Origin of the sequence: Streptomyces sp. T39 (genome assembly GCF_008042045.1) — a bacterium.
Taxonomy (GTDB): domain Bacteria; phylum Actinomycetota; class Actinomycetes; order Streptomycetales; family Streptomycetaceae; genus Streptomyces.
The window spans coordinates 1,557,564-1,607,205 of sequence record NZ_RDBP01000012.1; the positions used below are offsets into that span (position 1 = coordinate 1,557,564).

At 72.1% G+C, this 49,642-nt stretch carries 45 protein-coding genes, 1 tRNA gene and 3 pseudogenes; 39 read left to right on the top strand and 10 right to left on the bottom strand.

Annotated features, from left to right (window positions below; all coding sequences use genetic code 11):
- From EAO77_RS39830 to EAO77_RS08010, 10 genes are all read left to right on the top strand, one after another.
- The coding region (locus EAO77_RS39830) for a hypothetical protein (RefSeq protein ID WP_261993838.1) at positions 1-1,510 on the top strand (1,510 nt) is incomplete at its 5' end.
- Between the two features lie 2 nt (positions 1,511-1,512).
- A complete protein-coding gene (locus tag EAO77_RS07970; RefSeq protein ID WP_147987339.1) occupies positions 1,513-3,609 on the top strand; it encodes an OFA family MFS transporter in 2,097 nt (698 codons plus the stop codon).
- A 215-nt stretch (positions 3,610-3,824) separates the two neighbouring features.
- The gene (locus EAO77_RS07975; protein WP_147987340.1) at positions 3,825-4,295 is read left to right on the top strand and encodes a hypothetical protein; all 471 of its coding nucleotides are present in this window, start codon (positions 3,825-3,827) and stop codon (positions 4,293-4,295) included.
- A gap of 10 nt (positions 4,296-4,305) precedes the next feature.
- The gene (locus EAO77_RS07980) at positions 4,306-4,485 is read left to right on the top strand and encodes a hypothetical protein (protein ID WP_147987341.1); all 180 of its coding nucleotides are present in this window, start codon (positions 4,306-4,308) and stop codon (positions 4,483-4,485) included.
- Positions 4,486-4,501: 16 nt separating this feature from the next.
- The gene (locus tag EAO77_RS07985) at positions 4,502-4,690 is read left to right on the top strand and encodes a hypothetical protein (protein WP_147987342.1); all 189 of its coding nucleotides are present in this window, start codon (positions 4,502-4,504) and stop codon (positions 4,688-4,690) included.
- Positions 4,691-4,782: 92 nt separating this feature from the next.
- The gene (locus tag EAO77_RS07990; RefSeq protein ID WP_147987343.1) at positions 4,783-5,682 is read left to right on the top strand and encodes a bifunctional DNA primase/polymerase; all 900 of its coding nucleotides are present in this window, start codon (positions 4,783-4,785) and stop codon (positions 5,680-5,682) included.
- Complete coding sequence (locus tag EAO77_RS38505) at positions 5,679-6,023, top strand: hypothetical protein (protein WP_187283150.1); 345 nt, start codon at positions 5,679-5,681, stop codon at positions 6,021-6,023. Before EAO77_RS07990 ends, EAO77_RS38505 begins: the two co-directional genes overlap by 4 nt.
- A complete protein-coding gene (locus tag EAO77_RS08000) occupies positions 6,020-7,279 on the top strand; it encodes a DUF3631 domain-containing protein (RefSeq protein ID WP_147987344.1) in 1,260 nt (419 codons plus the stop codon). The genes EAO77_RS38505 and EAO77_RS08000 overlap by 4 nt, the downstream gene beginning before the upstream one ends.
- A 191-nt stretch (positions 7,280-7,470) precedes the next feature.
- On the top strand, positions 7,471-7,683 hold the full coding sequence (locus EAO77_RS08005; RefSeq protein WP_147989022.1) for an excisionase family DNA-binding protein: 213 nt from the start codon (positions 7,471-7,473) through the stop codon (positions 7,681-7,683).
- Positions 7,683-8,861, top strand: coding sequence for a tyrosine-type recombinase/integrase (locus EAO77_RS08010; protein ID WP_147987345.1), 1,179 nt, complete (start codon positions 7,683-7,685; stop codon positions 8,859-8,861). The genes EAO77_RS08005 and EAO77_RS08010 overlap by 1 nt, the downstream gene beginning before the upstream one ends.
- Before the next feature lie 54 nt (positions 8,862-8,915).
- Here EAO77_RS08010 and EAO77_RS08015 read toward each other — a convergent pair.
- Positions 8,916-8,986: transfer RNA gene (locus tag EAO77_RS08015), tRNA-Gly, on the bottom strand.
- A gap of 220 nt (positions 8,987-9,206) precedes the next feature.
- Between EAO77_RS08015 and EAO77_RS39835 the strand changes: the two genes are divergently transcribed.
- The 4 genes and pseudogenes from EAO77_RS39835 to EAO77_RS08035 all read left to right on the top strand — a co-directional run bounded on the left by EAO77_RS39835 (position 9,207) and on the right by EAO77_RS08035 (position 12,109).
- Positions 9,207-9,392 carry a hypothetical protein gene (locus EAO77_RS39835; RefSeq protein ID WP_147987346.1) on the top strand — a complete coding sequence of 62 codons (186 nt, stop codon included), beginning with the start codon at positions 9,207-9,209 and terminating at the stop codon, positions 9,390-9,392.
- A 70-nt stretch (positions 9,393-9,462) separates the two neighbouring features.
- Positions 9,463-10,038 (top strand): dCTP deaminase, encoded by a 576-nt coding sequence (dcd, locus tag EAO77_RS08025; protein WP_147987347.1) that lies wholly within the window; start codon positions 9,463-9,465, stop codon positions 10,036-10,038.
- A 10-nt stretch (positions 10,039-10,048) separates the two neighbouring features.
- Entirely contained in the window at positions 10,049-10,546 is a 498-nt protein-coding gene (locus tag EAO77_RS08030; protein ID WP_147987348.1) for a phosphoribosyltransferase, read from the top strand.
- Positions 10,547-10,621: 75 nt separating this feature from the next.
- Positions 10,622-12,109, top strand: a pseudogene (locus EAO77_RS08035) (VWA domain-containing protein).
- 100 nt (positions 12,110-12,209) lie between these two features.
- Here EAO77_RS08035 and EAO77_RS08040 read toward each other — a convergent pair.
- From EAO77_RS08040 to EAO77_RS08050, 3 genes are all read right to left on the bottom strand, one after another.
- Positions 12,210-13,103 (bottom strand): Yip1 family protein, encoded by an 894-nt coding sequence (locus EAO77_RS08040; RefSeq protein ID WP_147987349.1) that lies wholly within the window; start codon positions 13,101-13,103, stop codon positions 12,210-12,212.
- A 284-nt stretch (positions 13,104-13,387) separates the two neighbouring features.
- A complete protein-coding gene (locus EAO77_RS08045; protein ID WP_147987350.1) occupies positions 13,388-15,655 on the bottom strand; it encodes a (Fe-S)-binding protein in 2,268 nt (755 codons plus the stop codon).
- Positions 15,656-15,781: 126 nt separating this feature from the next.
- The gene (locus tag EAO77_RS08050) at positions 15,782-16,327 is read right to left on the bottom strand and encodes a sugar transferase (RefSeq protein ID WP_147987351.1); all 546 of its coding nucleotides are present in this window, start codon (positions 16,325-16,327) and stop codon (positions 15,782-15,784) included.
- A gap of 227 nt (positions 16,328-16,554) precedes the next feature.
- Here EAO77_RS08050 and dnaK point away from each other — a divergent pair, with 227 nt between their 5' ends.
- The 4 genes from dnaK to EAO77_RS08070 are packed head-to-tail and all read left to right on the top strand — an operon-like array spanning position 16,555 to position 20,727.
- Positions 16,555-18,405, top strand: coding sequence for a molecular chaperone DnaK (dnaK, locus tag EAO77_RS08055; protein WP_147987352.1), 1,851 nt, complete (start codon positions 16,555-16,557; stop codon positions 18,403-18,405).
- Complete coding sequence (gene grpE / locus EAO77_RS08060; protein ID WP_147987353.1) at positions 18,402-19,058, top strand: nucleotide exchange factor GrpE; 657 nt, start codon at positions 18,402-18,404, stop codon at positions 19,056-19,058. Before dnaK ends, grpE begins: the two co-directional genes overlap by 4 nt.
- A 30-nt stretch (positions 19,059-19,088) precedes the next feature.
- A complete protein-coding gene (gene dnaJ / locus EAO77_RS08065; protein WP_147987354.1) occupies positions 19,089-20,273 on the top strand; it encodes a molecular chaperone DnaJ in 1,185 nt (394 codons plus the stop codon).
- 1 nt (position 20,274) lies between these two features.
- Positions 20,275-20,727: a heat shock protein transcriptional repressor HspR gene (locus EAO77_RS08070; RefSeq protein WP_147987355.1), complete on the top strand. Its 453-nt coding sequence runs from the start codon at positions 20,275-20,277 to the stop codon at positions 20,725-20,727.
- 99 nt (positions 20,728-20,826) lie between these two features.
- Here the strand turns inward: EAO77_RS08070 and EAO77_RS08075 are convergent, their stop codons facing one another.
- The gene (locus EAO77_RS08075) at positions 20,827-21,810 is read right to left on the bottom strand and encodes a helix-turn-helix transcriptional regulator (protein WP_187283152.1); all 984 of its coding nucleotides are present in this window, start codon (positions 21,808-21,810) and stop codon (positions 20,827-20,829) included.
- A 298-nt stretch (positions 21,811-22,108) separates the two neighbouring features.
- On the opposite strand from EAO77_RS08075, the gene EAO77_RS08080 reads away from it, so the two are divergent.
- The gene (locus tag EAO77_RS08080; RefSeq protein WP_147987356.1) at positions 22,109-22,426 is read left to right on the top strand and encodes a (2Fe-2S)-binding protein; all 318 of its coding nucleotides are present in this window, start codon (positions 22,109-22,111) and stop codon (positions 22,424-22,426) included.
- Positions 22,427-22,580: 154 nt separating this feature from the next.
- On the opposite strand, the gene EAO77_RS08085 is transcribed toward EAO77_RS08080, so the two are convergent.
- A complete protein-coding gene (locus tag EAO77_RS08085; protein ID WP_147987357.1) occupies positions 22,581-22,985 on the bottom strand; it encodes a pyridoxamine 5'-phosphate oxidase family protein in 405 nt (134 codons plus the stop codon).
- A gap of 143 nt (positions 22,986-23,128) precedes the next feature.
- On the opposite strand from EAO77_RS08085, the gene clpB reads away from it, so the two are divergent.
- On the top strand, positions 23,129-25,714 hold the full coding sequence (gene clpB, locus EAO77_RS08090; RefSeq protein WP_147987358.1) for an ATP-dependent chaperone ClpB: 2,586 nt from the start codon (positions 23,129-23,131) through the stop codon (positions 25,712-25,714).
- 151 nt (positions 25,715-25,865) lie between these two features.
- The gene (locus EAO77_RS08095) at positions 25,866-26,396 is read left to right on the top strand and encodes a YbjN domain-containing protein (RefSeq protein WP_147987359.1); all 531 of its coding nucleotides are present in this window, start codon (positions 25,866-25,868) and stop codon (positions 26,394-26,396) included.
- Between the two features lie 118 nt (positions 26,397-26,514).
- On the opposite strand, the gene EAO77_RS08100 is transcribed toward EAO77_RS08095, so the two are convergent.
- Positions 26,515-27,702 (bottom strand): pyridoxal phosphate-dependent aminotransferase, encoded by a 1,188-nt coding sequence (locus tag EAO77_RS08100; RefSeq protein WP_147987360.1) that lies wholly within the window; start codon positions 27,700-27,702, stop codon positions 26,515-26,517.
- Between the two features lie 793 nt (positions 27,703-28,495).
- On the opposite strand from EAO77_RS08100, the gene EAO77_RS08110 reads away from it, so the two are divergent.
- The 17 genes and pseudogenes from EAO77_RS08110 (at position 28,496) to EAO77_RS08195 (ending at position 45,839) form a co-directional block, all read left to right on the top strand.
- The gene (locus EAO77_RS08110; RefSeq protein ID WP_147987362.1) at positions 28,496-29,023 is read left to right on the top strand and encodes a DUF2617 family protein; all 528 of its coding nucleotides are present in this window, start codon (positions 28,496-28,498) and stop codon (positions 29,021-29,023) included.
- A gap of 49 nt (positions 29,024-29,072) precedes the next feature.
- A complete protein-coding gene (locus tag EAO77_RS08115; RefSeq protein WP_147987363.1) occupies positions 29,073-30,614 on the top strand; it encodes a polyamine aminopropyltransferase in 1,542 nt (513 codons plus the stop codon).
- Positions 30,615-30,691: 77 nt separating this feature from the next.
- Complete coding sequence (locus tag EAO77_RS08120; protein WP_147987364.1) at positions 30,692-31,702, top strand: SRPBCC domain-containing protein; 1,011 nt, start codon at positions 30,692-30,694, stop codon at positions 31,700-31,702.
- 118 nt (positions 31,703-31,820) lie between these two features.
- Entirely contained in the window at positions 31,821-32,639 is an 819-nt protein-coding gene (locus tag EAO77_RS08125) for an aldose 1-epimerase (RefSeq protein WP_147987365.1), read from the top strand.
- Between the two features lie 10 nt (positions 32,640-32,649).
- Positions 32,650-33,189: an orotate phosphoribosyltransferase gene (pyrE, locus tag EAO77_RS08130; protein WP_147987366.1), complete on the top strand. Its 540-nt coding sequence runs from the start codon at positions 32,650-32,652 to the stop codon at positions 33,187-33,189.
- Between the two features lie 188 nt (positions 33,190-33,377).
- Positions 33,378-34,400 (top strand): class II fructose-bisphosphate aldolase, encoded by a 1,023-nt coding sequence (gene fbaA / locus EAO77_RS08135; RefSeq protein WP_147987367.1) that lies wholly within the window; start codon positions 33,378-33,380, stop codon positions 34,398-34,400.
- 84 nt (positions 34,401-34,484) lie between these two features.
- Complete coding sequence (locus tag EAO77_RS08140) at positions 34,485-35,681, top strand: MalY/PatB family protein (protein WP_147987368.1); 1,197 nt, start codon at positions 34,485-34,487, stop codon at positions 35,679-35,681.
- Between the two features lie 245 nt (positions 35,682-35,926).
- Entirely contained in the window at positions 35,927-37,435 is a 1,509-nt protein-coding gene (locus tag EAO77_RS08145; RefSeq protein ID WP_147987369.1) for an MFS transporter, read from the top strand.
- A 10-nt stretch (positions 37,436-37,445) separates the two neighbouring features.
- A complete protein-coding gene (locus tag EAO77_RS08150; RefSeq protein ID WP_147987370.1) occupies positions 37,446-37,859 on the top strand; it encodes a DUF3151 domain-containing protein in 414 nt (137 codons plus the stop codon).
- Positions 37,860-38,043: 184 nt separating this feature from the next.
- Positions 38,044-39,006: a DUF3152 domain-containing protein gene (locus EAO77_RS08155; protein ID WP_261993839.1), complete on the top strand. Its 963-nt coding sequence runs from the start codon at positions 38,044-38,046 to the stop codon at positions 39,004-39,006.
- A gap of 87 nt (positions 39,007-39,093) precedes the next feature.
- On the top strand, positions 39,094-39,915 hold the full coding sequence (gene kynA / locus EAO77_RS08160) for a tryptophan 2,3-dioxygenase (RefSeq protein WP_147987372.1): 822 nt from the start codon (positions 39,094-39,096) through the stop codon (positions 39,913-39,915).
- Positions 39,908-41,101 carry a kynureninase gene (kynU, locus tag EAO77_RS08165; protein ID WP_147987373.1) on the top strand — a complete coding sequence of 398 codons (1,194 nt, stop codon included), beginning with the start codon at positions 39,908-39,910 and terminating at the stop codon, positions 41,099-41,101. Before kynA ends, kynU begins: the two co-directional genes overlap by 8 nt.
- Positions 41,010-41,375 (top strand): annotated as a pseudogene (locus EAO77_RS41010) (GntR family transcriptional regulator); the annotation flags it as partial. The gene kynU and the pseudogene EAO77_RS41010, both read left to right, overlap by 92 nt.
- 119 nt (positions 41,376-41,494) lie before the next feature.
- Positions 41,495-42,364, top strand: a complete 870-nt coding sequence (locus EAO77_RS08175) for an alpha/beta hydrolase (protein ID WP_147987374.1) — start codon at positions 41,495-41,497, stop codon at positions 42,362-42,364.
- A gap of 184 nt (positions 42,365-42,548) precedes the next feature.
- A complete protein-coding gene (locus tag EAO77_RS08180; protein ID WP_147987375.1) occupies positions 42,549-43,853 on the top strand; it encodes a sensor histidine kinase in 1,305 nt (434 codons plus the stop codon).
- Positions 43,850-44,509, top strand: a complete 660-nt coding sequence (locus EAO77_RS08185; protein ID WP_147987376.1) for a response regulator — start codon at positions 43,850-43,852, stop codon at positions 44,507-44,509. The genes EAO77_RS08180 and EAO77_RS08185 overlap by 4 nt, the downstream gene beginning before the upstream one ends.
- 115 nt (positions 44,510-44,624) lie before the next feature.
- Positions 44,625-45,839: a cytochrome P450 gene (locus EAO77_RS08195; RefSeq protein WP_147987377.1), complete on the top strand. Its 1,215-nt coding sequence runs from the start codon at positions 44,625-44,627 to the stop codon at positions 45,837-45,839.
- Positions 45,840-45,846: 7 nt separating this feature from the next.
- Here EAO77_RS08195 and EAO77_RS08200 read toward each other — a convergent pair whose 3' ends face one another.
- Positions 45,847-46,221: a hypothetical protein gene (locus EAO77_RS08200; protein ID WP_261993840.1), complete on the bottom strand. Its 375-nt coding sequence runs from the start codon at positions 46,219-46,221 to the stop codon at positions 45,847-45,849.
- A 149-nt stretch (positions 46,222-46,370) separates the two neighbouring features.
- The gene (locus tag EAO77_RS08205; protein ID WP_147987378.1) at positions 46,371-47,168 is read right to left on the bottom strand and encodes a diacylglycerol kinase; all 798 of its coding nucleotides are present in this window, start codon (positions 47,166-47,168) and stop codon (positions 46,371-46,373) included.
- Between the two features lie 153 nt (positions 47,169-47,321).
- Between EAO77_RS08205 and EAO77_RS08210 the strand changes: the two genes are divergently transcribed.
- Positions 47,322-48,605, top strand: coding sequence for an adenylosuccinate synthase (locus EAO77_RS08210; RefSeq protein ID WP_147987379.1), 1,284 nt, complete (start codon positions 47,322-47,324; stop codon positions 48,603-48,605).
- Between the two features lie 113 nt (positions 48,606-48,718).
- Here the strand turns inward: EAO77_RS08210 and EAO77_RS38510 are convergent.
- A pseudogene (locus EAO77_RS38510) lies at positions 48,719-49,642 on the bottom strand (serine/threonine protein kinase); the annotation flags it as partial.

Consider the following 49,642-nt stretch of genomic DNA (forward strand, 5'->3'; position numbering starts at 1 on the left):
CGATCCCGATGCGCTGCTGCGCGGGTTCGAGCTCGCCGCCCAGTCCGAACGCGCGGTCAACCGGCTGCTGGACCACTCCAGGACGGCGGAACGGCGCTACGCCGAGGCCGAGAAGAAGGCCCGGGCGGCCCGGCAGGACCTCGCCGTCGCCGCGACCGGCGCGGCCGTCCTCGGCACCGCCGCAGCCGCCGCCCGCTACCGCAGCAACCGCAAGCCCAAGACCCGGGCGGGAGCGGGGAAGAAGGCTTCCCGGACTGCCGCGACGGCCCGGCACGGCGGCGTCGGGACCACGGCCCGCCCGGGTGCCGGGCGGGTGCCGAAGCAGGGCGCTAACGGGAACGCCGGCACCAGTAAGACCGCAGGTCGCGGGCACCGCACCAGCGGCACTGCGGGCCGGGCCGCCGCCGGATCCGCGCTGTCCAACGGCCGCACGAGCGGCCGCGGTCGGACCGGCTCCACCGCCACCCCGAGCAGGGGCAGCGGGCCGGGACGCGGTCGGGTGGGGCAGGTCAGGGCGCTGCGGGATGCCGTGCGGCAGTCGTCTCCGTCGCGGGCCGCGCGCCGCAGCGACGCCACAGGTGCGCGGCGGCAGGTCGCGGACGCCCGCCGGCAGGCGAGGGCCGGGCAGCGGGCCGCCTCGCTCGGCAGCCGCGGTGCGCTCGGGCGGGCGGTCGGCAAGGCCGCGGGCCGGATCGGCAAGGCCCGCGGCGCCGCCATCGAGCGGGCCCGCAGGGCCCGGGACCAGCGCACCGCTGGGCGGGTCGCCGGGCAGCGCGACCAGGTGCGCAAAGCCCCGGTGAGGAAGGCAGCACGCGCCGCGCTGCGCCGCTCCGCCCGGCGGTTCCAGCGGCGCCGTCTGCTCGCCGCGCTGCTGGCCGGGCTGCTCGGCATCGTCGGCCTGGTCACCTCCCCGATCGGCCGCAAGCTCGGTCTGCCGAGCCTGATCCACCCCGGCCGCCGCCTCTACGCCCGCCTCACGCAGTCCGCGAAGGAGCAGCGCGAGGTGCGGGACGAGGCCATCCGCCAGGCCCTGCACGACGACGAGGAAGCCGTCGACGCCGAGGCGGCGGAGGAGAACGCGGAGCAGATCGGGGAGACGGCCGAGCGGCCCGAGGGCCTGGTGCCTGCCCCGTCCACCAGCAGTAACAGCAGTGAGGGAGAGATCGTGTCGGGTTTCCGGTTCGAGGAGTACGCGGCGGAGATGGAAGCAGCCGCCAACAGCTACGAGCCCGAGGACGCCATGGAGATCCTCGCCATGGTCGAAGGGCTCCCGGCCGCGCTCACGTCGGTGGCCAACGTGATGAAGATCCTCGCCGAGCGGGCCGACTCCGAGTTCCCGCTGGAGAAGCAGGTCGCGGACGGCTTCAACGACATCTACGGCGCCCTGATGTCCGCGGTCGCGGTCGCGGAGGACATGGGCCCGCTGTTCCGCCAGGCACACGAGCAGGACATCGCCCGCCACGAGGACCCCCGCAACGGGACCGAAGCCGAGAAGGGATGGAACGTCTGACCATGCCCACCAACCCCGCCACCAGCACGGGGCCGGTGTGGGACTGGAGCGCCGGTCACGGACCCGTGACCGGCGCTCTGTCCGCCACCACCGGCGCCCTCGCCATCGCCACCACCGGCGCCGCCACCGGCATGCCCCCCGCCTGGGCCCTCGCCGTCGGCGCGGCCGGCGCGATCGGCCACACAGCCACATCCCTGCGTGACCGGCTGTCCGCCCGCACCATCGGCATGCGCGCCGCGTCCTGGCTGCTCGGCGCCGGGTGGACCACCTGGGCCATCGCCACGGGCCCGCTCACCTGGGCCGCCCTCGGATCCCTCGCCACCCTCGGGGTGGGCATCGGGGCCGCCGCCCTCGCCACCCTCATCCACGAGGAGGCCCGCGAGCTGGAGGCCATCGCCGTCGCGGAACGGCAGGTCGCCCGCGAGCTGTCCGCCGAACGCCGGGCGATCGCCGCCGAATGGGTGGACCGGATCCAGCGCGTCTGCCACGTCACGGTCCGCGTCCTCGCGGTCGAGCAGTGGCCCACCGGCAGCGGGTTCACCATCGACGCCGAACTCCCGCCCGGCGGCACCACCTACGACCGCATCGCCCAGCACGCCACCCAGCTCGCCGCGGACGCGCGCCTGCCGCACGGCTGCACCGCCGTCGCCTCGCAGGGCATCGACCAGGGCCGCGTCCTCATCGACGTCACCACCGTCAACGTCCTCGCACAGGAGCGCACCTACCCCGACCAGTACGGGCCGCTTTCGATCCACGCCGGGATCCCGTGGGGCTACCGGACCAACGCGCAGGAAATCTGCGTCTACCTGCGCGAGCAGTGCGCCCTCGTGGTCGGCCCGACAGGATCGGGCAAGACGAACATGGTTCACGTCATCCTCGCCGGATTCGCCCGCACCACCGACGTCCTCACCTGGGTGATCGACCTCAACGCCGGATCCGCCGGCCTGCCCTGGGTCCGCCCCGCACTCGACGACAACGGGCAGATCGTGGACGGCATGACCCCGGGGGTGGACTGGCTCGCCTCCACCTACGACGAAGCCCTGCTGATGCTCGATGCGGCGCTCGCGATCGGTGGGCACCGCAAGGTCGCCTACCAGGACCTCATGGCCCAGGCGAACACCGACCTGCTGCCGATCAGCGCACGTATCCCGCAGATCGAAATCGTCATCGACGAGGGCGCGGAGATCCTGACCAGCACCGACCGTCAGATGAAGGAACTCGCCAAGAAGATCCTGGAGATCATCCGCATGCTCCGCGCCATGGGCATCCGCACCGTGCTCACCGCCCTCGGCGCGACCGGCTCGGTGCTCGGGAACCTGATGATCCGCCGCGAAGCCAAAGCGCGGGTCTGCCTCACGGGCGGAGAAGTCGAAGGCATGGACCTCTCCAAGGTCTTCCCCGGCGCCCGCGGCCTGCGCGTCGACCAGGCCCCCTACAAGGGCGCAGGGTTCATGGGCACCCCCGAATCCGCGGCGGCCCTGTTCAAGGCATGGCGGATCCTGCCCAACCAGATCCGCGACATCGTCACCGCCACCTCCGCACTCCACCCCACCCTGGACGCCACCTCCACGAGCGTCGCCGGGGACGCCTACGCGAACCGCTGGGCACCCGAGCGCACCGCCTGGATGCGCGACCCCCACCGCCCCACACCCGCAGCCGTGACGGAGCAGGGCCGCCCCGGCGGGCTGAACCTCTCCGCGCTGCGCGAGCAGCCGCCCGCCGCCGAATCGGAAGCAGACGCCCTCGCGCGGCAGTTCCGCGAACAGATCGACGCCCAGTTCGCCACCGCCCCCGAACGAGGCCAATCGGAACCGGAGCGGGAGGACCGGCCCGCCGGGCTGAACCTGTCCGCCCTGCGCGGCAGCGACGAGGACAACGCCGCCAAGGACGCCGCACTCGCCCTGCTGCTCGCCGCCGGGCCCGAGGGCACCGGAGCATCCGCGATCGCCCGCGCGCTCACCGACCCGCACGGCACCTCACGGCAGACGGTCGTCGGCTGGCTCAAGACCTGGAGCGACGACGGGACCGCCGTCCGGATCGGGACCGGCACCAAAGCACGCTACGTCCACCACCACCACGCGCCGCCCGAGAGCCAGTAGAAGCCTCCTGTTGTCGCTTGTCACCCCGCCCCCAGGAAGGGCCCTGGACGGCTTGCTGAGGGCCCGAAACAGCTTGTGACCTGCAAGACGACAAGCGACAAGACAAGACAAGCGACAAGCCGCACGACAAGCACGCGACAAGTCAGACGACAAGCGAACGGCACTGGGCAGCACCCTCCGCGGGTGCTGCCCGCCGTCGTTGAAGGGACCGCGTTGTGCACTCCCCGACCCCGTACGAGATCACCACCCTGCTCCCACAGCAGCACCCCGCGCACGGCGCGATGCTCGCCCACGAGATCCCGCCCGGCGTCCAACTGGTCACCCTGCCCGGCGGAATCCGCACCCTCGCCTACACCCACCAGCCGCCCGCCGAGACCCTGCCGCAGCCGGTGCCCGCGGCGCCGATCCCGACCTGGGCCAAGACCACCGCCCTGTTGACCCCCACCATCGGGGGCGGCATCGCCGCCGCCGGCATCGGACTCTCCTACGCCGCCCCGGGACTGATCGCCATGAGCCACGCCCTGTGGTCCGCCGTCGCCCTCATCGCCGCCGGAACCATCGCCCTCCCCCTCCTGCTCCGCACCACCCGCGGACGCACCCGCCGGACGGCACCGACGCAGATCACGCAGAACGTCACCGCCACCGGCCTCTTCGGCCGCGCCAGCGGCACCATCAACCATCACTGAGGAGACCCTCGTGCCCGATCCGCTCCGTGACCGGATCAGTGACGCGCTCGCGCTCTTGAACGGCGCCCGCACCCTGCGCTGCCCGTTCCCCACCTGCACGGTCCGCATCCGCTACCGCGCCGTCACCCCCGCCGAGGCCGAACGCCTCACCGCGCTCGCCGCCGACCACACCCGCCACGGCACCAACTGAACGCGAAAGGACCGGCATGGCCGTCACCGTCTCCTTGGTCGTCCTCTTCGGCGCCCTGCTGCTCGTCATGCTCCGCTCCCGCAGCCTCAGCGCCGGGACCGCCTTCGTCGCCGTGATGTTCGGCTTCTTCCTCGCCTCCACCGGCGCCGCCGAACCCATCCGCAACATGACCGCCGCCCTCGCGAGCGTCATCCCCAGCCTCTGACCAGCGCCACGAACGCCGAGAGCGGCCCCCGTCTCGCCAAAGTCCGGGGCCGCTCTCACTCCAACCCAACCGATGAACTGGAGGAATCCAGCATGACGCATGACCGCAAGGGGGCGCTGCTCGCCGCAGCGCTCGACACCGCCGCCCACGGCTGGCCGGTGCTGCCGTTACGGCCTGGGGCGAAGCGCCCGGCCCTGCACGGCGAGACGGCCTGCACCCGCACCGGTGTGTGCGCGGCCGGGCATGTGAAGTGGGAGCAGCGCGCCACTACCGACCCCGACCGGATCCGGGCTGCGTGGTCGGCGGGGGCGTTCAACGTCGGCATTGCGACCGGCCCGGCCGGGCTGGTCGTCGTTGACCTGGACCGGCCCAAGACCAGTACGGACGCCCCTTGGGGGGCGACGACCTTTGGGGCGCTCTGCGAGCGCGCCGGGCAGACCGTGCCCACCACCCGCCGGGTGCGGACCGCGAGCGGGGGCACGCATCTGTACTTCACCGCCCCGGCCGGGACGGTGCTCGCGAATACGGCGGGCACCCTCGCCCCGCTGGTCGACACCCGGGCATGGGGCGGGTACGTCGTCGCCCCCGGCAGCACCACCTCCGCCGGGACCTACAAGCTGGAGGACGACCGGCTCCCCGTCCCGCTCCCGGCATGGCTTTATGCCCACCTGGTGCCGTCCCAGCCCTCGTACCGGCCGCACATCGCACCCGCGATCGTCGGGGCGTCCCGCGCCGCAACCGCCGCCCTCACGGCTGAAACCGCCGCCGTCGCCACCATGACGGAGGGCGGGCGCAACGCGCGGCTGCTCGCCGGGGCGCGGGCGCTCGGGCGGTTCGTCGCGTGGGGCGACCTCCCCCGGCATGTGGTGGAGGAGGCGTTTCAGGGGGCGGGCGAGGCGGCCGGACTCCCGCCGGCAGAGTGCCGCGCCACCATCCGCAGCGCACTCAACTGGTCCATCCGCACCGCCCGCCCGCGGACGGGAACGGCATGAGCGACCAGGCCCGTCCCCCCGCGCTGAAAAGCCTCCCCGCCCACGAACAACCGGTGTTGGTCACCGGCATCCGGCCCGGACTGCACGTCCGCACGGACGCGCACCGGCCGGTCGCTGACTGGCTGTGCCGCTGCGGCCACCATGAGCGCGCCGTCGGCAGGTGGGCCGTCATCGAGCTGACGGGCCGCGTGAACGTGCAGCACTGCCCGCGTGCCGCCGACGCACCGCCCGCCCCCGCGACCGAGGGCGCGGAAGTCGCCGCCCGTCAGGGCGTCCGCAAAGTCACTGACCTGCCCCTGCCCACCACCGCCGCCCCGGCGGACAGGAGGACCGCCGCATGAGCGCCACCGTCAACCCGAACGTGCCCGTCATCGACGGGGCCGCGCTGCTCGCCGAAGTCGAAGCCTTCCACCGGCGCTTCAACGTCTTCCCGACCGAAGCCGCCTACGTCGCCGTCGCCCTCTGGGACGCACACGCGCACCTGCTGGACGCCTTCGACTCCACCCCGCGCATCGCGTTCCTCTCCCCGGAACCGGGATCCGGCAAGTCCCGGGCGCTGGAGATCGTGGAGACCCTCGTGCCGCAGCCGATGGTGGCCGTGAACGCCTCCCCGGCGGCCCTGTTCCGGGCCGTGTCCGGTGCGGACGGACGGCCCACGATCCTCTTCGACGAGATCGACACCGTCTTCGGTCCCAAGGCGGGCGAGAACGAGGAACTGCGCGGCTTCCTCAACGCCGGACACCGCCGCTCCGGAGTCACCTACCGGTGCGTCGGTGACGGGTCCAACCAGACCGTGCAGCCCTTCCCCTCGTACTGCGCCGTCGCGATGGCCGGGCTCGGCTCCCTGCCGGACACGATCCTGACCCGCTCCGTCATCATCCGCATGCGCCGCAGGGCCCCCAACGAGACCGTGCAGCCCTACCGGCAGCGCCTCCACGAGAAGGAAGGCCACGCCCTGCGCGACCGGCTCGCCCGCTGGGCCGATCAGGTACGCGAGAAGATCACCGGCGCATGGCCGGACATGCCCGAAGGCGTCACCGACCGCCCCGCCGACGTCTGGGAGCCCCTGCTCGCCGTCGCAGACGCAGCAGGCGGCACCTGGCCGGCACGAGCCCGCGCCGCCTGCGTCGAACTGGTCACCGCCGCCACCGAGGACGACGAATCGTCCCTCGGTATCCGGCTCCTCACCGACCTGCGCGACAACGTGTTCTGCGGCATCGACCGCATGCCCACCGCCGCCATCCTCGAATGCCTACTCGCCATGGACGACGCCCCCTGGGTCGACATGGGCGGTAAGCCCCTCACCTCCCGAGGACTCGCCCGCATGCTCGGCGGCTACGTCACCGGGGCCAACAAGCCGATCAAACCCCGCCCCATCCGCACCCCCGGCGGGACCATCCCCCGCGGCTACTACGCCGACGACCTCGCCGACGCCTGGTCCCGCTACTGCCCTCCCACCCCCGGAAAGTCCGCTACAAGCGCTACAGCCGCTACACCGCAGGTCAACAGGGGTGAATCCGTAGCGGATGAGCTGTTCGCCATCCGCTACATGCCCGGGACAGCCGCTACACCCGCCACCGCCCAGCCCTCCGCGTAGCGAGATCTCCGCTACACCCCGCACATCCGCTACACGAAACAGGCCCCTGACCTGGCGTGTAGCGGATGTAGCGGATGTAGCGGATCTGACAGGAAGGGGCCTCGGGCCCCGGCACATCGCCAAGGAGTCATGTCTTGAGCAACGTTGCTCGTACCGGGCGCAGGCTTTCCGCCGTGCCCGCTCCGGCACCGCTGGAGGAGAGGTACCTGTCTGTTCGCCAGTTCGCCGAACTTCTCGGCACCACCGAGCGCTTCCCGCGCCGTCTCGTTGCCGAACGGCGCATCCGCTACGTGAAGTTCGGGACGCATGTGCGCTTCCCCGAAAGCGTCGTGCGGGAGTACATCGAGGCCAACACCGTCGAGCCGCTCCAGCCCCGTCGCCGCAGGTCGAGGAGGGCCGCCTGATGACCGCGAAGCGCAAGAAGATGACCATGCGCAGGTTCGGCGCGGTCCGTCAGTACCGGTCGGGCCGCTGGACCGCGTCCTACCTGGACCCCACCGGCGAACGGCGGCGCGCACCGGGAACCTTCGAGACCAAGGCGGACGCCGAGGTCTGGCTCTCGCAGGTCGAGGCGGACATCACGCGTGGCGCGTGGCGCGACCCGGACGCCGGCGCGGTGAACTTCGAGGAGTACGCCACGAAGTGGGTGGTCGAACGCGGCGTGGCGCCGCTGACTGTGGAGCTGTACACCCGGCTGCTGCGGCTCCACATCCTGCCCGGCCTGGGCAGGCTGGACCTGGACGAGATCACCCCGCCGCGCGTGCGCGAGTGGAGGGCAGAGCGGCTGAGCAGCACCGGCGCCGCCACTACCGTCGCCAAGTCGTACCGGCTGCTCAAGGCCATCCTGGAGACGGCCGCGGACGACGAACTGATCCGGCGGAATCCGTGCCGGATCCGGGGCGCCGGCAAAGAGGTCTCCCAGTCGGGCCAGGTCGCCACCGTCGAGCAGGTGGACGCGCTTGCCGAGGCGGTCGGCATCCGGTGGCGCCTCATGGTCTATCTCGGCGCCTACGGGCCGATGCGGCCCGAGGAGCAGGCGGAGCTGCGCCGGAAGGACGTCAATGTGGAGAACGTCACCATCGTCGTGCGGAAGGCAGCGCCGGAGCTGGCGACCGGTGTGCGGGTCGAGGGGCCGACGAAGTCGGAAGCAGGGAAGCGGCTTGTGGTGCTGCCGGCGTTTCTCGCCACCGACCTTCGCAGGCACCTGGACTGGTACGCGGAGAAGGGCCCCGAGGGACTGCTCTTCGTGGGGGAGAAGGGGGCGCCGTTCAGGCGGTCCACCTTCGGCCGGAGGTGGCGCAAGGCACGGGAGCGGGTCGGCATGCCGAGCAACTTCCGCTTCTACGACCTCCGCCACACGGGCCACACCCTGTCCACTCGATCGGGGGCCACGCTCAAGGACACGATGGTGCGGGCGGGGCAGTCGACGGAGAAGGCGGCCCTGATCTATCAGCACTCCGACCACGACCGGCAGAAGGAGGTGGCCGGCGGGCTGGACCGGATGGTGCGCGCGGCCCGCGAGAGGGCGCGTGACAAGCCGGATCAGGCGGCAGGTGGTGCAGAGGTGGTGCGGGACACCTAGAGAGGTCTAGACAACGACGAAGCCCCAGGTCGCTGACCTGGGGCTTCGTTCACGAGCGGATGACGGGAATCGAACCCGCGCTATAAGCTTGGGAAGCTCATGTTCTACCATTAAACTACATCCGCGCAGCGGACCTTGATCGGCACCGCATCGCCGCTCACTCTACCTCATCCCCCACCCCGCGGTGCGTCGCCCCGCGGGGTGTGTGGCGTGTCCGGGCGGTGGACCCCGGTACGGAGGGCGGGAGTTGGGGCGTAATCTCGGGGCGCGGAGTGCCGCGTGCCCGTCCGTCCGGGTCATCCCCTAATGTGGGCCTTCGTCCGCATTCGTTGGGGAAGGGGCCCGATGGACTTGATGGAGCGCACCGTCGTCCGCTGTGCCGAAGGGCATGTGTTCAGTACCACGTCGTTTCCTCTGCAGCAGCTCGGCGCCGACCGGCTCGGACCCGGGCGGCTCGTCCGGTGTCCGCGGTGCGCGCGGCTGAGGCATGCCGTGCCCGTGGTGGTGCAGGGGCGGCGGGACGAGCGGTAGCGGCGTGGCGCGGGCGCGCGGGCAGGTGTCCGATTGGGGACGGCCCGCGCGCTCTGCGTATCCTCGGGGCGTGCTTCTCTCAGACAAGGACATCCGGGCCGAGATCGACGCCGGGCGCGTGCGCATCGATCCGTACGACGCATCCATGGTGCAGCCCTCGAGCATCGATGTGCGGCTGGACCGCTATTTCCGGGTGTTCGAGAATCACCGCTACCCCCACATCGACCCCGCCGTGGAGCAGGCCGATCTGACCCGGCTCGTGGAGCCGGAGGGGGACGAGGCGTTCATCCTGCACCCGGGCGAGTTCGTGCTGGCGTCGACCTTCGAGGTCATCTCGCTGCCGGACGACCTGGCGTCGCGGCTGGAGGGCAAGAGCTCCCTCGGGCGTCTCGGCCTGGTGACGCACTCGACGGCCGGTTTCATCGACCCCGGTTTCTCCGGGCACGTGACGCTGGAGCTGTCGAACCTGGCGACCCTGCCGATCAAGCTCTGGCCGGGGATGAAGATCGGGCAGCTGTGCATGTTCCGGCTCACCTCCCCCGCCGAGGAGCCCTACGGCAGCGAGCGGTACGGCTCGCGTTACCAGGGGCAGCGGGGACCGACGGCCTCCCGCTCCTTCATCAATTTCCATCGGACGCAGGTGTGAGGCCCGTCGCATGAGCGAGGTACGCGAGAATCTGACCTACGAGAAGTTCGGCGGAGCGATCCGCGAACTCGCGCAGACGATCGCCGACGACGGGTACGAGCCCGATGTCGTGCTTTCGATCGCGCGGGGCGGGGTGTTCGTCGCCGGCGGGCTGGCGTACGCGCTGGACTGCAAGAACATCCACCTGGTGAACGTCGAGTTCTACACCGGGGTCGGGACCACCCTGGAGATGCCGGTCATGCTGGCTCCGGTCCCCAACGCGATCGACTTCTCCAACAAGAAGGTGCTGATCGCGGACGACGTCGCGGACACCGGCAAGACGCTCAAGCTGGTGCACGACTTCTGTCTCGACCACGTGGCGGAGGTCCGGTCCGCGGTGATCTACGAGAAGTCGCACTCGCTCGTGAAGTGCGAGTACGTCTGGAAGCGCACCGACGAGTGGATCAACTTCCCCTGGAGCGTGGAGAAGCCCGTCGTGCGCCGCGACGGCCAGGTGCTCGACGCGTAGCCGTCCCCCGGTCCGCGGCGGTGCGGTACGGCAGGTGCCGCTGACGCGCGCGCCGTCACCGGGCAGACTGGCCGGGTGACAGCGACCTCCCTGAGCAAGGGCGCCAACCTTCCGGTGGCCGCCTCCGCGGTGCGTGCCGAGCTGAGCTGGCGCCAGGCGCCGGACGTCCCGGACGCCGACGCCTCGGCGCTGCTGCTGACCGCGGCCGGACGGGTGCGTGACGACGCCGACTTCGTCTTCTACAACCAGCCCGCGCACGCCTCGGGCGCCGTGCGCCACCTCGGCAAGCAGCACGGCTCCGGCACGGCCACCGACGCGGTCTTCGTCGATCTGGACCGGGTGGAGCCGGGTGTCGAGCGCATCGTGCTGTGCGCGTCCGCCGACGGCGGCGCCTTCGGCCGCTTCCCCGGCCTCGCCCTGCGTCTGCTGGACGCGGGGTCCGGTGCCGAACTCGCGCGCTTCGACATGACGGCGACGACGGAGACGGCGTTCGTCAGCGGCGAGCTCTACCGGCGCGCCGGGCAGTGGAAGTTCCGCGCGGTGGGACAGGGGTACGCCTCGGGGCTCGCCGGTCTGGCCACCGACTTCGGCATCACCGTGGACGAAGCCCCGCCACGCACCAGCGTGGGGTCCTGGGCGGGATGGTCCCGGACGTAGGCACGGACCTCGGCGATGACCTTCTGCTCCTCGTTCTGGATGCCGACCGCCCGCATGTCCACCTGCCCGGGCTGCAGGCCCTTCGGGGGCTTGCGCCTGCCGAACAGGCTCATCTCGCCCCAGCCGCCCACCGGCCCGCCACGGCTCTCCAAGGGCGAGGAACGCCTGCCCGTCGACATGCGCAAGCGCCTGTCGCTGCGCAAGGAACAGGTCGCGGTCAGCCTGCGCAAACACGGCGCCGCCGGTGCCCGTGCCCGGGTGATCCTCGTCCTCGACGCCTCCGGTTCGATGGCGGGCCTGTACACCAAGGGTGTGGTCGCCGACGTCGTCGAACGGATGGCGGCGGTCGCGGCCCAGCTCGACGACGACGGCGAGATGCAGGCGTGGACCTTCGCCTCGCAGCCGGCCAGGCTGCCCGATCTGCTCCTGGGCGAGCTGCCCGAGTGGCTGCGCCTGCATGTGCGGTGCGGCGAGATGAGCCTGTTCGGCAGGCGCAAGCCCCCGAAGGGCCTGCAGCCCGGGCAGGTGGACATGCGGGCGGTCGGCATCCAGAACGAGGAGCAGAAGGTCATCGCCGAGGTCCGTGCCTACGTCCGGGACCATCCCGCCCAGGACCCCACGCTGGTGCTGTTCTTCTCGGACGGCGGTGTGTACCGCAACGCGGAGATCGAGCAGCAGCTGCGGGGAGCGGTCGAGGAGCCGGTGTTCTGGCAGTTCGTGGGCCTGGGGCGGTCGAACTACGGCGTGCTGGAACGCTTCGACACCCTGCCCGGGCGCCGGGTCGACAACGTCGGGTTCTTCGCCGTCGACGACATCGCCACGGTCGCCGACGCGGAGCTGTACGACCGGCTGCTCTCCGAGTTCCCGTCCTGGATGGCCGACGCCCGCCGGGCCGGGATCCTCTGATCCTGCCCGCCGCGGGCGGTCACAGGACGCCCGGACGGCCCGGACACGCGGACGCCCGGCCGGAGAACCGGCCGGGCGTCCGCCGCAGGGTCCCTGCGGGTCAGACGGTGCCGAGCTTGATGATCGACAGCAGGGCGATCAGCTGGATCGCCGAGGCGCCGAGCGCCTTGGGCCACGGCAGGTCGTGCGACTTGCTCACCATCGAGGTGAACAGGGCGCCCGCCGCCACCCAGGTCACCCAGCCGAGCACCTGCACCAGGGAGTTCTCGCCGCCGAGGAAGACGGCGAACACCAGGCGGGGGGTGTCGGTGATGGACATGATCAGCATGGAGAGACCGACCGTCGGCTGCCAGGAGCCGGTGCCGCCGAACTGCCGTGCCAGGGTGTGGGTCACCGCGCCGAGCAGCAGACCGCTGATGACGAACACCACGCCGGCCATCAGCACCGCGGGGACGGCGTTGGACAGGGTCGCGTTGATGACCTCCTCGCGCGGCTCGTCCAGGCCGAAGATGGCGAGCAGGCCGTAGAGGAAGGTGACGACGAGCGCCGTCCCCCAGACCGGGTAGTCGCGCATCTGGAGGAAGGTCGGGCCGGGGCGCAGCACGATGCCGGCGAGCAGCTGCTTCCAGTGCAGCCGCGGGCCGGACGGGGCCGCGGGCGCCGAGCCGGCGCGGTAGGTGGCGCCGTCGCCGTAGACGTCGTCGTCCCGGACGCTGAACGCCTGGGTGTGGCCCGGGTTGTTGGCCGCGTACGGGTCGGGGCCCTGTGGCGACTGGTGGTACGGGTCGCCGAAGTACTCGGGCTCGCCGTAGCCCCCCTGGTTGCGGGGCTGCTGGTACGGCTGCGGCCCGCCGGTGGCCTGCGGCCACTGCGGGGGCCGCTGTCCGCCGTAGGGAGGCGTGCCCTGGTAGGGGCCGGGCGCACGGGGCGCCTGGGCCTGCGGTTGTTGCGGGGTGCGGTTGTCCCGGCCGCGTCCGATCCTGAATCCAGCCACGCATTCGAACGTACCCGGTCCGCGCGTGTCCGGTGGCCGCGAGCCGGTAACAGGCGGGCCTTTGCTGCCGAGCTGTGACATCCCCTAAGGGAACCCCGGGGTGCCGTCCCCAGGGTGCGTGTGCCGAGGTCGCCGGGGGTGGGCGCGGTGCGGAGGCGCGGTTCCCGGGGGTCTCGCGCCGGGTCGCCGACGCCGGGCGGGCGGAGGGGCGGTGCCGGAACGACGAAGCGGCCGGTCCTGCCCCCGAGGCAGGTCCGGCCGCTTGCGGTCGTGGTGGAGGACGGCTACTTCACGGGTTCCGGTTCCGGGGCGTCCGCCGTCTCCGCGGTGGGCTCCGGGTCGGCCGGGGTCCTCACCGAGTCGAGCAGGAGCTGGGCGACGTCGACGACCTGGAGGGATTCCTTGGCCTTGCCGTCGTTCTTCTTGCCGTTGACGGAGTCGGTGAGCATGACGAGGCAGAACGGGCAGGCGGTGGAGACGATGTCCGGGTTGAGGGACAGGGCCTCGTCGACGCGCTCGTTGTTGATGCGCTTGCCGATCCGCTCCTCCATCCACATCCGCGCGCCGCCGGCGCCGCAGCAGAAGCCGCGCTCCTTGTGGCGGTGCATCTCCTGCTGGCGCAGGCCCGGGACCTTGTCCATGATCTCGCGCGGGGGCGTGTAGACCTTGTTGTGACGGCCCAGGTAGCAGGGGTCGTGGTAGGTGATCAGGCCCTCGACGGGCGTGACCGGGATCAGCCGGCCCTCGTCGATGAGGTGCTGGAGCAGCTGCGTGTGGTGGATGACCTCGAACTCGCCGCCGAGCTGCGGGTACTCGTTGGCGATCGTGTTGAAGCAGTGCGGGCAGGTCGCGACGATCTTCTTGGCCGACTTCGGCTTCTTCGTCTCCGGGTCCTCGTCGTCCTCGCCGAAGGCCATGTTCAGCATGGCGACGTTCTCCTGGCCGAGCTGCTGGAACAGCGGCTCGTTGCCGAGGCGGCGGGGGGAGTCGCCGGTGCACTTCTCGTCACCGCCCATGATCGCGAACTTCACGCCCGCGATGTGCAGCAGTTCCGCGAAGGCCTTGGTGGTCTTCTTGGCCCGGTCCTCCAGGGCGCCGGCGCAGCCGACCCAGTAGAGGTAGTCGACCTCGGTGAGGTCCTCGACGTCCTTGCCGACGACGGGGACCTCGAAGTCGACCTCCTTGGTCCACTCGACACGCTGCTTCTTGGCGAGACCCCAGGGGTTGCCCTTCTTCTCCAGGTTCTTGAGCATCGTGCCCGCCTCGGACGGGAAGGCGGACTCGATCATCACCTGGTAGCGGCGCATGTCGACGATGTGGTCGATGTGCTCGATGTCGACCGGGCACTGCTCGACACAGGCGCCGCAGGTGGTGCAGGACCACAGGACGTCCGGGTCGATGACGCCGTTCTCCTCCAGGGTGCCGATCAGCGGCCGCTCGGCCTCGGCCAGCGCCGCGGCGGGCACGTCCCTGAGCTGCTCCTCGGAGGCCTTCTCCTCGCCCTCCATGGTCTTGCCGCCGCCGGCCAGCAGGTACGGGGCCTTGGCGTGCGCGTGGTCGCGCAGCGACATGATCAGGAGCTTCGGCGAGAGGGGCTTGCCGGTGTTCCAGGCGGGGCACTGCGACTGGCAGCGGCCGCACTCGGTGCAGGTGGAGAAGTCGAGGATGCCCTTCCAGGAGAACTGCTCGACCTGGGAGACGCCGTAGACGTCGTCCTCGCCCGGATCCTCGAAGTCGATCTCCTTGCCGCCGGTGGTCATCGGCTGGAGCGCGCCCAGCGCGGTCTCGCCGGTGGCGTTGCGCTTGAACCAGATGTTGGGGAAGCCGAGGAAGCGGTGCCAGGCGACACCCATGTTGGTGTTGAGCGAGACGGTGATCATCCAGATCAGCGAGGTGCCGATCTTGATCATCGCGGTGAAGTAGACCAGCGTCTGGAGGGTGCCGAGCGACAGGCCGTCGAACGCGAGGACCAGCGGGTACGACGCGAAGTAGGCGGCCTCGTAGCCCTCCACGTGGTGGATGGCGCCCTCCAGGCCGCGCAGCACGTAGATCGCCACGCCGATGGTGAGGATGACGTACTCGACGAAGTAGGCCTGCCATGCCTTGGAGCCCGCGAAGCGGGACTTGCGGCCGGCGCGGGACGGCAGGTTGAGGAGCCGGATCGCGATCAGCACGAGGATGCCGAGGATCGTCATGACACCGATGAACTCGATGTACATCTCGAACGGCAGGAAGCCGCCGACGACCGGCAGGACCCAGTCGGCCTCGAAGAGCTGACCGTAGGCCTGCGCCAGCGTGGGCGGCAGCGTCAGGAAGCCGATCGCGACGAACCAGTGCGCGAAGCCCACGATGCCCCAGCGGTTCATCCGCGTGTGGCCGAGGAACTCCTTGACCAGGGTGACCGTGCGCGCCTTCGGGTCGTCGGTGCGGCTGCCGGCGGGGACGGGCTGGCCGAGCCGGACGAAGCGGTAGATCTGCGCGACGGCTCGGGCGATGAGGGCAACGCCGACCACGGTCAGGGTCAGCGACACAATGATCGCGGCGAGTTGCATGGGAGGCTCCTCGGGCCTGCGAGGGTGGGTGATCCGGCACTACTAAGCGGTAACTTATTCAGTCCATGCTGAGACTACCCACTTGTTCCGCCGCACTGTAGTTGGGCCGCCGGTGATCTGTGTCGCTCAGGCAACCCTGACCGGCACGGCGTGGACCGTGAGGTCCCGCCGCCGCCCCCGGGCCGCCGCCGGCACGGTCCGCAGCAGGATCGCCAGATCGAGCCCCAGCCAGTGCTGCTCCACATAATGCAGGTCGAGCACGTCCATTTCCTCCCAGGGCAGCTCCGACCGCCCGCCGACCTGCCACAGGCCGGTCACGCCGGGGCGGACGGCGAGGCGGGCGCGGGCCGTCCCGGCCTGGGCGGCGGGCGTCGCGAGGGGGCGCGGGCCCACCAGGGACATCTCGCCGCGGACGACGTTGAGCAGTTGCGGCAGCAGCTCCAGGAAGTGGCGGCGCAGCAGCCGCCCCACCGGGGTGAGCGTCCCGCCGTGCGTCGTGCGGAACGTGAACATCGTGAACGTGCGGCCGCCCCGGCCCGCCCGCGCGGTGCGCCGGAGCGCCGGTCCGGGGGAGGTCGCCGCGACGGCGGCGGCCGCCGCCGCCAGCAGCGGCGCCAGGGCGATCAGCAGGAGCGTGCCGACGGTCAGATCGACGGTTCGCTTGGCCGACATGTCCGCCGCCCTTCGTCCCGCACGAGAATTCGTGCCCGATTTCTGCTGCTATGACTGTTGCAGATGGGTAGGCGGGGGTGGGTGAGCCACGCGAAGGCCGCTCGTCGGGGTGGGGTGCCTGTAAGGGCGGGATAAAAGTTGAGTGCCCTCGACTCATGTCTGTTGACTCGATCGATTCCGTCATGCATCCTTGAGCCTGTTCCACTCAAGTCATCTGGAGGATCGAAATGGCACGTGCGGTCGGCATCGACCTGGGCACGACTAACTCCGTCGTCAGCGTTCTGGAGGGCGGCGAGCCCACCGTCATCACCAACGCCGAGGGTGCCAGGACCACGCCGTCCGTCGTCGCCTTCGCGAAGAACGGTGAAGTGCTGGTGGGCGAGGTCGCCAAGCGCCAGGCGGTCACCAACGTCGACAGGACCATCCGCTCCGTCAAGCGCCACATGGGCACGGACTGGAAGATCGAGCTCGACGGCAAGAACTTCAACCCGCAGCAGATGAGCGCCTTCATCCTGCAGAAGCTCAAGCGGGACGCCGAGGCGTACCTGGGCGAGAAGGTCACCGACGCGGTGATCACCGTCCCGGCGTACTTCAACGACTCGGAGCGCCAGGCCACCAAGGAGGCCGGCGAGATCGCGGGCCTCAACGTGCTGCGCATCGTCAACGAGCCCACCGCGGCGGCCCTGGCCTACGGCCTGGACAAGGACGACCAGACGATCCTCGTCTTCGACCTCGGCGGCGGCACCTTCGACGTCTCGCTGCTGGAGATCGGCGACGGCGTCGTCGAGGTGAAGGCCACCAACGGCGACAACCACCTCGGTGGCGACGACTGGGACCAGCGCGTCGTCGACTACCTGGTGAAGCAGTTCCAGTCCGGCCACGGCGTGGACCTGTCCAAGGACAAGATGGCTCTCCAGCGTCTCCGCGAGGCCGCGGAGAAGGCGAAGATCGAGCTGTCGTCCTCGACGGAGACCTCGATCAACCTGCCGTACATCACGGCGTCCGCCGAGGGCCCGCTGCACCTGGACGAGAAGCTCACCCGCGCGCAGTTCCAGCAGCTCACCGCGGACCTGCTCGACCGCTGCAAGACCCCGTTCCACAACGTGATCAAGGACGCGGGCATCGCCCTGTCCGAGATCGACCACGTGGTCCTGGTCGGCGGCTCCACCCGTATGCCCGCCGTGGCCGAGCTCGTCAAGGAGCTCACCGGCGGCAAGGACGCCAACAAGGGCGTCAACCCGGACGAGGTCGTCGCCATCGGCGCCGCCCTCCAGGCCGGTGTCCTCAAGGGTGAGGTCAAGGACGTCCTGCTCCTCGACGTGACCCCGCTGTCCCTCGGCATCGAGACCAAGGGCGGCATCATGACCAAGCTCATCGAGCGCAACACCACGATCCCGACCAAGCGGTCCGAGATCTTCACCACGGCCGAGGACAACCAGCCGTCCGTGCAGATCCAGGTCTACCAGGGCGAGCGCGAGATCGCGGCGTACAACAAGAAGCTCGGGATGTTCGAGCTGACCGGTCTGCCGCCGGCCCCGCGCGGGGTCCCGCAGATCGAGGTCGCCTTCGACATCGACGCCAACGGCATCATGCACGTGACCGCGAAGGACCTGGGCACGGGCAAGGAGCAGAAGATGACCGTCACCGGCGGCTCCTCGCTGCCGAAGGACGAGGTCGACCGCATGCGCCAGGAGGCCGAGCAGTACGCGGACGAGGACCACCGCCGCCGCGAGGCCGCCGAGTCCCGCAACCAGGGCGAGGGCCTCGTCTACCAGACGGAGAAGTTCCTCAAGGACAACGAGGACAAGGTCCCCGGCGACGTCAAGGCCGAGGTCGAGACCGCGCTCGCCGAGCTGAAGGAGAAGCTCAAGGGCGAGGACACCGCGGAGATCCGCACCGCGACCGAGAAGGTCGCCGCCGTCAGCCAGAAGCTCGGCCAGGCGCTCTACGCGAACGCCGCCCCCGAGGGCGCGGCCGCTGGTGCGGCCGGCGGTGAGCAGCAGGCCAAGGCCGACGACGACGTCGTCGACGCCGAGATCGTGGACGACGAGAAGGACACGAAGGGCGGTGCCGCGTGACGGAGGAGACCCCGGGGTTCGACGAGCACGACGAGAACCCCGACGTCCCCTCCGGCGCGACACCTGACGACGCCGCCGAGACCGCCGAGTCCTCCGAGAAGGAGGGCCCGGCGGCCCCGGCAGGGGACGCAGCCAAGACCGCAGGTCTGACCGCCCAGCTGGACCAGGTCCGCACCGCGCTCAACGAGCGCACCGGGGACCTCCAGCGGCTCCAGGCCGAGTACCAGAACTACCGCCGCCGCGTGGAGCGGGACAGGGTGACGGTCAAGGAGATCGCCACGGCGACCCTCCTGACCGAACTCCTGCCCGTGCTCGACGACATCGGCCGCGCGCGGGAGCACGGGGAACTGGTCGGCGGATTCAAGTCCGTCGCCGAGTCCCTGGAGACCGCCGCCGCCAAGATGGGGCTCCAGCAGTTCGGCAAGGAGGGCGAGCCCTTCGACCCGACGATCCACGAGGCGCTGATGCACTCGTACGCGCCGGATGTCACCGAGACCACATGCGTCGCGGTGCTTCAGCCGGGGTACCGCATCGGCGAGCGCACGATCCGCCCCGCGCGGGTCGCCGTGGCGGAGCCCCAGCCGGGCGCGGCCCCGGCACAGAAGGAAGAGCAGCAGGCCGACGAGGAGAGCGGTGGCCCCGACGCGGGCTGACGCGCGAAACGTCCGGGAGGAGGGACGTCGATGAGCACGAAGGACTTCGTCGAGAAGGACTACTACAAGGTTCTCGGCGTCCCCAAGGACGCCACCGAGGCCGAGATCAAGAAGGCGTACCGGAAGCTCGCCCGCGAGAACCACCCGGACGCCAACAAGGGCGACACCAAGGCCGAGGAGCGCTTCAAGGAGATCTCCGAGGCCAACGACGTCCTGGGCGACCCCAAGCGGCGCAAGGAGTACGACGAGGCGCGCGCCCTCTTCGGCAACGGGGGCTTCCGGGCGCCCGGCGCCGGCGGCCCGGGCGGCAGCTTCAACTTCGACCTGGGCGACCTCTTCGGAGGCGCCCAGGGCGGAGCGCCCGGCGGAGCCGGCGGTTTCGGCGGCGGCCTCGGGGACGTCTTCGGCGGCCTGTTCAACCGGGGCGCCGGCCCGGGCACGCGGACGCAGCCGCGCCGCGGCCAGGACATCGAGTCCGAGGTGACGCTCAGCTTCACCGAGGCCGTCGACGGGGCCACGGTCCCGCTGCGGATGTCCAGCCAGGCGCCCTGCAAGGCCTGCGCGGGCACCGGCGACAAGAACGGCACCCCCCGCGTGTGCCCGACCTGCGTCGGCACCGGCCAGGTCTCGCGCGGCGGCAGCGGATCGTTCTCGCTGACCGACCCGTGCGTGGACTGCAAGGGGCGCGGTCTGATCGCCGAGACCCCCTGCGACGTCTGCAAGGGCAGCGGCCGGGCGCGCAGTTCGCGCACCATGCAGGTGCGCATCCCGCCGGGCGTCTCCGACGGGCAGCGCATCAGGCTGCGCGGCAAGGGCGCGCCGGGCGAGCGCGGCGGCCCGGCCGGCGACCTCTACGTGGTGGTGCACGTCGACAGCCACCCCGTGTTCGGCCGCAAGGACGACAACCTCACGGTCACCGTGCCCGTCACCTATGTGGAGGCGGCGCTCGGCGGCGAGGTGAAGGTGCCCACCCTCGGCGGCCCGCCGGTCACGCTCAAGCTGCCCGCCGGCACGCCCAACGGCCGCACCATGCGGGCCCGCGGCAAGGGCGCGGTCCGCAAGGACGGCACCCGCGGCGACCTGCTGGTGACGGTCGAGGTCACCGTGCCGCAGGAACTGGACGACAAGGCGAAGGAAGCGCTGGAGGCCTACCGCGAAGCCACCGCGGACGAGGACCCGCGGGCCGAGCTGTTCCAGGCCGCGAAGGGAGCATGACATGGAGGGCCGTCCGGGACGCAGTCGTCACCCCTACGAACTGACCGACGAGTCACCGGTGTACGTGATCTCGGTGGCCGCGCAGCTGTCGGGCCTGCATCCGCAGACCCTTCGGCAGTACGACCGCCTGGGTCTCGTCTCCCCCGACCGCACCGCCGGCCGGGGCCGGCGCTACTCGGCCCGCGACATCGAACTGCTGCGCACGGTCCAGCAGTTGTCGCAGGACGAGGGCATCAACCTGGCCGGCATCAAGCGCATCATCGAACTGGAGAACCAGGTCGCCGCGCTCCAGGCCAGGGTCGCCGAGCTGTCGGCCGCGGTCGACGGCGCGGCCGCGGCCATGCAGCAGCGCGAGGCGCAGGTGCACGCCTCCTACCGGCGCGACCTGGTGCCCTACCAGGACGTGCAGCACACCAGCGCGCTGGTGGTGTGGCGGCCCCGGCGGTCCGAGTAGCGGCCGTGGGGACGCAGCGGTGAAGGGGTTTCGGAGCGTGACGCTCCGAGGCCCCTTTCCCATGTCCCGTCCCGTCCGACCGCCGTGCCGTGCGGCCCCTCAGCGGTCGTCGTCGAGGATGCCCGACTGGGCGATGAGGTAGCCGAGCTGGGCCCTGCTGCCGCTGCCGAGCGTGGCGTTCAGCTTGGCGATGTGGGCACGGCAGGTGCGGACGTTCATCCCGAGGCGGCGGGCGATGGAGTCGTCCACGTGGCCCTCGACGAGGAGTTTGGCGATCGAGCGTTGGACGCTGGTGATGCCGTCCAGCTCGGGGGCGTACGAGAGTTGTTCCTCCCACGGGGTGGCGTGCAGCCAGAACTGCTCGAAGACGCCCACGAGATAGCGCACGAGCCCCTCGTGGCGCAGTTCGAGCGCGACCTGCCGGTCGCTGCGGGCCGGCACGAACGCCACTTTCCGGTCGATGATGATCAGCCGGTCGATGATCTCCTCGAGGGTCCGGACCTCCACGCCGTACGGGTGGACCCGCTCCACGTAGGCGAGCGTGGAGGGATGGTGCCGGGCGGTGTGCTGGTACAGCGTGCGCATCTTCACGCCGTTCTGGAGCAGCGGTTCGGCTCTGCGCAGGGCGTGTTCGAGCGTGTCCGGGCGGCGGCCGCTCCCGGGCTGTACCGTGAGAAGTTCCTCGGCGCACTCGACGGTTGCCCGGTCGAGTGCCGTGTTGATGAGTGTCAGACCCTCGAGCACGGTGATGGCATGGCGCGCGGACAGATCCTGGGCTGTCAGGTTCATGAACGGCTCGAAGGTCCCGGCGATCGACAGCGCGAGCTGGCGGCGCTCCTGGATCTCCCGTTCGATCGGGTGCATCAGCTGGTTGAGGGCGAGCGAGGGAGGGACGGGGCGCAGCCACTGCGGGTCGTCGGGGTCGGGGCGCAGCAGCGCGAGATCGAGCAGGCAGGGGGCCTCCACGGCCTCCGAGCGGGAAAGCCGTCCGGTCCGCAGTGCCGTTGCGTAGAGATTCTTCCCCGCTTCGCATAGTTCGGCAGCACTATGCTTATGTCCGATTTCATGCTGGTTCGACGCCATGTGACACCCCCTCAGGGTCCTGAATTACAGGAACATGATGCCCGTGGTCGCTGGTGGAAGCATTCGGCGTGAGACATCGTCTTAGACGCGGGGGGAGGGTATTGAACAGAATGGGGTGGAGATCCTCCATGAACAGGACGGTTGGCATACTTTGCACGCTCGCTGCCGCGGTAGGTGCGTTCGGCGCCGCGGTGACCAACGGCGAGCCGTCGTGGGAGACCGGGCCCACGCATGCAGTGGTCGCGGGCGTGGGTGAAATCTCCTGGGAGAGTGCTCCCGTGGACGCGGACTCGGACGCATGACCATCCCCCCGGACGATCGGGTCTTCCGGCGCGAGATGGCCACGGCCTATCGGTCCGGGTGGCATTTCATCGATCTCGTCACGGCCATCCCCCACCGTGGCGACTCGTTGATGGTCACCCTGTTCGGGGAGCCGATCGTCGTCGCTCGCGAAGAGGACGAGGACGTCCGCGCGTACCGGTGCCTTCGCCGGCCGCGAGGGGCTCCGCAGCCCGTTCGCTGTGCCATCCGGTACGGCATGATTTTTGTCAACCTCGACGCGCGTGATCATCAGCTCGTCGAGTCGGACACCACCGCCACCCCCCGCAGTGCCTGAGCGATTCCCCCGTCGTTTCAAATCGCTCAGGTGCTTCCCCCACACAGCGGCGCCATCGTGGACCTGAAACACGATGGCGCCGTTGTGCTGCCAGGACGTCTTCGGCCGGTCCGCCGCGCCCCCGGGGCCGGCGACGCGGCTGCTCCGGGACGTCTCAGGCCCGGCCCATGGCGCGCGTCAGCGCGATCTCGATGACCACCCGGTCCGGGTTCGGCCTCGGCTCCCGGCCGTAGCGCTCCTGGTAGCGCGCCTCCGCGTCGGCCACCGCGACGGCGTCCGTGCGGACCGTCGCCACGCCCTCCAGCGTCGCCCAGCGCCGCCCGTCCACCTGGCAGACCGCCACCCGTGCCCCCTGCGCTCCCGCGGCGAGGACGTTGGCGGCCTTGCGGGTGTGCCGTCCGGTGATCACCCGCGCGACGCCGTTCCCGGGGTCGTAGGTGGCCCCGACCGCCACCACGTGCGGGGAGCCGTCCGGCCGGGGTGTCGTCAGCGTGCAGATGTGCCGCTCGCGCCAGAAGCTGAGGTAGGACTCGTCGGGCTTGCGGGGGTCGATGGCCATGTCCGGAACATAGCGCCCCCTTCCGTCCCGTGACCCACCCTGAGTGGAATAGACTCAACTTTGTGGACGTTGTATGAGTCACGATGACCGGAGCGGGGCCGCGGGCCCCGGGAGAGCCCACCGGCAAGGAGGAGACACCGCACGTGGACGCCGAGCTGACCAACAAGAGCCGGGATGCGATCAACGCCGCCAGCAACCGGGCCGTGCAGGACGGGCACGCCGACCTGACGCCCGCGCACCTGCTGCTGGCGCTCCTGGCCGGCCAGGACAACGAGAACATCATCGACCTGCTGGCCGCCGTCGAGGCGGACCAGGCCGCCGTGCGCGCCGGGGCCGAGCGCGTCCTCGCGTCGCTGCCGAGCGTCACCGGCTCCACGGTCGCGCCGCCCCAGCCCAATCGCGAGCTGCTGGCCGTCATCGCCGACGCCGCCGAGCGGGCCGGGGAGCTGGGGGACGACTACGTCTCCACCGAGCACCTGCTGATCGGCGTCGCCGCCAAGGGCGGGGCCGCGGGCGCGGTGCTCGACGGGCAGGGCGCCACGGCGAAGAAGCTGCTGGACGCTTTCGAGACGGTACGAGGAGGACGCCGGGTGACCACACCCGATCCCGAGGGTCAGTACAAGGCGCTGGAGAAGTTCGGCACCGATTTCACCGCCGCGGCGCGGGAGGGCCGGCTCGACCCGGTCATCGGCCGGGACCAGGAGATCCGCCGTGTGGTGCAGGTGCTGTCACGGCGCACCAAGAACAACCCGGTGCTCATCGGCGAGCCCGGCGTCGGCAAGACCGCCGTCGTCGAGGGCCTCGCCCAGCGCATCGTCAAGGGCGACGTCCCGGAGTCGCTGCGCAACAAGCGCCTGGTCTCGCTCGACCTCGGCGCCATGGTCGCCGGCGCCAAGTACCGCGGCGAGTTCGAGGAGCGGCTGAAGACCGTGCTCTCCGAGATCAAGGCCAGCGACGGGCAGATCATCACCTTCATCGACGAGCTGCACACCGTCGTGGGCGCGGGCGCCGGCGGGGACTCGGCCATGGACGCGGGCAACATGCTCAAGCCCATGCTCGCCCGCGGCGAACTGCGCATGGTCGGCGCCACCACGCTCGACGAGTACCGCGAGCGGATCGAGAAGGACCCGGCGCTGGAGCGCCGCTTCCAGCAGGTGCTCGTCGCCGAGCCGACCGTCGAGGACACCATCGCGATCCTGCGCGGGCTCAAGGGCCGCTACGAGGCCCACCACAAGGTGCAGATCAACGACAGCGCCCTGGTCGCCGCCGCCACCCTCTCCGACCGGTACATCACCTCGCGCTTCCTGCCCGACAAGGCCATCGACCTCGTCGACGAGGCGGCCTCCCGGCTGCGCATGGAGATCGACTCCTCGCCCGTCGAGATCGACGAGCTCCAGCGTGCCGTGGACCGGCTGCGCATGGAGGAGCTGGCCCTGAAGAACGAGTCGGACCCCGCCTCCCGGCAGCGTCTGGAGAAGCTGCGCCGCGACCTCGCCGACAAGGAGGAGGAGCTGCGCGGGCTGACCGCCCGCTGGGAGAAGGAGAAGCAGGGCCTCAACCGCGTCGGTGAGCTCAAGGAGCGCCTGGACGACCTGCGGGGCCAGGCCGAGCGCGCCCAGCGCGACGGCGACTTCGACACCGCGTCCAAGCTGCTCTACGGCGAGATCCCCTCCCTGGAGCGCGACCTGGAGGCCGCGTCCGAGGCCGAGGAGGAGGCGTCGAAGGACACCATGGTCAAGGAGGAGGTCGGCCCGGACGACATCGCCGACGTGGTCGGCTCCTGGACCGGCATCCCGGCGGGCCGGCTGCTGGAGGGCGAGACCCAGAAACTGCTGCGCATGGAGCAGGAGCTCGGCCGCCGGCTCATCGGGCAGGGCGAGGCCGTGCAGGCCGTCTCCGACGCGGTGCGCCGCACCCGGGCGGGCATCGCCGACCCGGACCGGCCGACCGGATCGTTCCTCTTCCTCGGCCCCACCGGCGTCGGCAAGACCGAGCTGGCGAAGGCGCTCGCGGACTTCCTCTTCGACGACGAGCGGGCCATGGTCCGCATCGACATGAGCGAGTACGGCGAGAAGCACAGCGTCTCCCGCCTGGTCGGCGCGCCTCCCGGCTACGTCGGCTACGAGGAGGGCGGCCAGCTCACCGAGGCCGTGCGGCGCCGCCCGTACAGCGTGGTGCTCCTCGACGAGGTGGAGAAGGCGCACCCGGAGGTCTTCGACGTCCTGCTCCAGGTCCTGGACGACGGGCGGCTGACCGACGGTCAGGGCCGGACGGTGGACTTCCGCAACACCATCCTGATCCTGACGTCGAACCTCGGCAGCCAGTACCTGGTCGAGCCCTCGACCTCCGAGGAGCGCAAGCGCGAACAGGTGCTGGACGTGGTGCGGGCCTCCTTCAAGCCGGAGTTCCTCAACCGGCTCGACGACCTGGTGGTCTTCTCCGCGCTGTCCAGGGACGAGCTGGCGCACATCGCGAAGCTCCAGATCGACCGCCTCGCGAAGCGTCTGGCCGAGCGCAGGCTCACCCTGGACGTCACCCCCGCCGCCCTCGACTGGCTGGCCGACGAGGGCAACGACCCCGCGTACGGCGCCCGGCCGCTGCGCCGCCTGGTGCAGACGGCGATCGGCGACCGGCTCGCGAAGGAGATCCTCGCGGGCGAGGTCGTGGACGGGGACACCGTGCGGGTGGACCGGTTCGAGGACGGCCTGATCGTCGGCGTCGCGCAGTAGCGCGCCCCGTGGTGGCCGGGACGSCGTCCCGGCCACCACGGCCGTCCGTACGGGCATCTGTCAGCTCGCAGCGGATAGCGGGCGGCGGGGCTTGCGCCGGGCGGGCGGGGATGGGAGAGGATGGCGGCATCCGTACGAAGGGAAAAACACGGTGACCATCGATCCGTCCTCGATTCCGAATTTCGGGGGCCAGCCCCAGCCCCAGGCCGCAGGACCGGCGGGCCCCGTCGTTCCCGACCAGGATCTGGTCAAGCAGCTGCTCGACCAGATGGAGCTCAAGTACGTCGTCGACGACGAGGGCGACCTCGCCGCGCCGTGGGAGGAATTCCGCACGTACTTCATGTTCCGGGGCGAGAACGAGCAGCAGGTCTTCTCGGTGCGGACCTTCTACGACCGCCCCCACCCGGTGGAGAAGCGGGCCGAGATCCTGGAGACGATCGACGACTGGAACCGCCGCACCCTGTGGCCCAAGGTCTACACCCACCAGCACGAGGAGGAGGGCGCCGAGCCGTCGCTGCGCCTCATCGGTGAGGCCCAGATGCTGATCGGCACCGGCGTCAGCCTGGAGCACTTCGTGTCCTCCACGGTCAGCTGGGTCCGTGCGTCGATCGAGTTCGACAAGTGGCTGGCCGAGCGCTTCGGCCTGGCGACCGCCGAGGAGAAGCCGGCCGACGAGGCCTGAGCCGCCCCCGCCGTCGCGAAGGGCCCGCACCGCGTGAGCGGTGCGGGCCCTTCGCCGTGCGGGCCTCGACGGGCCGGCGGCGCCCGCCCGTGCGGTGCGGCCCCTCGCCGTCCGCGTCTCAGCGGGCCGGCTGCGCCAGCCGGGCGACGGCCTCCTGGAGCACCTCGGTCCTCTTGCAGAAGGCGAACCGCACGAAGGGGGCGCCCTGCTCGCGGTCGTCGTAGAACACGGCGTTCGGGATGGCGACCACCCCGCAGCGCTCCGGCAGCGCACGGCAGAAGGCGAAGCCGTCGCTCTCGCCGAGCGGGCGGATGTCGGTCGTCACGAAGTACGTACCGGCCGGCCGGTGGACGGCGAAACCGGCCGCCGCCAGGCCCTCGCTCAGCAGGTCCCGCTTGGTGCGCAGGTCCGCGCGGAGGGCGTCGAAGTAGGAGTCGGGCAGCCGGAGCGCCTCGGCGACCGCGTACTGGAACGGCCCGGCGGACACGTAGGTCAGGAACTGCTTCACCGAGCGGACCGCCGCGACCAGCTCGGGGGAGGCCGTCAGCCAGCCGACCTTCCAGCCGGTGAACGAGAACGTCTTGCCCGCGCTCGACACGGTGACCGTGCGCTCCCGCATGCCGGGGAAGCCGGCGAGCGGCAGGTGCTCGCCCTCGAAGACCAGGTGCTCGTACACCTCGTCGGTGACCACCAGCAGGTCCCGCTCGACGGCCAGCTCGGCGACGGCGGCGAGCTCGTCGCGGGAGAGCACGGTGCCGGTGGGGTTGTGCGGCGTGTTCAGCAGGATCAGCCGGGTCCGCCCGGTGACCGCCCCGCGCAGCTCGTCGAGGTCCAGCCGGAAGGCGCCCTCGTGGGGGCGCAGGGTCACCGGCACCCGCGTGCCGCCCGCCATCGCGATGTTCGCCGCGTAGGAGTCGTAGTAGGGCTCCAGGGCGATCACCTCGTCACCGGGCTCGACCAGGGCCAGCAGGGCCGCCGCCACGGCCTCGGTCGCGCCGGCGGTGACCAGGACCTCGGTGTCCGGGTCGTAGGCCAGGCCGTAGCGGCGCTGCTGGTGGGCGGTGATCGCGGCCCGGAGCTCGGGGACGCCGGGGCCGGGCGGGTACTGGTTGCCGCGGCCGTCGCGCAGCGCCCGGACGGCCGCCTCCCTGATCTCCTCGGGGCCGTCGGTGTCGGGGAAGCCCTGGCCGAGATTGATCGCCCCGGTCCGTGCGGCCAGCGCGGACATCTCGGCGAAGATCGTCGTGCCGAAAGGCGCCAGTCTGCGGTTCAGCAGGGGCCGTGATCCCGGTTCGCGTCCTGTCATGACCGTCATCCTGGGCCGAACCTCTGGAGTTGCTCAAGTCGGCTTTGGCATTCCCGGCGCGAGGGCATTCCCCTGTCACACGCGTGAGAAGTGCATCGACAGGCACGAGAACACGGAAGCGGTCGCGCAGCGTCGCGGGGGACTCGCTTCGGGGGACGAGCAAGGACGGTGAAGTGATGGTGGTCTTCGGAATTCTCCTCGCACTGGTGATCGGGATCGTCGTGGCGATCGTGGTGGCGATCAGCCGTGCCGCGTCGCCGCCGCCGCGCCGGCGGGGCAACCGCCGCCGGTCGGGCGGCTCGGGCGGCTCGTGGGCCGACGGCGGCTCCTCCTCCTCGTCGTGCGGCGGCGGCTCCTCGTGCGGGAGCAGCTCGTCGTGCGGCGGCGGCGGGGGTGGGTGTGGCGGAGGCAGCTGACACGGGGCAGCTGGTCCGCCGCGGGTGAAACTGCCCGGCGGGGGGTGACAACTCCCGCCGGGCGGCTTCCCGTTGACGGGGGACTTTGCCATGGGCAGGGCCGGTGGGCCGGGGAATGCGGCTCCATCGGCCTTTTTCGATTGAACAGTTGAACCGTTGGGCCCCCGAGGGGATGGAAACCGCAGCAAGTTGGTAAAAACCGCTGTGGTCACGGCGCAGTTCGTGATTCCCTCGATCCTGGAACCAGTTGGTTCCGGCCAGTTCTCGGACCTGAAGTGGACCCCGAGCGGCCACCCCCCTCACCTCGTGCGCTCCGTTCCGGGGGGCGCCGTGTCCACGTGCCCACCCCGCCGATGCGCGCCCTGCGGAGCCGACCCATGCTCACGACCATCGATACCGCCTACACCGACACCCGTGCCGACGATCTCGCCTGGGCGCTCGGCCGCGAACCGCTGCCCGCGCTGGCCGTCCTCGACCTCGAACTGTCCGGCGCGTCGTTGCAGTTGAGGCTGCTGGGGGCCTCCCACCAGGTCCTTCTCGACCAGGGGGAGGAGTCGTGTTCCGAGACGGTCGCCTGCCTCCCGGGCAGCAGCACACCGCTTCCGCTGGGGGTGGCCAAGCGGCTCGGCGACTGGGAGTACGAATTCGCCGCCCGGGTCGAGACCCTGTCGCGGCAGTCGTTCGCCGGCCGCGCGCAGGAACTGCTCGCCCTGGTCGCCGACCACCCCCACGGTCTGGCCGGAACCTTTCCCGGTGATCCGCACGCGTTCACCGCGATGCTGGCCCAGCGGGGCGAGCGCCAGGTGCAGTGGCGTACCTGGCACGCCTACCCGCAGGAGGGCCGGCTGGTGGTCACCCGGACCAGGGTCGGCACGCTGGCCACGGCGCCCGAACACCGCAGTTAGCTCTTGTGGGTGACAAAAGCCGGGACATGCGTGACGTAGCGTTACGAAAGTGATCGACCGGCAGCAACTCTCCCCGCACACGGACGTGGTAGTGCTTCCCGTGCGGCCGGAAGCGGCCCGGTATCTGATCCTGGCCGTCGTCTTCGTCTGCGCCGCCTGCGGACTCGTCTACGAACTCGAGCTCGTCGCCCTCGCGTCCTACCTGATCGGCGACTCCGTCACCCAGGCCTCCGTGGTGCTGTCGCTGATGGTCTTCGCCATGGGCCTCGGCTCCCTGCTCGCCAAGCGGCTCCGCTGCCGTGCCGTGGTCGGCTTCGGGGTGCTGGAGGCCGTTCTGGCCCTGGTCGGCGGAGCCTCGGGGATGGTGCTGTACGCGGCGTTCGCCTGGAGCGGCGGCTCCCATCTGGTGCTGGTGACGTTCTCGCTGGCCATCGGCGTGCTGATCGGCGCGGAGATACCGCTGCTGATGTCGCTGATGCAGCGCGTCTCGCGCCGCGACGCCGAGGGTACGGTCGCCGATCTGTTCGCCGCCGACTACGTGGGCGCGCTGGTCGGCGGGCTGGCCTTCCCCTTCCTGCTGCTGCCGTGGCTCGGCGAGCTCACCGGCGCCCTGCTGACCGGCGCGGTGAACGCGGTCGCCGGCGGCGTGCTGGTGCTCTGGCTGTTCCGCCGGGACATGAGCCCGCGCAGCAGACGCCGGCTGCTGCTGCTGAACGGGGCGGTCCTCGCCCTGCTCGCCGCCGCCACCGCGCTCGTCGGCGACTTCGAGGAGGCCGCGCGGCGCGCCGTCTACGGGGACCAGGTGCGGGTCGCCGTGCGCACCGAGGTACAGGAGGTCGTTCTCACCGGCCGGGTGTCCCGGCCGCCCGACCTCTTCATCGACGGGCGGCTCAAGGTGCGCGGCAGCGACGAGCACCGGTACCACGAGGCCCTCGTCCACCCCGCCATGAACGGTCCGCACGGCCGGGTGCTGATCCTCGGCGGGGGCGACGGCCTCGCCGCCCGCGAGGCACTCGGCTACGGGGACGTCGGCTCGGTGACGGTCGTCGACCTGGACGCCGGCCTGGTGGACCTCGCCCGCCGGGACGCGGCGCTCTCCGCACTCAACAGCCGGGCCTACGAGGACCCGCGGACGGGGCACGTCACCGCCGACGCCTTCACCTGGCTGCGGGGGGCCCGGCGCGGGGCGTACGACGTGATCGTCTCGGACCTGCCCGCTCCGGGGACGGCCGGCGGGAAGCTGTACTCGCTGGAGTTCTACGGACTCGCCCGGCGGGCACTCGCCCCCGGCGGCCGTCTCGTCGTCCACGCGGGCCCGGCCGAGGCCGCCCCGCGCGCCTACTGGACGGTCGCCGCCACGCTGAGGGCGGCCGGCCTCGCGGCCACCGCGTACCGCGCCGACGGGGACCACGGCTTCCTGCTGGCCGCGGTGGGACAGGCGCCGGGCCTCGCGCTCGACCCCGCCGTGCCGCGGCTGCGGTCCCGCCTCGCCGAGCGGCTGCCCGGGTACGGTCCTGCGGCGGAGAGGATCCGCCCCGAGGGGGCCGGGCCGGAGCCGTCGACCCTGGTGCGTCCGCGGTATGCGCGCTGACGCCGTGCGGGGGGCGTGCCGGTGCGTGCCGTGTGAAAGGCAGACGCGGCGCGCCGGTCTGAGTAGGCTCGGTTCCCATGGAGCATGAGGCGTTCGTTCCGGTTCCGGCTGAGACCCTTCGACAGGCGCTGCGGGACCCTGCCCGGGTCGCCCGCTGCGTGCCGGGGCTCCAGCAGGACGCCGACGAGGCGGCCGGGCCGCTCGCCGGGAGACTCAAGGTCCGCGTGGGCAGTCACACGATCACCTACCGCGGTGTGCTGCGCGTGGTGGAGCAGGGCCGGGACTTCGTGGTCGACGCGGAGGGCGCGGAGGTCCGCGGCAGCGGCTCCGTGAAGGTCGGCCTGACGGTCCGCCCCGAGCCCACCGACGGAGGGACGACGCTCACCTTCACCGGCTCCGCCGGTGCCGACGGCCGCCTGGCCGAACTGACCGAGGAGGCCCGGACATCGGCCGCGCACCGGCTGCTCGACCGGTTCGCCGAGGCGCTCGCGGCGGTGGCGTTCGAGGAGCCCCGGACACCCGCGGAGAGCGGCGGCGCCGCGGAGGCCGCCCCGTCCGGGTCCACGGCGGTCTCCCCGTCGCCACCAACGGAGCCCGGCGACACGCCGGACGGTCAGGAGCAGGCCGACCACGTCGACGACATCGCGGCCCAGGCCGGGGACGACGGCCCCGGGGCGGCGGGCGACGCGGACATCACGGAGAGCCAGGGCCTCGGTTCGGTGTTCGACGTCCCCGTGCCGCCCCCGTCGCTCGGGCCGGACGCGGAGGACGCCTTCGGCGACGAGTCGGACCGCCCGGCGGCCGACGCCGACGAGGAGGACCTCTCCGCGATCGAGGACCTCCAGGAACTGGACGAACTCGCCGGACTGCCCGGCGAACCGGCGGCGGAGGCCGCCCACGCGCGGCGCACCATGATCGGGCGCAGCGCCGAGGAGGTCGACCACGCGCCCCCGCGCGGCCGTTACGCCCCGGCCCCGGCGCCGTCGGCGGGCGGCACCGGGGCGGCCCTGCGCTGGATCGCGCCGGCGGCCGCGCTCGCCATCGCCTCCGCCGTCGTCGTCGGCCGTGCGCTGCGCCGCAGGAACTGAGCCGCACGGGCGGAGGATTGACGGCACCGGAGTCCGGAGTCCGCGCGGCGGGGTCCGGACTCCGGTGTGTCCGGGCACGGCGACGCGGTCCCGCGGTGGGCGCGGCTAATGTCGTCCTGTGACCAGCAGCGAAAAAAGCGTCCGGCTCGCCGCCGGAGACGTCGAGTTGACCGTGCATCCGGAGAACGGATGCCGTATCGCGAGCCTGCGCGTCGGCGGCACCGAGCTGCTGCGGCAGGGTGAGCGGTACGGCTCGTTCCCGATGGTGCCCTGGTGCGGCCGCACACGGGACGGCCGCTTCCGCAACGGCGACATCGTGCACCGGCTCCCGCTGAACGCGCCTCCGCACGCCATCCACGGCACCGGCCGGGACACCGCCTGGCGCACCGCCGCGGCGGGCCCGGCAGAAGCGGCGTTCACCTACGACCTCACGGATCCGTGGCCGTACGCGGGGAAGGTGACGCAGACCTTCGCGCTCACCGCCGACGCGCTGACGATCGCCCTGGGCGTCGAGACGGCCGAGACGTCGTTCCCCGCACAGGCCGGCTGGCACCCGTGGTTCCTGCGCAACATCGGCGGCGAGGACGTGCGGATCGCGTTCACCCCCGAATGGCAGGAGGAACGCGGCGACGACCACCTCCCGACCGGACGGCGCATCGCCCCGGAGCCGGGGCCGTGGGACGACTGCTTCGGGATGCCCGCGGGCGTCGACGTCACCCTGACCTGGCCCGACCAGCTGGAGCTGACGGTCGCCGGCCGCACTCCCTGGGTCGTCGTCTACGACGAGCAGGACGAGGCGGTGTGCGTGGAGCCCCAGTCCGGCCCGCCCGACGGCCTCAACACCCACCCGCGCCTGGTCACCCTGGTCGACCCGCTGGAGCTCGCGACGACCTGGACCTGGCGGCGGCTCGACGGCGGCCCGTCGGACGCCCTCTAAGCTGACGGGCATGACTGACGTTCGTGCTGAGCTGCTCCAGCAGATCAAGGACAAGGCCGTGGTGCACGGCAGGGTGACCCTCTCCTCGGGTATCGAGGCCGACTGGTACATCGACCTGCGCAGGATCACGCTCGACGGCGAGGCCGCCCCGATGGTCGGCCAGGTCATGCTCGACGCCACCGCGGAGCTGGACTACGACTGCGTCGGCGGTCTGACCCTGGGCGCCGACCCGGTCGCCACGTCGATGCTGCACGCCTCCGCCGCCCGCGGGCAGCGTCTGGACGCCTTCGTGGTCCGCAAGGCGGGCAAGGCGCACGGCATGCAGCGGCGTATCGAGGGCACGGACGTGAAGGGCCGGCGCTGCCTGGTCGTGGAGGACGTCTCCACCACCGGCGGCTCCCCGCTCACCGCCGTGGAGGCGGTCCGCGAGGCCGGTGGCGAGGTGGTGGCCGTGGCGGTGATCGTCGAGCGCGGTGCGGCCCCGAAGATCGCCGAGGCGGGCCTGCCGTACGTCAACGCCTACTCGCTGGAGGAGCTGGGCCTCGCCTGATCATGGCGTGACCTGCGGTGATGTCGAGGGGCGTGCTGTTTCACGTGAAACAGCACGCCCCTCCCGCGCGCGGGCACAACGGGCATGCTGGACCCCGGGCGGGAGTCTGGAAAGATAGGCCGCGACGATGACGTCGCCCCCAGGTCAGGGCCAGCACCACATACCCGCACATCACAAGGAGCGGACACATGCCCATCGCGACTCCCGAGGTCTACAACGAGATGCTCGACCGGGCGAAGGCAGGCAAGTTCGCCTACCCGGCCATCAACGTGACTTCGTCCCAGACCCTGCATGCGGCACTGCGTGGCTTCGCCGAGGCCGAGAGCGACGGCATCATCCAGATCTCCACCGGCGGTGCCGAGTTCCTGGGTGGTCAGCACAGCAAGGACATGGTCACGGGCGCCGTCGCCCTGGCCGAGTTCGCGCACATCGTCGCCGCCAAGTACGACATCACCGTCGCCCTGCACACGGACCACTGCCCGAAGGACAAGCTGGACGGCTATGTCCGCCCGCTGCTCGACATCTCCGCCGAGCGCGTGAAGGCCGGGCGCAACCCGCTCTTCCAGTCCCACATGTGGGACGGCTCCGCCGAGACGCTCGCGGACAACCTGGCCATCGGCCAGGAGCTCCTCGCGCAGGCCGCCGCGGCGAAGATCATCCTCGAGGTCGAGATCACCCCGACCGGCGGCGAGGAGGACGGTGTCACGCACGAGATCAACGACGAGCTCTACACCACCGTCGACGACGCCCTGCGCACCGCCGAGGCCCTCGGCCTGGGCGAGAAGGGCCGCTACCTGCTGGCCGCCTCCTTCGGCAACGTCCACGGCGTCTACAAGCCGGGCAACGTGGTCCTCCGTCCCGAGCTGCTGAAGGACCTCCAGCAGGGTGTGGGCGAGAAGTACGGCAAGACCTCCCCGTTCGACTTCGTCTTCCACGGCGGCTCGGGGTCGACGGCCGAGGAGATCACGACCGCCCTGGAGAACGGCGTCGTGAAGATGAACCTCGACACCGACACCCAGTACGCCTTCACGCGTCCCGTGGTGGACCACGTCTTCCGCAACTACGACGGTGTCCTGAAGGTCGACGGCGAGGTCGGCTCCAAGAAGACCTACGACCCGCGCACCTGGGGCAAGCTGGCCGAGGCGGGCATGGCGACCCGTGTCGCCGAGGCCTGTGCCGCCCTGCGCTCCACCGGCACCAGGATCAAGTAACACGCGCAGTACGCCGGGCCCGGCGTCCCCTCGGGGGCGCCGGGCCCGCGTGCTGTCCGTGCCGTCACCAGGGAGGTTTCTGCCATGGGCTCGGAGACACACCCCGCAGCCGCCGCCGCGCACGCGGGCTTCGACTTCGACGCCGTCGTCGACCGCCGCGGCACCTGGTGCGTGCAGTGGGACGGCGTCGCCGACCGCTTCGGCGTGGACGGGCTGCTGCCGTTCACCATCTCCGACATGGACGTCATGTCCCCGCCCGTGGTGCTCGACGCCCTGCGCGACCGGGTCGGGCACGGCGTCTTCGGCTACACCGACTGGCGCCAGGAGGACTTCCTCTCGGCGATCCGCGACTGGTTCGCCACCCGCCACGGCACCCGGATCGACACCGGCAGGGTCGTGTACGGGCCGTCGGTGCTCAACCAGCTCTCCCAGCTGCTGCGGATGTGGTCCGGACCCGGCGACGGCGTCGTCGTGCACACCCCCACCTACGACGGCTTCACCAAGGCGATCACCGGCCTGCGCCGGGATCTGCGCGGGGCGCCCGTCGGCGACATGGACGCCCTGGAGGCGCAGCTCGCCCGCCCGGACAGCAGGGTGCTGGTGCTCTGCTCGCCCCACAACCCCACCGGCCATGTGTGGACCGCCGGCGAACTGCGCCGCATCGCCGGGCTCGCGGCGGCCCACGGCGTCGCCGTGGTCAGCGACGAGATACACGCCGACTTCGTGCACACCGGCCGCCACCTCCCGTGGACCGGCTTCGGATCCGGCCGCTGGGCGCTCGTGACGTCCGCGGCCAAGGCCTTCAACTTCCCCGCGCTGAGCGGTTCGTACGGGATCATCGGCGACCCGGGCGACCACGCGGAGTTCCTGCGCCGGATGCAGACCGCCGAAGGGCTCGCCTCGCCCGCCGTGCTGTCGCTGACGGCGCACATCGCCGCCTACCGCCAGGGCGCGCCCTGGCTCGACGCGCTCGTCGCCCATGTCGCGGGCAACCTGGACATGCTCGCCCGCCGCCTGGAGGCCGCGTTCCCCGGCCTGGGCTGGCGTCCGCCGGAGGCCGGCTATCTCGCCTGGATCGACCTGCGGCCCCTCGGGGTCGGCACCACGATCACCGACGAAGCGCTCCAGCGGGAGCTGATCGAGGGCGAGAAGGTCGCGATCATGCCCGGGACGACGTACGGCTCCGCGGGATTCGTCCGGCTGAACGTCGGCTGCCCGCGCGCCAAGGCGGAACGCGGCGCGGACGCGCTGGTGCGGGCGCTGCGGCGGCTGGGGGCGTAGGGGCCGCGGTCCGACGTCCGGGGGCGGCGCGTGCCCGGGGGCCTTCGGGCTCCGGCGGTCGGGCGCGCCCGGGGCCTTCGTCCGGAATCCGGCGGTCGCGCGTGCCCGGGGGCCTTCGGGCTCCGGCGGTCGGGCGGTCGGGCGTGCCCCGTGTGCCCGGGGACCTTCTCCCGAGTCGGCGCGGATCGGCGGGCCGTGCCCCGGTGGGATTGGCGGGCCGGGCCGCCGGTGGGGATGATCGGCGTATGGACGACGACCGGCAGCGCGGCCCGGACATCAGGCTGTCGTCCGCCACCGGACGCTGGATCGTGCTCACCACCGTGCTCGGCTCGGGCATGGCGCTGCTCGACTCGACCGTGGTCAACGTGGCGCTGCCCCGCATCGGCGAGGACCTCGACGCCGATCTCGCCGTCCTCCAGTGGACGGTCAACGCCTACATGCTCACCCTCGCCGGGCTGATCCTCCTCGGCGGGGCGCTCGGCGACCGCTACGGGCGGCGGCGGATCTTCGTGCTCGGCGTCGTCTGGTTCGCCGTCGGCTCGCTGCTCTGCGGCGTCGCCCCGACCGGCGAGGTGCTGGTCGCGGCGCGGGCGCTCCAGGGGATCGGCGGCGCACTCCTCACCCCCGGCTCGCTCGCCCTGATCCAGGCCGGCTTCCATCCGGACGACCGGGCGCGCGCGGTCGGTCTCTGGTCGGGGCTCGGCGGCGTGGGCGCCGCCATCGGGCCCTTCGTCGGCGGCTGGCTGGTGGACGGACCGGGCTGGCGCTGGGTGTTCCTGCTCAACGTGCCGCTCGCCGTGCTCTGCGTGATCGTCGCGCTGCGCCATGTCCCGGAGTCCCGTGACCCCGACGCGAGCGGCCGCTTCGACGTCCTGGGCGCGGTGCTCGGGGCCGCGGCGCTGGGCCTGGTGACCTACGCGCTCATCGACGGGGCGTGGGGGGCGGGCCTCGCCGGTCTCGCGGTGGGAACGGCCTTCGTGCTGGTCGAGGCCCGCCGTCCGGATCCGATGCTGCCGCTGTCGCTCTTCCGCATCCGGCTGTTCACCGCCGTCAACCTGGTCACGCTCTGCGTCTACGCGGCCTTCGGAGGCTTCTTCTTCCTGATCGCCCTCCAGCTCCAGGTCGTCGCCGGCTACTCGGCCCTGGGCGCGGGCACCGCCCTGCTGCCGACGACCCTGCTGATGCTGCTGCTGTCGGCGCGGTCCGGCGAGCTCGGCGAGCGCATCGGACCCCGCATCCCGCTGACCGCCGGCCCGCTGCTGTGCGCCGCCGGGATGCTGCTGACCCTGCGGATCGGCGAGGACGCCTCGTACCCGGTGGACGTCCTGCCCGCCCTGCTGGTCCTGGGGCTCGGCATGGTCACCCTGGTCGCACCGCTGACCGCGACGGTCCTGGCGTCGGTCGACACGGCCCGGGCCGGCATCGCGAGCGGCATCAACAACGCGGCCGCCCGCGCGGCCGGCCTGATCGCGGTGGCGGCCCTGCCGCTGCTGGTGGGCATGGGGCCGGAGGCGTACCGCTCGGCCGAGGAGTTCGGCGCCACGTTCCGCAGCGCGATCCCGCTCTGCGCGGGCGTGCTGGTGGCCGGGTCGCTGATCGCCTGGGCGACGGTCCGCCGCCCCACCCCGGCCGAGGAGGCCCGGCGCTGCCACCCCGAGTGCCGGGTCAACTGCGGTGTCAGCGCCCCGCCGCTGGAGCCGCCGGTGGTGCGGGAGCGGTCGCCCGGCGCGGACGGCGACGCCGCCGACCTGTGACACTGGGGCCATGTCCATCCACGAAAACCTGCTCGGGGGACCGCCCCCGACCCACCTGCCCGACGAGCCCGAGCCGCGCGAACTGCTCGCGGGCGGCACGTCGCCCGCCGATGTGGCGGCGAAGTACCCCACCAGTTCCCTGGCCTGGGCCCGGCTCGCCGACGACGCCTTCGAGCGGGGCAGCGTCGTCGAGTCCTACGCCTACGCCCGTACCGGCTACCACCGCGGTCTGGACGCGCTGCGCCGCAGCGGCTGGAAGGGCCACGGACCGGTGCCGTGGGAGCACGAGCCCAACCGCGGCTTCCTGCGCGCCCTGCACGCCCTCGCCCGGGCCGCGCAGGCCATCGGGGAGCAGGGCGAGTACGAGCGCTGCGCGCAGTTCCTGCGCGACTCGTCCGAGACGGCGGCGGACACCCTGGGCTGACCGGGGCGTTCCCCGGCTTCCGGCGCGGGCCCGCACCCGGGAGGGGGCGGGCCCGCGTCCGGGTACGATCGCACAGGTAGTCGACATGCCTGTGTGCAGCCGGTCCGTGCGGCGTCGTGCGCCGTTTCGCGGCGCCGGACCGTCCGTCCCGCTGGACACCGGTGTCCGGGGGGAGACATCTGTCGTGGGCAAGCGTGCCGCCACGTCCGCGGGCCGAGGGCGCCGCGACGCCGGCCCCAACCGGTCCGCCGAAGGCTCTGCGGCCTCCCGCCCCGGCACCCGCAAGCGCCCGTCACCACGCCGTCCGCTGCGCGGGTTCCTGGTGCTGGGAGTCCTCGTCGGCGTCCTGTCCACCGCGGGCGGCGCCGCCCTCGCGCACTGGCACTCCGCCGCTCCCGTCACCGGCGCGGCCGGCCCCCGTCCCGAGGTGACGGCCGCACCGCTGATCTCCCCCGGGGGCGAACCCGCCCCCGAGCCGCCGTCCTCCCGCCCGCCGTCGCCGCGGTCCGCCGCCTCCCCGTCGCCGAAGCCCTCCGCGAAGCCGTCCCCGACGGTGTCCCCCGAGGCCGTCCGGCCCCCACGGGTGCCGGTGTCGGGGCCGGGGACGTTCACGGCCGCCGGGGCCGCGGGGAAGCCGTCGGGCGCCGGGGCGCTGCGTCGCTACCGGGTGGAGGTCGAGAACGGCATCGACGTCTCCGCGGGGCAGGCGGCCGCCGAGATCCAGGAGATCCTCGCCCACCCGCGCGGCTGGGCGGCGAACGGGCGCGGCCGGTTCCAGCTGGTCACGTCCGGCGCCGACTTCGTCATCCGGATCGCCACCCCGGACACCGCCGACCGGCTCTGCCGCGCCCAGGGGCTCGACACCGGGGGCGAGCTGAACTGCGAGACCACCGACGGCGTCGTGGTCAACCTGCGCCGCTGGCTGCTGGGCTCGCCCACCTTCGCCGGCACCCCCGCCGAGTACCGGCACCTGATCATCAACCACGAGGTCGGCCACGAGATCGGCATCCGACGGCACCTGGGCTGCCCGGGGCCGGGCAGGCCCGCGCCGGTGATGATGCAGCAGATCAAGGGCCTGGACGGCTGCCGTTCCAACGCCTGGCCCTATGCGGAGGACGGGACCTATCTCACGGGGCCGCCCGCGTGAACATCGTCCTATGATGCGAGTGGGGACCGGGGCCCACACCGGATCAGGAAGGGGCGGACCGCTACCCGGACCGTCGAGGAGACAGCGATGTCACATGACGCCGCCCCGAATCTGGATTTCGCGGGCACCACTCCCTACGAGGACTACGTCCAGGCGGACGTCCTCACCCATTTGCAGCATCCCCTCTCGGACGACCCCGGCGAGATGGTCTTCCTGGTCACGACCCAGGTGATGGAGCTGTGGTTCACCGTCGTCGTGCACGAATGGGAGACCGCGGCACACGCGCTGCGCCAGGACGACATCCCGGTCGCCATGGACGCGCTCAAGCGGTCCGTGCGGGAGCTGGAGGCGCTGAACGCCTCCTGGCGGCCGCTCGCCAACCTCACCCCCGCCCAGTTCAACTCCTACCGCAGCGCCCTCGGCGAGGGCAGCGGCTTCCAGTCGGCGATGTACCGGCGCATGGAGTTCCTGCTCGGGGAGAAGTCGGCGTCGATGCTGGTGCCGCACCGCGGGGCCCCCCGGGTGCACGCGGAGCTGGAGAAGGCCCTTCACGAGCCGAGCCTCTACGACGAGGTGCTGCGACTGCTCGCCCGGCGCGGGTACGCCGTCCCGGCCGAGGTGCTGGAGCGGGACCTCTCGCAGAAGTACGAGCCCTCCGAGCAGATCGAGCGCGTCTGGGCCGAGCTGTACGGGGCCGAGGAGCAGGACACCGAGCTGATGCGGCTCGCGGAGGCGCTCACCGACGTCGGCGAACTCGTCTGGCGATGGCGCAACGACCATCTGGTGGCGACCCGGCGCGCGATGGGCTCCAAGGTCGGCACGGGTGGCTCCGCGGGCGTCTCCTGGCTGGAGAAGCGCGCCCGCAAGAACGTCTTCCCCGAGCTGTGGACGGCGCGCAGCCATGTCTGAGTCCCTGGCCCGCAGGGCCGCGGCACTGGACGCCGCAGACGAACTGGCCGGTGCGCGCAAGCTGTTCGCGCTGGACGACGCCGTCTACCTGGACGGCAACTCGCTGGGCGCGCTGCCCGCGCACGTGCCCGACCGGATCGCGGACGTGGTCACCCGGCAGTGGGGGCAGCTGCGGATCCGCTCCTGGACCGAGGGCGACTGGTGGAGCGCGCCCGAGCGGATCGGCGACCGCATCGCGCCGCTGGTCGGCGCGGCGCCGGGCCAGATCGTGGTCGGCGACTCCACCAGCGTCAACGTCTTCAAGGCGGTCGTGGGCGCGGTCCGGCTGTCCGGCGACCCGGCGCGCACGGACGTGCTGGTGGACGCCACCACGTTCCCCACGGACGGCTACATCGCCGAGTCCGCGGCCCGGATGACGGGGCGCCGGATCGTGCCCGTCGCCCCCGGGGAGCTGGCCGGCGCGCTCGGTCCGGCGACCGCCGCCGTCCTGCTCAACCACGTCGACTACCGCTCCGGGCGGCTGCACGACCTGCCCGCCCTCACGGCGGCCGTCCACGACGCCGGCGCGGTCGCCGTCTGGGACCTCTGCCACAGCGCGGGCGCCCTGCCCGTCGGGCTGGACGCCCACGGCGTGGACCTCGCGGTCGGCTGCACGTACAAGTACCTCAACGGCGGCCCCGGTTCGCCCGCCTACCTGTACGTGGCACACCGCCACCAGGCCGCGTTCGACTCGCCGCTGCCCGGCTGGACCTCGCACGAGGACCCGTTCGCCATGAGCCCCGCGTACGCGGCGGCCGACGGCGCGGTGCGCGGCCGGGTGGGCACGCCCGACATCCTGTCGATGCTGGCGCTGGAGGCGGCGCTCGACGTGTGGGACGGCGTCGCGATCGAGACCGTCCGTGCCAAGAGCCTCGCCCTGACGGACTTCTTCCTGGAGTGCGTCGCCGCGTACGTCCCCGACGGCGCGGTCACCTCGCTGACACCGGCCGCCCACGCGGAACGCGGCAGCCAGGTCGCCCTGCGCTGCGCGGACGCGCCGCGGGTGATGGACGAGCTCATCGCCCGGGGCGTCATCGGCGATCTGCGCCGCCCCGATGTGCTGCGCTTCGGCTTCACTCCGCTGTACGTCGGTTTCGCGGACGCGGAGCGGGCGGCACGGGTGCTGGGCGAGGTGCTGGAGGGCTGAGGACCGCCCGTCCGGGGGGGGCGCCCCCCGGACGGGCCCCGTCACGGCCGCGTCCGGCCCTCCTCCGGGCCGTCCCCGAGCAGCTCGGACCCGTCCGAAGCGGGCGCAGACCGCCGACGGCATCCGGGAGCGGATCGCGAGCGGCGCGCACCCGCCGCGCCCTCTCGTCCCCGAGGTGCGGCTGGAACAGGAGTACGGCGTCGCGCGTATGGCGGCGCGGAAGGCCACGGCCGCACTCCGTGAGGAAGGTCTGATCACCACGGCCCCGGGAAGGGGGGCGTTCGTCGTCGAGCAGCGGACGGACCGACGCCGCCCCGCCCCGCACGTGCGAGTGATAGCGTCCGCGCTGATCACAGCGAACACATCGGCCTTGCGGGACTGTTGGAGCACCACATGCCGGACCCCGTCGCCCGGGACGCCGCCGAGGAAGAGTCGGCGTTCTCGCACCCTGCCGTCGAACCGGACGTCACGCTGTCCTACGGCGACCATCCCGATCAGCTCGTCGACTTCTACGCCCCCCACGGCGGCCGGGCGAGCGCGCCGCTCGTCGTGGTGCTGCACGGCGGCGCCTGGCGGGCGCCGTACGACCGGCGGCACGTGACCCCGTTCGCCGACTTCCTCGCCCGCCGGGGGCTCGCCGTCGCGAACGTCGAGTACCGGCGCGGACGGGAGATCCCGAACCAGCGCGGGACCGGCCCGGTTGCCGGGCGGTGGCCCGACACCTTCGACGACGTCGCGGCGGCGATGGACGCGCTGCCCGAGCTGGCGGCGAAGGCCCTCCCGCAGGCGGACCCCCGCCGGACGGTCGTCACCGGCCACTCCGCCGGCGGACAGCTCGCCCTCTGGGCTGCGGCCCGCCATGTGCTGCCCGCCGGCTCCCCGTGGCGGCTGCCGGCGGCCCCCGCGCTGCGCGGTGTCGTCGCCCTCGCCCCGATCGCGGACTTCGGCACCGCCGTCGGGCTCGGCGTGTGCGGCGGCGCGGTCGGCCAGCTGCTGGGCGCCGCCGACGCGTACGAGGAGCGGGCCGCGCACACCGATCCGGCCGCCCTGCTGCCGACCGGGATCGCCACCGTCGTCGTGCAGGGACGCTGTGACATCGTCGTGCCGCAGACGGTCGGCGAGGCGTTCGTCGACGCCGCGGCCCGGGCGGGCGAGACCGTCGGGCTGACGCTGCTGGAGGAGGTCGGCCACTTCCCGCTGATCGACCCGGCCGCCGACGCCTGCGCCGTCGTCGCCGAGGAGATCGCCCAGCTCGCCTGGTAGGAACGGGCGGGACGCCCGGCGGCGTCCCGCGCGGGCCGGTACCGGGCGTCCCCGGCGCCCGCCCGGCGCCGGGGAGCGGCCGTCGCACCCCCACCCCGCCCCACCTGGTAGTACTCAAGGCGGATGCCCAAGGATCCGCACCGAAGGTGACGACCCCGCCGGTGGGGCCGCTTACCTTCGATACGTGACCGAGAAGACTCGCAGCCCCGAGTACCGCCTGGCCCAGGGCGCGCTCAGCGGCCTCCGCCAGGACCTGTTCCACGACGCGTTCGCGTACCGCCCGCTGCCGCCGCTCGGCGCCGACAGCGGGCTGGTGCGGCGGCTGCCCGGTGAGCGGATACGCCGCCGTGCGGTGTGGCTGCCGCACGCCACGGTGCTGTTCTTCGCCTTCTGCGCGCTGTTTCTCGCGTCCGCCTCGGACGGCGGCGACTTCGACGCGCTGCTGCTCGGCCTCGTTCCCGCGGGCACCGTCGCCATGACCCTGATCAGGCCGGTCGGCGCCTTCTGGATCTCGCTCCTCAGCACGCCCTTCGTCGCCGTGCTGGGCGGGGCCTGGGGCGAGTGGCCCTGGTCACCGGGGGGATTCCTGGCCCACCTCACGGTCATGACCGTCGTCGCCCTGCGCACCCGGCCCCGCACGGCGGCCTGGATGTGGGGCCTGACGGCCGCGTACTCGATGTTCACCAGCACCTTCCTCACCCGCGGATACGGCACCAACGCGCCCGCGATGCTCTTCCTCTCGGCCGTCGCGCTGCTGATCGTCGGCATGATCCTCATCCGCCGGGACGCCCGGCAGGAGGTCGAGGCCCAGCAGACGGTCACCGAGACCGAGCGCGGACGCCGCACCCTGCTGGAGGAGCGCACCACCATCGCCCGCGAGCTGCACGACGTCGTCGCCCACCACATGTCGGTCGTCGCGATCCAGGCCGAGGCCGCGCCCTACCGGGTGGAGAACCCGCCGGAGGAGCTGGAGAAGGCGTTCGCCACGATCCGCGAGAACGCGGTCGCCGCGCTCACCGAGCTGCGCCGCATCCTCGGCGTGGTGCGCGCCGAGGACTACCAGGCCCCGGACGCGCCGCAGCCGATGCTCACCGACCTCGACAACCTGCTCGCCAACGTCCGCGACGCGGGCCTGGACACCGAGAAGGCGGTCACCGGCGCGGTGCGCGAGCTGCCCCAGGGCGTGGAGCTGTCGGCCTACCGGATCATCCAGGAGGCGCTGAGCAACGCGCTGCGCCACGCCCCCGGCTCGACGGCACGGGTCGAGGTCTCGTATGTGCTCGGCGGCATCGGGCTGCGGGTGGTGAACACCCCGCCGCGCGGGCCCGTGCAGCCGTCGCCCGGCGCCGGCCACGGCATCACCGGCATGCGCGAGCGGGTGACGATGCTGAACGGCGTGATGACCGCCGAACCGACCGCCGAGGGAGGCTACGAGGTGACCGCCTTCATCCCCGTCGCCCCGGCCTCCGTCTCCGAGGAGACCTCATGACGATCCGCGTCCTCATCGTCGACGACCAGGCCATGGTGCGCGAGGGCTTCTCCGTGCTGCTGAACGCGATGCCCGACATCGAGGTGGTCGGCGAGGCCGTGAACGGCCGCGAGGCCGTCTCCCGGGTCGCCGAGCTGGCACCCGACGTCGTCCTGATGGACATCCGCATGCCGGAGCTGAACGGCATCGACGCCACCCGCGAGATCGTCGCCGCCGACTCCGGAGCGAAGGTGCTGGTGCTCACCACGTTCGACCTGGACGAGTACGTGTACCAGGCGCTGCGCGCCGGGGCCTCGGGCTTCCTGCTGAAGGACGCGTCGGCGCGGCAGCTCGCCGAGGGCGTGCGGGTCGTCGCGGCGGGCGAGGCGCTGCTGGCCCCGACGGTCACCCGGCGGCTGATCACCGAGTTCTCCAAGCTCTCCGAGTCGCCCAGGCCGGCCGCCATGACGCAGGTCGGGGACCTGACCGAACGCGAGACGGAGGTGCTGGTGCTGATCGCGCAGGGGCTGTCGAACGCGGAGATCGCCTCCCACCTCGTGGTCGCCGAGTCCACCATCAAGACGCATGTGAGCCGGGTCCTGGTGAAGCTCGGGCTCCGGGACCGCACCCAGGCGGCGGTCTTCGCGTACGAGGCGAGGCTGGTCACCCCGTCCTAGGCGGGGCTGGTCACCGCGTCCTGGGCGGGGCTGGTCACCGCGTCCTGGGCGGGGCTGGTCACCCCGTCCTGGGCGGGGCTGGCGTCCCGTTCACGGGCGGGGTTAGCGTCCCCGTATGGACGCAGCCCTCCGCCTCTTCCGGCCCGACGACCCGGACTTCGCCGCCGACCCGTACCCGGCCTTCGCCGAGCTGCGGGCCCTGGGGCGGGTGCACCGGTACGAGCCGACCCGGCAGTACCTCGTGCCCGGCCACGCGGACGTGTCGGCGCTGCTGCGGGACCGCAGGCTGGGCCGGACGTATCTGCACCGCTTCGCCCACGAGGAGTTCGGGCGGACGCCTCCGCCGGCGGCGCACGAGCCGTTCCACACCCTCAACGACCACGGGCTGCTCGACCTGGAGGCCCCCGACCACACCCGGATCCGCCGCCTGGTGAACAAGGCGTTCACCCCGCGCACCGTGCAGCGGCTGGAACCGGTGGTGCGGCGGCTCGCGGCGGAGCTGGCCGGCGGCCTGGTGGAGGCGGGCGGCGGGGATCTGGTCGCGGCCGTCGCCGAGCCGCTGCCGGTCGCCGTGATCGCGGAGATGCTCGGCGTGCCGGAGGCCGACCGGCCGCTGCTGCGGCCCTGGTCCGCGGACATCTGCGGGATGTTCGAGCTCAACCCCTCCGAGGAGACCGCGCGGCGTGCCGTCCGGGCGTCGCTGGAGTTCAGCGCGTATCTGCGGGAGCTGATCGCCGAGCGGCGCACGGCGCCGGGGGACGACCTGGTCTCGGCGCTGATCCTCGCCCACGAGGAGGAGGACCGGCTCAGCGAACAGGAGATGATCTCCACCTGCGTCCTCCTGCTGAACGCCGGCCACGAGGCGACGGTGAACACCACCGCGAACGGCTGGTGGACGCTCTTCCGCCACCCGGACCAGCTGGCCGCGCTCCGTGCGGACCCGTCGCTGCTGCCGACGGCCCTGGAGGAGCTGATGCGGTACGACACCCCGCTCCAGCTCTTCGAGCGCTGGGTCCTCGACGACATCGAGATCGACGGCACCGTCGTGCCGCGCGGCAGCGAACTGGCCCTGCTCTTCGGCTCGGCCAACCGGGACGGGGCCCGCTTCGACCGGCCCGACGCGCTGGACCTTTCGCGTTCCGACAACCCGCACATCACCTTCGGGGCGGGCATCCACTACTGCCTGGGCGCGCCCCTGGCCCGTCTGGAACTCTCCGCGTCGTTCGGGGAGCTGCTGCGCAGGGCGCCGGGGCTGCGTCTCGTCCGCGAGCCGGAGTGGAAGCCGGGCTTCGTGATCCGGGGGCTGAAGGAGCTGCTCGTCGAGGTGTGAGCGGGGCTCAGGCCCCCGGGGCCGTCCGGGCGAGCCCGGTGTCGACGTAGGGGAACTCGGGGCGCTGGTACGGCTCCCACCAGCTGGTCAGGCCCCATACGGCCAGGGCGCCGGCCGCCGCGGCGGCCACCAGCGCGGGCACGGCCCGCCCCACGGTGCGGACCACGATCAGCCAGGCGGCGAGCGGCACCAGGGCGCCGCCGAGCGCGACGAGCGGCAGGTCGATCCAGAGCACGCTCAGGTCCCGGTGCTGCTGCTCGAATCCGCCGTCGATGCTGACGCGGGCGAGCGGTGCCCAGCTGAGCACCGCGACGCAGGCGCCGAGCGCGGCGACCGCGAGGCCGAGGCAGCCGGTGCGGGAGGTACGGTCCACGTTGATCACGACGTCCGGTGTCGCGCCGTGGTTCCCGGTGCCGCCCGCCGCGACCCGGGTGTGCGCGTCTGCCTCGATCGTCCGGCAGGGGCCGCACGCCATGACGGACCGCCGGCAAGGCTGCCCGGTCGGACGGCTGACCCGGCCCGCCGGCCCGTCTACGCAGCCGGCAGGGTCAGCCCCCAGGCCCCGGGACGGACGGTCCAGGTGCGGGTGCGGACCGGGCCGGTGACATGGGTGTCGGCGCGGTAGCGGAAGTCGGGGCCCGAGACGGTGACGGAGAGGGCGTCGGCGCGGAGCGGGGCGGGGACGGCGTGGCGCCGCACGACGACCTCCGCGCGGCCGTCGGGGCCCGCGCGGACCGTCACGGCCTCCACCGGATCGTCCAGGTCCGCGAGCACCACGCCGTCCGCCTCCACGCGCAGACGGTGGTGGCGGGGCGCCGAGGCGGGCGGAGCGGGGCCGACCAGGGTGCGCACGAGGGACCGTGCGGCGTTCCAGACCGACGCCTCCGCGCGGGCGGCCGAGCGCAGCGCGGGGATCGTCAGGCCGTCCAGGACGACGCCGTCGGACTCGTCGACCAGCAGGTCGAGCCGCCGTACGGCCCCGTCGAGCACCGCGCGGGCCGCCGCGACGGCGCCGGCGGGCACCCCGAGGGAGAGCGCGAGCTGCACCGTGGCGCCCACGGGGACCAGCGACAGGGCGCCGTCGCCGAGCCACCGGTCGCGGTGCAGGAGGGCCACCGCACGCAGCAGCGCGCGGTCGTCACCGACGACCACCGGCCGCCTCGACCCCCTGCGGGCGAGTGCCCGGGCAAATTCTTCCGGACCGTCGGGGAGACAGATTTTCGCCTCCGACCCGCCGCACAGCACATCCTTCGCGATACGCACGGACTCGCCGTCCATTCGGCGGGCGACCGGGTCGATGACCACCAGCAGCTGGTCGTGATCCGACACCTCGGTCCTTCCTCGGGTAGCATCTTTGTGCAAGAGCCCCTTGCGCTATTGCGCCAGGGGCTTCGTCTATTCCGGGGCAACCGGTCCGAAGAATCAGGCACGGCTCAGGCCCCCTGACCTTGGTCTTGCCCCGCCCGGAAGGGGTGTACGCCTGTGCCCGCACTTGTGCTGCTCGGTGCTCAGTGGGGTGACGAGGGCAAGGGAAAGGCCACCGACCTCCTCGGTGGATCCGTGGACTATGTGGTGCGCTATCAGGGTGGCAACAACGCGGGCCACACGGTGGTCGTCGGTGACCAGAAGTATGCGCTGCATCTCCTCCCTTCCGGAATCCTCTCGCCCGGATGTACTCCGGTCATCGGCAACGGCGTTGTCGTGGACCCCGCGGTCCTGCTCTCCGAGCTGAGCGGGCTGAACGACCGCGGCGTCGACACGTCCAAGCTGCTGCTCAGCGGAAACGCGCATCTGATCACCCCGTACAACGTCACCGTCGACAAGGTGACGGAACGGTTCCTCGGGAAGCGCAAGATCGGCACCACCGGCCGCGGCATCGGCCCGACCTACGCCGACAAGATCAACCGCACCGGTATCCGCGTCCAGGACCTCTACGACGAGTCCATCCTGGAGCAGAAGGTCGAGGCGGCCCTGGAGCAGAAGAACCAGCTGCTCGCGAAGGTCTTCAACCGGCGTGCGATCGAGCCGGCGAAGATCGTCGAGGAGATGCTCCAGTACGCGGACCGGATCAAGCCGTACGTCGCGGACACCACGCTGATCCTCAACGACGCCATCGACGCGGGCAAGGTCGTCCTCTTCGAGGGCGGCCAGGGCACGCTCCTCGACGTCGACCACGGCACGTACCCCTTCGTGACGTCCAGCAACCCGACCGCGGGCGGCGCCTGCACCGGCGCGGGTGTGGGACCGACGAAGATCAGCCGCGTCATCGGCATCCTCAAGGCGTACACGACCCGCGTCGGCGCCGGCCCGTTCCCGACGGAGCTCTTCGACGAGGACGGCGAGGCGCTGCGCCGGATCGGCGGCGAGCGCGGTGTGACCACCGGCCGCGACCGCCGCTGCGGCTGGTTCGACGCGGTCATCGCCCGCTACGCGACCCGCGTCAACGGCCTGACCGACTTCTTCCTCACCAAGCTGGACGTGCTGACCGGCTGGGAGGAGATCCCGGTGTGCGTCGCGTACGAGATCGACGGCAAGCGCGTCGAGGAACTGCCCTACTCGCAGACCGACTTCCACCACGCGAAGCCGATCTACGAGACGCTGCCGGGCTGGTCGGAGGACATCACCAAGGCCAAGACCTTCGCCGACCTGCCGAAGAACGCGCAGGCCTACGTGAAGGCCCTGGAGGAGATGTCCGGCGCGCCGATCTCGGCGATCGGCGTCGGCCCGGGCCGGACCGAGACGATCGAGATCAACTCGTTCCTGTAGGTCCGTGGATCCCGGGGTCCGGGTCCCCGAGGGGGCCCGGACCCGCGGCGTCGAACCGCAGCGGGGCGCTCCGTCCGAGGACGGAGCGCCCCGCTCGCCGTGGGCCCGACGGCTCAGTCCGCGCGGCGGAACGAGGGCGGCGGGTCGTCGTTGCCGACCTCACCGATGACGGCCTCGTCCGTGCTCTTCAGCCGGATCGTCTTCGTCACGCCCTTCTCGCACTGGTCCTCCGGCTCGGCGACCGTGACGATCGCCGGCCCGAGGCGCACCGAGGTGCTGTTGGCGTCCGCGAGGGCGCCCTCCCACTCGCAGTGGTAGGCCGGGCCGTCGCCGGTCCACTTGGCGACCACCTCGCCGTACGCCCCCTGCTCCAGGGTCAGGGTCAGGGACGTGCCGTTCTCCATGCCCTCCCGCTTCCAGGTGCCGAGGAACTCGGCGGGGATCGGGGTGTCGGACGGCTCGGTCCGCTTGAGGATCGCGGTCTCGCCGCCGTCGCCGCTGGTCCAGGTCAGCGAGCCGTCGTCGCGCAGCCGCAGGGTCTGCTCGCCGCCGTCGCTGCACTCGTCCTCGGGGATGCTGGTGACCGCCCGGGACTCCAGGACCATCAGATTGCCGAACGAGACGAGCTTCGCGGCGCCCGTGCACAGCAGGGACTCGAAGGAGTTGAAGGTCGTGGCGACGTCCTCGCCCTCGATGCCCTGGGTGATGGTGATCCGCCGGAGCGCGACGACGTTGCCGTCGGAGTCCTTGCCCTCGCCCTGCCAGGTGCCCAGGTACTCGTCGGCGATCGCGCCGCCGATGGACGCCGAGGGCGCGGGGCCGGGCGGATCGGTGATCTCGCCCCCGGTCGGATGGGCGGTGGGGTCCTCGCCGCCGCCCGCTCCGACGGGGTCGTCGGACTTCTCCGTCCCCCCGGCGCTGGAGTTCTTGTCGTTCTTCTTGTCGTCGCCGAGGTTCATGGCGGCGTAGGTGATGCCTCCGCCGAGCAGCGCGACGGCGAGGGCGACCGAGCCGATCACCAGGCCGGTGCGCTTGCG

Excerpts from the sequence above, each read along its gene's own strand:
- EAO77_RS08195 (WP_147987377.1), top strand. The coding sequence starts at position 44,625 with ATGGACGCAGCCCTCCGCCTCTTCCGGCCCGACGACCCGGACTTCGCC.
- EAO77_RS08085 (WP_147987357.1), bottom strand. The coding sequence starts at position 22,985 with ATGGCCATCGACCCCCGCAAGCCCGACGAGTCCTACCTCAGCTTCTGG.
- EAO77_RS08070 (WP_147987355.1), top strand. The coding sequence starts at position 20,275 with ATGGAGGGCCGTCCGGGACGCAGTCGTCACCCCTACGAACTGACCGAC.
- EAO77_RS08120 (WP_147987364.1), top strand. The coding sequence starts at position 30,692 with ATGGAGCATGAGGCGTTCGTTCCGGTTCCGGCTGAGACCCTTCGACAG.
- EAO77_RS08110 (WP_147987362.1), top strand. The coding sequence starts at position 28,496 with ATGCTCACGACCATCGATACCGCCTACACCGACACCCGTGCCGACGAT.
- pyrE (WP_147987366.1), top strand. The coding sequence starts at position 32,650 with ATGACTGACGTTCGTGCTGAGCTGCTCCAGCAGATCAAGGACAAGGCC.
- EAO77_RS39835 (WP_147987346.1), top strand. The coding sequence starts at position 9,207 with ATGGACTTGATGGAGCGCACCGTCGTCCGCTGTGCCGAAGGGCATGTG.
- EAO77_RS08045 (WP_147987350.1), bottom strand. The coding sequence starts at position 15,655 with ATGCAACTCGCCGCGATCATTGTGTCGCTGACCCTGACCGTGGTCGGC.
- EAO77_RS07990 (WP_147987343.1), top strand. The coding sequence starts at position 4,783 with ATGACGCATGACCGCAAGGGGGCGCTGCTCGCCGCAGCGCTCGACACC.
- kynU (WP_147987373.1), top strand. The coding sequence starts at position 39,908 with ATGTCTGAGTCCCTGGCCCGCAGGGCCGCGGCACTGGACGCCGCAGAC.
- kynA (WP_147987372.1), top strand. The coding sequence starts at position 39,094 with ATGTCACATGACGCCGCCCCGAATCTGGATTTCGCGGGCACCACTCCC.
- EAO77_RS08030 (WP_147987348.1), top strand. The coding sequence starts at position 10,049 with ATGAGCGAGGTACGCGAGAATCTGACCTACGAGAAGTTCGGCGGAGCG.
- EAO77_RS07985 (WP_147987342.1), top strand. The coding sequence starts at position 4,502 with ATGGCCGTCACCGTCTCCTTGGTCGTCCTCTTCGGCGCCCTGCTGCTC.
- EAO77_RS08175 (WP_147987374.1), top strand. The coding sequence starts at position 41,495 with ATGCCGGACCCCGTCGCCCGGGACGCCGCCGAGGAAGAGTCGGCGTTC.
- EAO77_RS08150 (WP_147987370.1), top strand. The coding sequence starts at position 37,446 with ATGTCCATCCACGAAAACCTGCTCGGGGGACCGCCCCCGACCCACCTG.
- EAO77_RS08185 (WP_147987376.1), top strand. The coding sequence starts at position 43,850 with ATGACGATCCGCGTCCTCATCGTCGACGACCAGGCCATGGTGCGCGAG.
- EAO77_RS08080 (WP_147987356.1), top strand. The coding sequence starts at position 22,109 with ATGACCATCCCCCCGGACGATCGGGTCTTCCGGCGCGAGATGGCCACG.
- dnaK (WP_147987352.1), top strand. The coding sequence starts at position 16,555 with ATGGCACGTGCGGTCGGCATCGACCTGGGCACGACTAACTCCGTCGTC.
- fbaA (WP_147987367.1), top strand. The coding sequence starts at position 33,378 with ATGCCCATCGCGACTCCCGAGGTCTACAACGAGATGCTCGACCGGGCG.
- EAO77_RS08010 (WP_147987345.1), top strand. The coding sequence starts at position 7,683 with ATGACCGCGAAGCGCAAGAAGATGACCATGCGCAGGTTCGGCGCGGTC.
- EAO77_RS08145 (WP_147987369.1), top strand. The coding sequence starts at position 35,927 with ATGGACGACGACCGGCAGCGCGGCCCGGACATCAGGCTGTCGTCCGCC.
- dnaJ (WP_147987354.1), top strand. The coding sequence starts at position 19,089 with ATGAGCACGAAGGACTTCGTCGAGAAGGACTACTACAAGGTTCTCGGC.
- EAO77_RS38505 (WP_187283150.1), top strand. The coding sequence starts at position 5,679 with ATGAGCGACCAGGCCCGTCCCCCCGCGCTGAAAAGCCTCCCCGCCCAC.
- EAO77_RS08050 (WP_147987351.1), bottom strand. The coding sequence starts at position 16,327 with ATGTCGGCCAAGCGAACCGTCGATCTGACCGTCGGCACGCTCCTGCTG.
- EAO77_RS08140 (WP_147987368.1), top strand. The coding sequence starts at position 34,485 with ATGGGCTCGGAGACACACCCCGCAGCCGCCGCCGCGCACGCGGGCTTC.
- EAO77_RS08000 (WP_147987344.1), top strand. The coding sequence starts at position 6,020 with ATGAGCGCCACCGTCAACCCGAACGTGCCCGTCATCGACGGGGCCGCG.
- EAO77_RS08100 (WP_147987360.1), bottom strand. The coding sequence starts at position 27,702 with ATGACAGGACGCGAACCGGGATCACGGCCCCTGCTGAACCGCAGACTG.
- EAO77_RS08075 (WP_187283152.1), bottom strand. The coding sequence starts at position 21,810 with ATGGCGTCGAACCAGCATGAAATCGGACATAAGCATAGTGCTGCCGAA.
- EAO77_RS07970 (WP_147987339.1), top strand. The coding sequence starts at position 1,513 with ATGCCCACCAACCCCGCCACCAGCACGGGGCCGGTGTGGGACTGGAGC.